The organism is Methylobacterium sp. AC315 (genome assembly GCF_979253755.1).
In genome coordinates, this window is record NZ_CEEDEA010000014.1 from 1 (window position 1) to 55,076 (window position 55,076).

Annotated in this window: 53 protein-coding genes, 1 other RNA gene and 1 pseudogene (1 of these 55 running past the window's edge); 27 read left to right on the forward strand and 28 right to left on the reverse strand. The window is 69.5% G+C overall.

Annotated elements, in window-relative coordinates; all coding sequences use genetic code 11:
• Positions 1-74 precede the first annotated feature (74 nt).
• Positions 75-1,373, reverse strand: a complete 1,299-nt coding sequence (locus tag AC0IY0_RS20515) for a L,D-transpeptidase family protein (RefSeq protein ID WP_147906273.1) — start codon at positions 1,371-1,373, stop codon at positions 75-77.
• Between the two features lie 349 nt (positions 1,374-1,722).
• Between AC0IY0_RS20515 and AC0IY0_RS20520 the strand changes: the two are divergent.
• A pseudogene (locus AC0IY0_RS20520) lies at positions 1,723-2,154 on the forward strand (copper chaperone PCu(A)C); the annotation flags it as partial.
• A gap of 460 nt (positions 2,155-2,614) precedes the next feature.
• A complete protein-coding gene (gene rcdA, locus AC0IY0_RS20525; RefSeq protein ID WP_147906275.1) occupies positions 2,615-3,145 on the forward strand; it encodes a protease adaptor protein RcdA in 531 nt (176 codons plus the stop codon).
• Positions 3,146-3,191: 46 nt separating this feature from the next.
• Here rcdA and AC0IY0_RS20530 read toward each other — a convergent pair whose 3' ends face one another.
• Together AC0IY0_RS20530 and rpmE are read right to left on the reverse strand one after the other, a co-directional pair.
• A complete protein-coding gene (locus tag AC0IY0_RS20530) occupies positions 3,192-3,971 on the reverse strand; it encodes a MetQ/NlpA family ABC transporter substrate-binding protein (RefSeq protein WP_471765274.1) in 780 nt (259 codons plus the stop codon).
• A 445-nt stretch (positions 3,972-4,416) separates the two neighbouring features.
• Positions 4,417-4,665 (reverse strand): 50S ribosomal protein L31, encoded by a 249-nt coding sequence (rpmE, locus tag AC0IY0_RS20535; protein ID WP_007565880.1) that lies wholly within the window; start codon positions 4,663-4,665, stop codon positions 4,417-4,419.
• A 242-nt stretch (positions 4,666-4,907) separates the two neighbouring features.
• Here rpmE and AC0IY0_RS20540 point away from each other — a divergent pair, with 242 nt between their 5' ends.
• Complete coding sequence (locus AC0IY0_RS20540) at positions 4,908-6,752, forward strand: ABC transporter transmembrane domain-containing protein (RefSeq protein WP_471765276.1); 1,845 nt, start codon at positions 4,908-4,910, stop codon at positions 6,750-6,752.
• Positions 6,753-7,178: 426 nt separating this feature from the next.
• Here the strand turns inward: AC0IY0_RS20540 and AC0IY0_RS20545 are convergent, their stop codons facing one another.
• The 7 genes from AC0IY0_RS20545 to AC0IY0_RS20575 form a co-directional block, all read right to left on the reverse strand.
• Positions 7,179-8,192, reverse strand: a complete 1,014-nt coding sequence (locus AC0IY0_RS20545; RefSeq protein ID WP_147906278.1) for a peptidoglycan -binding protein — start codon at positions 8,190-8,192, stop codon at positions 7,179-7,181.
• Entirely contained in the window at positions 8,192-9,175 is a 984-nt protein-coding gene (locus AC0IY0_RS20550; protein WP_471765277.1) for a flagellar motor protein MotA, read from the reverse strand. Before AC0IY0_RS20550 ends, AC0IY0_RS20545 begins: the two co-directional genes overlap by 1 nt.
• 436 nt (positions 9,176-9,611) lie before the next feature.
• Positions 9,612-10,430, reverse strand: a complete 819-nt coding sequence (locus AC0IY0_RS20555) for a TIGR00282 family metallophosphoesterase (protein ID WP_147937942.1) — start codon at positions 10,428-10,430, stop codon at positions 9,612-9,614.
• Between the two features lie 3 nt (positions 10,431-10,433).
• Complete coding sequence (locus tag AC0IY0_RS20560; RefSeq protein WP_461232242.1) at positions 10,434-11,051, reverse strand: 5-formyltetrahydrofolate cyclo-ligase; 618 nt, start codon at positions 11,049-11,051, stop codon at positions 10,434-10,436.
• Positions 11,041-11,197, reverse strand: a non-coding RNA gene (gene ssrS, locus AC0IY0_RS20565) — 6S RNA. The genes AC0IY0_RS20560 and ssrS overlap by 11 nt, the downstream gene beginning before the upstream one ends.
• 130 nt (positions 11,198-11,327) lie before the next feature.
• Positions 11,328-11,576 carry a hypothetical protein gene (locus AC0IY0_RS20570; protein ID WP_419830798.1) on the reverse strand — a complete coding sequence of 83 codons (249 nt, stop codon included), beginning with the start codon at positions 11,574-11,576 and terminating at the stop codon, positions 11,328-11,330.
• A gap of 226 nt (positions 11,577-11,802) precedes the next feature.
• Entirely contained in the window at positions 11,803-13,323 is a 1,521-nt protein-coding gene (locus AC0IY0_RS20575; protein WP_147906283.1) for a glucosamine inositolphosphorylceramide transferase family protein, read from the reverse strand.
• A 256-nt stretch (positions 13,324-13,579) separates the two neighbouring features.
• Between AC0IY0_RS20575 and AC0IY0_RS20580 the strand changes: the two genes are divergently transcribed.
• Positions 13,580-15,685, forward strand: coding sequence for a GumC family protein (locus AC0IY0_RS20580; protein WP_471765278.1), 2,106 nt, complete (start codon positions 13,580-13,582; stop codon positions 15,683-15,685).
• Positions 15,682-16,986, forward strand: coding sequence for a VpsF family polysaccharide biosynthesis protein (locus tag AC0IY0_RS20585; protein WP_471765279.1), 1,305 nt, complete (start codon positions 15,682-15,684; stop codon positions 16,984-16,986). The genes AC0IY0_RS20580 and AC0IY0_RS20585 overlap by 4 nt, the downstream gene beginning before the upstream one ends.
• Positions 16,987-16,993: 7 nt before the next feature.
• On the opposite strand, the gene AC0IY0_RS20590 is transcribed toward AC0IY0_RS20585, so the two are convergent.
• Both AC0IY0_RS20590 and AC0IY0_RS20595 read right to left on the reverse strand, forming a co-directional pair.
• Positions 16,994-18,238, reverse strand: coding sequence for a glycoside hydrolase family 5 protein (locus AC0IY0_RS20590; protein WP_461232246.1), 1,245 nt, complete (start codon positions 18,236-18,238; stop codon positions 16,994-16,996).
• Positions 18,235-19,416, reverse strand: coding sequence for a DUF1972 domain-containing protein (locus AC0IY0_RS20595; RefSeq protein ID WP_471765281.1), 1,182 nt, complete (start codon positions 19,414-19,416; stop codon positions 18,235-18,237). Before AC0IY0_RS20595 ends, AC0IY0_RS20590 begins: the two co-directional genes overlap by 4 nt.
• A 108-nt stretch (positions 19,417-19,524) precedes the next feature.
• Between AC0IY0_RS20595 and AC0IY0_RS20600 the strand changes: the two genes are divergently transcribed.
• The 3 genes from AC0IY0_RS20600 to AC0IY0_RS20610 all read left to right on the forward strand — a co-directional run bounded on the left by AC0IY0_RS20600 (position 19,525) and on the right by AC0IY0_RS20610 (position 23,271).
• Entirely contained in the window at positions 19,525-20,877 is a 1,353-nt protein-coding gene (locus AC0IY0_RS20600) for a glycosyltransferase family 4 protein (RefSeq protein WP_471765283.1), read from the forward strand.
• A gap of 277 nt (positions 20,878-21,154) precedes the next feature.
• Positions 21,155-22,144: a sterol desaturase family protein gene (locus AC0IY0_RS20605; RefSeq protein ID WP_471765286.1), complete on the forward strand. Its 990-nt coding sequence runs from the start codon at positions 21,155-21,157 to the stop codon at positions 22,142-22,144.
• Positions 22,145-22,146: 2 nt separating this feature from the next.
• Positions 22,147-23,271, forward strand: coding sequence for a GNAT family N-acetyltransferase (locus AC0IY0_RS20610; protein ID WP_471765288.1), 1,125 nt, complete (start codon positions 22,147-22,149; stop codon positions 23,269-23,271).
• A gap of 49 nt (positions 23,272-23,320) precedes the next feature.
• Here the strand turns inward: AC0IY0_RS20610 and AC0IY0_RS20615 are convergent, their stop codons facing one another.
• Both AC0IY0_RS20615 and AC0IY0_RS20620 read right to left on the reverse strand, forming a co-directional pair.
• Entirely contained in the window at positions 23,321-24,580 is a 1,260-nt protein-coding gene (locus AC0IY0_RS20615) for an MATE family efflux transporter (protein ID WP_471765289.1), read from the reverse strand.
• A gap of 177 nt (positions 24,581-24,757) precedes the next feature.
• A complete protein-coding gene (locus AC0IY0_RS20620; RefSeq protein WP_471765292.1) occupies positions 24,758-25,915 on the reverse strand; it encodes an aminotransferase class V-fold PLP-dependent enzyme in 1,158 nt (385 codons plus the stop codon).
• 146 nt (positions 25,916-26,061) lie between these two features.
• Between AC0IY0_RS20620 and AC0IY0_RS20625 the strand changes: the two genes are divergently transcribed.
• Positions 26,062-27,300: a molybdopterin molybdotransferase MoeA gene (locus tag AC0IY0_RS20625; protein ID WP_471765294.1), complete on the forward strand. Its 1,239-nt coding sequence runs from the start codon at positions 26,062-26,064 to the stop codon at positions 27,298-27,300.
• 67 nt (positions 27,301-27,367) lie between these two features.
• Positions 27,368-28,243 (forward strand): 4-(cytidine 5'-diphospho)-2-C-methyl-D-erythritol kinase, encoded by an 876-nt coding sequence (locus AC0IY0_RS20630; RefSeq protein WP_147906292.1) that lies wholly within the window; start codon positions 27,368-27,370, stop codon positions 28,241-28,243.
• Between the two features lie 41 nt (positions 28,244-28,284).
• Here AC0IY0_RS20630 and AC0IY0_RS20635 read toward each other — a convergent pair whose 3' ends face one another.
• Positions 28,285-30,099, reverse strand: a complete 1,815-nt coding sequence (locus AC0IY0_RS20635; RefSeq protein WP_471765296.1) for a chloride channel protein — start codon at positions 30,097-30,099, stop codon at positions 28,285-28,287.
• 151 nt (positions 30,100-30,250) lie between these two features.
• Here AC0IY0_RS20635 and AC0IY0_RS20640 point away from each other — a divergent pair, with 151 nt between their 5' ends.
• Together AC0IY0_RS20640 and AC0IY0_RS20645 are read left to right on the forward strand one after the other, a co-directional pair.
• Complete coding sequence (locus AC0IY0_RS20640; RefSeq protein WP_147907207.1) at positions 30,251-30,679, forward strand: MarR family winged helix-turn-helix transcriptional regulator; 429 nt, start codon at positions 30,251-30,253, stop codon at positions 30,677-30,679.
• A 43-nt stretch (positions 30,680-30,722) separates the two neighbouring features.
• Entirely contained in the window at positions 30,723-31,526 is an 804-nt protein-coding gene (locus AC0IY0_RS20645; RefSeq protein WP_471765298.1) for a protein-L-isoaspartate O-methyltransferase family protein, read from the forward strand.
• Positions 31,527-31,782: 256 nt separating this feature from the next.
• Here the strand turns inward: AC0IY0_RS20645 and AC0IY0_RS20650 are convergent, their stop codons facing one another.
• Complete coding sequence (locus tag AC0IY0_RS20650) at positions 31,783-32,802, reverse strand: polyprenyl synthetase family protein (protein ID WP_147907205.1); 1,020 nt, start codon at positions 32,800-32,802, stop codon at positions 31,783-31,785.
• Between the two features lie 167 nt (positions 32,803-32,969).
• Between AC0IY0_RS20650 and AC0IY0_RS20655 the strand changes: the two genes are divergently transcribed.
• Both AC0IY0_RS20655 and AC0IY0_RS20660 read left to right on the forward strand, forming a co-directional pair.
• Entirely contained in the window at positions 32,970-33,194 is a 225-nt protein-coding gene (locus AC0IY0_RS20655) for a putative signal transducing protein (protein WP_147907204.1), read from the forward strand.
• Positions 33,191-33,934, forward strand: a complete 744-nt coding sequence (locus tag AC0IY0_RS20660) for a tRNA1(Val) (adenine(37)-N6)-methyltransferase (protein ID WP_147907203.1) — start codon at positions 33,191-33,193, stop codon at positions 33,932-33,934. The genes AC0IY0_RS20655 and AC0IY0_RS20660 overlap by 4 nt, the downstream gene beginning before the upstream one ends.
• A 12-nt stretch (positions 33,935-33,946) precedes the next feature.
• Here the strand turns inward: AC0IY0_RS20660 and AC0IY0_RS20665 are convergent, their stop codons facing one another.
• Complete coding sequence (locus tag AC0IY0_RS20665) at positions 33,947-34,258, reverse strand: hypothetical protein (protein ID WP_471765299.1); 312 nt, start codon at positions 34,256-34,258, stop codon at positions 33,947-33,949.
• A 33-nt stretch (positions 34,259-34,291) separates the two neighbouring features.
• Complete coding sequence (locus tag AC0IY0_RS20670) at positions 34,292-34,978, reverse strand: trna delta -isopentenylpyrophosphate transferase (protein ID WP_147907201.1); 687 nt, start codon at positions 34,976-34,978, stop codon at positions 34,292-34,294.
• 616 nt (positions 34,979-35,594) lie between these two features.
• Here AC0IY0_RS20670 and AC0IY0_RS20675 point away from each other — a divergent pair.
• Together AC0IY0_RS20675 and AC0IY0_RS20680 are read left to right on the forward strand one after the other, a co-directional pair.
• Positions 35,595-36,023 (forward strand): MerR family transcriptional regulator, encoded by a 429-nt coding sequence (locus AC0IY0_RS20675; RefSeq protein ID WP_147907200.1) that lies wholly within the window; start codon positions 35,595-35,597, stop codon positions 36,021-36,023.
• Positions 35,959-36,381: a carboxymuconolactone decarboxylase family protein gene (locus tag AC0IY0_RS20680; RefSeq protein ID WP_471765301.1), complete on the forward strand. Its 423-nt coding sequence runs from the start codon at positions 35,959-35,961 to the stop codon at positions 36,379-36,381. The genes AC0IY0_RS20675 and AC0IY0_RS20680 overlap by 65 nt, the downstream gene beginning before the upstream one ends.
• A gap of 398 nt (positions 36,382-36,779) precedes the next feature.
• Here AC0IY0_RS20680 and AC0IY0_RS20685 read toward each other — a convergent pair whose 3' ends face one another.
• Entirely contained in the window at positions 36,780-38,177 is a 1,398-nt protein-coding gene (locus AC0IY0_RS20685) for an MATE family efflux transporter (protein ID WP_419830810.1), read from the reverse strand.
• 27 nt (positions 38,178-38,204) lie between these two features.
• On the reverse strand, positions 38,205-38,450 hold the full coding sequence (locus AC0IY0_RS20690; protein ID WP_471765302.1) for a hypothetical protein: 246 nt from the start codon (positions 38,448-38,450) through the stop codon (positions 38,205-38,207).
• Between the two features lie 460 nt (positions 38,451-38,910).
• On the opposite strand from AC0IY0_RS20690, the gene AC0IY0_RS20695 reads away from it, so the two are divergent.
• Genes AC0IY0_RS20695 through AC0IY0_RS20710 form a run of 4 tightly spaced genes read left to right on the forward strand, consistent with a single transcriptional unit; the run spans position 38,911 to position 41,427 of the window.
• Positions 38,911-39,840: an AraC family transcriptional regulator gene (locus tag AC0IY0_RS20695; RefSeq protein ID WP_471765303.1), complete on the forward strand. Its 930-nt coding sequence runs from the start codon at positions 38,911-38,913 to the stop codon at positions 39,838-39,840.
• Positions 39,841-39,870: 30 nt separating this feature from the next.
• Positions 39,871-40,668 carry a heme ABC transporter permease gene (locus AC0IY0_RS20700; protein WP_147907195.1) on the forward strand — a complete coding sequence of 266 codons (798 nt, stop codon included), beginning with the start codon at positions 39,871-39,873 and terminating at the stop codon, positions 40,666-40,668.
• Between the two features lie 10 nt (positions 40,669-40,678).
• A complete protein-coding gene (gene ccmD / locus AC0IY0_RS20705; protein WP_147907194.1) occupies positions 40,679-40,822 on the forward strand; it encodes a heme exporter protein CcmD in 144 nt (47 codons plus the stop codon).
• Complete coding sequence (locus tag AC0IY0_RS20710; RefSeq protein WP_471765306.1) at positions 40,819-41,427, forward strand: DsbE family thiol:disulfide interchange protein; 609 nt, start codon at positions 40,819-40,821, stop codon at positions 41,425-41,427. The genes ccmD and AC0IY0_RS20710 overlap by 4 nt, the downstream gene beginning before the upstream one ends.
• 60 nt (positions 41,428-41,487) lie before the next feature.
• On the opposite strand, the gene AC0IY0_RS20715 is transcribed toward AC0IY0_RS20710, so the two are convergent.
• Positions 41,488-42,102, reverse strand: a complete 615-nt coding sequence (locus tag AC0IY0_RS20715; protein WP_147907192.1) for a septation protein A — start codon at positions 42,100-42,102, stop codon at positions 41,488-41,490.
• Between the two features lie 87 nt (positions 42,103-42,189).
• On the opposite strand from AC0IY0_RS20715, the gene AC0IY0_RS20720 reads away from it, so the two are divergent.
• Positions 42,190-42,450: a hypothetical protein gene (locus AC0IY0_RS20720; protein ID WP_471765309.1), complete on the forward strand. Its 261-nt coding sequence runs from the start codon at positions 42,190-42,192 to the stop codon at positions 42,448-42,450.
• A 489-nt stretch (positions 42,451-42,939) separates the two neighbouring features.
• Here the strand turns inward: AC0IY0_RS20720 and ftsY are convergent, their stop codons facing one another.
• The gene (ftsY, locus tag AC0IY0_RS20725) at positions 42,940-44,295 is read right to left on the reverse strand and encodes a signal recognition particle-docking protein FtsY (RefSeq protein WP_147937921.1); all 1,356 of its coding nucleotides are present in this window, start codon (positions 44,293-44,295) and stop codon (positions 42,940-42,942) included.
• 173 nt (positions 44,296-44,468) lie between these two features.
• Here ftsY and AC0IY0_RS20730 point away from each other — a divergent pair, with 173 nt between their 5' ends.
• Positions 44,469-45,143, forward strand: a complete 675-nt coding sequence (locus AC0IY0_RS20730) for an RluA family pseudouridine synthase (RefSeq protein WP_419830812.1) — start codon at positions 44,469-44,471, stop codon at positions 45,141-45,143.
• A 65-nt stretch (positions 45,144-45,208) separates the two neighbouring features.
• Here the strand turns inward: AC0IY0_RS20730 and mtaB are convergent, their stop codons facing one another.
• Positions 45,209-46,435, reverse strand: a complete 1,227-nt coding sequence (gene mtaB, locus AC0IY0_RS20735; protein ID WP_471765311.1) for a tRNA (N(6)-L-threonylcarbamoyladenosine(37)-C(2))-methylthiotransferase MtaB — start codon at positions 46,433-46,435, stop codon at positions 45,209-45,211.
• Positions 46,435-47,322: a diaminopimelate epimerase gene (gene dapF, locus AC0IY0_RS20740; RefSeq protein WP_147937919.1), complete on the reverse strand. Its 888-nt coding sequence runs from the start codon at positions 47,320-47,322 to the stop codon at positions 46,435-46,437. The genes mtaB and dapF overlap by 1 nt, the downstream gene beginning before the upstream one ends.
• Before the next feature lie 197 nt (positions 47,323-47,519).
• On the opposite strand from dapF, the gene AC0IY0_RS20745 reads away from it, so the two are divergent.
• The 5 genes from AC0IY0_RS20745 to tam all read left to right on the forward strand — a co-directional run bounded on the left by AC0IY0_RS20745 (position 47,520) and on the right by tam (position 52,072).
• On the forward strand, positions 47,520-48,260 hold the full coding sequence (locus AC0IY0_RS20745; protein WP_471765313.1) for a GyrI-like domain-containing protein: 741 nt from the start codon (positions 47,520-47,522) through the stop codon (positions 48,258-48,260).
• 387 nt (positions 48,261-48,647) lie between these two features.
• A complete protein-coding gene (locus AC0IY0_RS20750; RefSeq protein ID WP_419830816.1) occupies positions 48,648-49,409 on the forward strand; it encodes an endonuclease III domain-containing protein in 762 nt (253 codons plus the stop codon).
• Positions 49,410-49,502: 93 nt separating this feature from the next.
• Complete coding sequence (gene trpS, locus AC0IY0_RS20755) at positions 49,503-50,567, forward strand: tryptophan--tRNA ligase (RefSeq protein ID WP_147907185.1); 1,065 nt, start codon at positions 49,503-49,505, stop codon at positions 50,565-50,567.
• Positions 50,564-51,265: a haloacid dehalogenase type II gene (locus AC0IY0_RS20760; RefSeq protein ID WP_419830817.1), complete on the forward strand. Its 702-nt coding sequence runs from the start codon at positions 50,564-50,566 to the stop codon at positions 51,263-51,265. Before trpS ends, AC0IY0_RS20760 begins: the two co-directional genes overlap by 4 nt.
• 24 nt (positions 51,266-51,289) lie before the next feature.
• Positions 51,290-52,072 carry a trans-aconitate 2-methyltransferase gene (gene tam, locus AC0IY0_RS20765; RefSeq protein WP_471765315.1) on the forward strand — a complete coding sequence of 261 codons (783 nt, stop codon included), beginning with the start codon at positions 51,290-51,292 and terminating at the stop codon, positions 52,070-52,072.
• 167 nt (positions 52,073-52,239) lie between these two features.
• Here the strand turns inward: tam and AC0IY0_RS20770 are convergent, their stop codons facing one another.
• The 4 genes from AC0IY0_RS20770 to AC0IY0_RS20785 form a co-directional block, all read right to left on the reverse strand.
• A complete protein-coding gene (locus AC0IY0_RS20770; protein ID WP_147907182.1) occupies positions 52,240-52,893 on the reverse strand; it encodes a pyridoxamine 5'-phosphate oxidase family protein in 654 nt (217 codons plus the stop codon).
• A 168-nt stretch (positions 52,894-53,061) separates the two neighbouring features.
• On the reverse strand, positions 53,062-54,081 hold the full coding sequence (gene ilvC / locus AC0IY0_RS20775; RefSeq protein WP_147854888.1) for a ketol-acid reductoisomerase: 1,020 nt from the start codon (positions 54,079-54,081) through the stop codon (positions 53,062-53,064).
• A gap of 36 nt (positions 54,082-54,117) precedes the next feature.
• Entirely contained in the window at positions 54,118-54,783 is a 666-nt protein-coding gene (locus tag AC0IY0_RS20780) for a TetR/AcrR family transcriptional regulator (RefSeq protein ID WP_471765317.1), read from the reverse strand.
• A gap of 78 nt (positions 54,784-54,861) precedes the next feature.
• Positions 54,862-55,076 carry the final stretch of a glutathione S-transferase family protein gene (locus AC0IY0_RS20785; protein ID WP_147907181.1) on the reverse strand. Its footprint extends 430 nt past the window's final position, so 215 of the gene's 645 nt are visible here — the last part of the coding sequence; the start codon falls outside the window, past its right edge; its stop codon occupies positions 54,862-54,864.

The following is a 55,076-nucleotide window of genomic DNA, read 5'->3' on the forward strand; positions in this document are numbered from 1 at the left end:
CATCGGGGAGAAGCAGTCTGGCCATGCCAAACCAACGCTGAAAACCAAGCTCGGTGCCGTTCTGTTAGGCGTTCTTACTCTTCGTCGCCGGGCTCGAAGGTCTGGGGCAGCGGCTCGGCGCTGGCGACCGGGGTCGGCGCCCCGATGGTCGAGGGCACGTTCACGCCGTCGCGCTTGTAGATGTCGTCACGGAACTGCACGAGGCCGTCCGGGGTCGCCCAGGCGGTGATGTAGGTCCAGTAGACCGGCACGGGCTGGGCGATGTTGGCGTCGACGCGCTTGCCGCTCTCGATCGCCTGCTCGACCTGCTCGCGGCCCCAGCCGGGCGTGTCCTTCAGGAGCCACGTGATGTACTCGCGCACGTTCTGCACGCGCACGCAGCCCGACGAGATGAAGCGGAAATCGTCGCCGAACACGCCCTTGGTGTTCGTGTCGTGCATGAACACGCCGTAGGGGTTCGGGATGTTGATGCGCACGATTCCCATCGAGTTGAAATCGGCGCCCGATTCCTGCCGGTAGGTGAAGCGCGTGCCCTCGTCCGAGTTCCAGTTGATCGAGCGCGGCGAGACCTCGCCGTTGCCCGACAGGATGTGGATCTTGTTGTCGGTGAGGTAGTTCGGATCCTTCTGCATCTTCGGGATCAGGTCCTTCTTCACGATGGAAGCCGGGACCGTCCAGGTCGGGTTGAAGTTGATCTGGGTCGCCTTGGTGTTCATGATCGGCGACTGGCGGTCGATCTTGCCGACGCCGGCGGCGTGCAGCGTGACGACCTGGCCGTTCTCCACGGTCTCCACCAGGGCGGCCGGGATGTTCATGATCACGAAGCGCCGGCCGAGATCGCCCGAATAGGAGCGCAGGCGGACGACGTTGGTCTCGAGCTGATGCAGCCGCACGTCGGCGGGCACGTTCATCGCCTGCTGGGTGGCGAGGCTCATGGCGCCGGTCTGGCTGAGGCCGTGGCGGGCCTGGAACCGCTTCACGCCGGCCGAGACGTAGGAATCGTACACGCCGGAGCCGCCGGCGGCCGGATCGAGGTCGCCGGTGACGATCAGGCGCTGGCGCACCGCGGCCACGGCCGGGCCCTTGGCGCCGACGCGCAGGCGGTCGGCGCCGGAGACCGGGCGCCAGCCGCCGCGGTTGACGATGTCCCGGTAGCGCTCGACCATCTGCTCGGTGGCCGACACGGTCTGGGGCGACAGGATCGGCACGGTCTCGCGCTGCACCTGCATGGCGGCGGGCGAAGCGTAGTCCTGCGCCCATTCGGCCTGGGCGTAGTTGCCCTGGTCGCGGGCCTCGGCGGCACCGAGGCCGAGCGTGCCGAGCGCGGCGACGCCCAGCATGGCGGTGAACCGGTTTGTTGCCTTGATGCGCATCAGTCGCTGGCTCTTGTCCGGAGTTCGTCAGTTCATGGCGAGAGCGGGTGTACTCGGTCGCCACGGTGTCGGGATGGCCTTAAGACTCCCTATCGAAGGGGCCGGATTGTGGCGTCGGCGTGCGCCAGCGCACGTGGCGACTGGATGCGGCACGGCGACAACAGTCGTGGGTGGACCAGTGTGGCAGAGATGTCACCGCAACGCGGGCCGGCGCAGGATTCCGCCTTCCTCATAAGGACCGGCCGCGCGAGCCTGACGTGTCGTCTCGGTCGATCATCATCCTCAGGACGGAAGCATGCCGATGAAGATCTTTTGCGCGGCCCTCCTCGGCCTCAGCGTGTTCACGGGGGCGGCCCAGGCCGACCCGATCAAGGCCGGCGACCTCACGATCGACACGCCCTGGCTGCGCGCCACGCCGAACGGCGCCAAGGTCGCTGGCGGCTACGTGACGATCCGCAACTCCGGCACCGCCCCGGACACGCTGACGGGCGCCGCGGTGCCGTTCGCGCGCTTGGGCGAGATCCACTCCATGTCGATGGAGGGCGGCGTGATGAAGATGGCCCCGGTCTCCGGAGGCCTGACGGTCAAGCCAGGCGAGACCGTGGAGCTGAAGCCCGGCGGCTATCACCTGATGTTCGAGGGCCTTTCGGGCGCCCCGAAGGCCGGCGACAGCGTGTCCGGGACGCTCACGTTCCAGCGTGCCGGCACCGTGCCGGTCACCTTCTCGGTCGCACCGATCGGGGCGAGCGCGCCCGGTGGCGGTCACCAGCATCAGCATTAAAACGGCCACCGCCGGGGTGACTACCGGCTCGGCATGAGCCGACGTGCTGAACCAAGCCCTTGGACCCGTTCACGATTGCGCGGCTGTCGCGAGCGGCTCGGGCCTCCGGCTCTGCCGAGCCCGGACGGCGATACACCTTCCGGGTGTCTCGAAATGGGTCATGCAACTGATCCTGGCGTCGCCGACGCGCCCCTGTTCAAGGCCTGCGCGCCCGAGGGGAGCCCGATTCCAAGACCGGTCCAAGGCACCGTGTATTCGGTGGTGTCCAGGTCACCTTTTGAATGCTTGCAGCCGGCCGTGTACGCCATATCTTAACCATCGGCCGGCTCATTAAGGTTAAGGAAGATCTAACCCTGATGCCGCCGCGGTTCGGCGCTAGGATTGCGGCGTCGCCCGAGAGCCATGGCCGGAATGTCCCGGTCCGGGACGGCTTGGCCCGTCGGCGGCACAGGAGAGGCACATGAACGGCTTCGATGTCACGTTCCGGGACGATCGGGACTGGGTCGATTTCGGCAAGACCTACGTCAATTCCGAGGCGTTCAAGACGCTGTTCCGCGACGGCATGCTGCTCGTGGAAGAGACGGCGGCCTATCTCGACGGCCAGGGCCGGGACGAGTCGCGCCTGGTTTCCCGGGATGCCACGCTCAGCTACGCGGCGGAGAGCATGCGCCTTACGACGCTGCTGATGCAGATCGCGTCGTGGCTGCTCGTGCAGCGCGCGGTGTCGGAGGGCGAGATGACCCCGGCGGAGGCGCTGCAGGAGAAGCATCGGGTCAAGCTCGGCAAGTCCGAGCCGCCGAAGCAGTCGGACTTCTCCCTGCTGCCGATGCGCCTCCAGCAGCTGATCCTGCGGGCGCGCCGGCTGCATGCCCGCATCCTGCACCTGGATTCGCTGATCACCGACGACCGCCCGACGCCGATGCCGGTGGAGAGTCCGGTGGCGGCCCAGCAGGGTCTGCTGCGCATGGCGTTCCGCCTCGGCGAGGGCTGAGGAGGGCGGCGCGGTCGGTCCCGAAGGCTCCGACCGCGCGCAGACCTCAGAAGGCCGGCACTTCCCCCGGCCGCTTGTCCGTGATGTAGGCCCGGATCGTATCGTTCTGATAGGCGCGGACGAGCTTGGATACCCACGGAGCGTTCTTGTCCGTCTCCCGAACCGCGATGAAGTTGCTGTAGGGATTGTCGACCGACGACTCGATCGCGATCGAGTCCTTGCCCGGCTTCAGGCCTGCCTCGACCGCGTAATTGGTGTTGATCACCGCAGCATCGAGATCGTCGAGGCTGCGCGATAACTGGGCCGCGTCGATCTCACGGAACTGAAGCCTCTTCGGATTGTCGGTCACGTCGAGCACCGTGGGGAGGATGCCGACGCCGTCCTTCAGCTTGATCAGCTTCTGCGCCTGAAGCAGCAGCAGGGCGCGCCCGCCATTCGACGGGTCGTTCGGGATGCCGACCGACGCGCCGTTCCTGAGTTCGCCGACCGCCTTCACGCGCCGGGAATAGAGCCCGATCGGCGAGACGATCGTGGCCCCGACCGGCGCGATCTTGTAACCCTTCGCGGCGATCTGGTTCTCCAGGAAAGGCTTGTGCTGGAAGGCGTTGGCCTGAAGGTCCCCGGCATCCAGGGCGGCGTTCGGCAGGAGGTAGTCCGAGAACACGACGAGATCGAGATCGAGCCCGTCCTTGGCGGCGATCATCTTGACCTTCGCCCAGACGTCCTCGGCATCGCTCATGATGCCGACCTTGATTTTCTCACCCGCCAAGGCCGGTGCGGCGAAGGTCAGCAGAACGGCGACGACGGAAAACAGCCTGCGCTTCATGAAAAACTCCACAGTCGCCGCTTGCAAAGCTCAAGGGCGCAAGAAGATGCATCGACTTAAATTTGAAACTACTCAGGCTCCGCGCGACGAAGACCTCGAGACAAACAGCCGCCACCGGGTCCGTGCGAGACCGTGACGACCGAGGATCGTGACCGGGCGGATCGTCGACGGCACCGGACATTACGACGGCTCGGCTTGGCTGGAAAAGAGGCCGCGCCGAACGGGCCGGCCGGGTGGTACGACCGGTGCGCACCGAGACAGAAGAATATTTTCTCTCTGCGGCGTCAGACAAGATCGAACGCGTCGGCGAGCTGGAAAATTCGCCAGACCATTCCGCCAGAAAATTCTCGCCCCGCTCTGCGACGGCGCAGAACAGGCACGAAAAAACGGGCGGCCCCGCGAGGGACCGCCCGTTCTGATTCGTTTCGGCGCGATCCGTCCGGGATCAGCGCTTGCCGAGGTTGCCGAACCGCGAGTTGAAGCGCGAGACACGGCCAGCGCGATCGAGCATCTTCTGCTCGCCGCCGGTCCAGGCCGGGTGGGTGAGCGGATCGATGTCGAGGTTGAGGGTGTCACCCTCCTTGCCGTAGGTCGAACGGGTCCGGTACTCGGTACCGTCCGTCATCACGACCTTGATGAAGTGGTAGTCGGGGTGCTCGGTCCCCTTGGCCTTTGCGGCCGCGTCCTTCGCCATGACCTGTCGTTCCTGTTCTGGCATGCCGGCGGGGAGCGCAGGAGGCGCCGCCCGGCCCGGAATGCGGAAGGTGTCAGCGGTTGCACCGAACCGTAGGTTCGTGGCAACGGCACGTCCAAGCCGACCGTGGTGGCGGCCCGCGGCCATTGAACACGCGCAATCGGATGAGGGGCGGCGTATATCGCAGGCTCTCTCCGGGAACAAGCGCCGTGGACCGGGTGGGAAGAGACGCGTGAGGCGTGATGGCCCGTAAGACCAAAGCGGCGGCTTCCGGCCGGCCGAAGGCCCCATTGAGCGCGCTCCGGCCGCTCCTGCCCTTCGCCCTGCGGTATCGCGGGCGGATCGTTGCCGGCATCCTGGCTCTCGTCTGCGCCTCGGCCTCGACCCTGGTGGTGCCGATCGCCATGCGGCGCGTCATCGACCACGGCTTCACGGCCGACGGCGCGAACGTGATCGACGCCTACTTCCTCGCGCTGCTCGGGGTGGTCGCGGCTTTCGCGCTCTCCAGCGCGGCCCGGGTCTACACCGTGGTCACGCTGGGCGAGCGCGTGGTCGCGGATCTGCGCAGCGCCGTCTTCGCCCGGCTGACGATCCTCGACCCCGCCTTTTTCGACCGCTCGCAATCGGGCGAGATCGTCTCCCGCCTCACCGCGGACGCGACGCAGATCAAGTCGGCCTTCGGCGTTTCCGTCTCGATCCTGCTGCGCAACCTATTCCTGTTCGTGGGCGCGACCGCCATGATGGTGATCACCAGCCCGCGCCTGTCGGTGATGGTGCTGGCCGCCATCCCGGTGATCGTGTTCCCGCTGATCATCTCGGGCCGCGGCGTGCGGCGGCGCTCCCGGGCCGCGCAGGACCGGCTGGCGGACGCCTCAGCCTACGCCGCCGAGGCGGTCGGAGCGGTGCGGACCATGCAAGCCTTCGGGCGCTCCGGCACGGCTGCGGCCAGGTTCGCGGCCGCCTCAGAGGACGCCTACACGGCCGCCCGGGACTCGATCCGGGCGCGGGCGCTGCTCACCGGTGTGGCGATCTTCCTCATCTCGGCCTCGGTGGTCGGGGTGATGTGGTACGGCGCCCAGGGCGTACTCAACCACACGATGACCGGCGGTGAGCTGTCGCAATTCGTGCTCTACGCTGTGTTCGGCGCAGGCGCGCTCGGCCAGCTCTCCGAGGTCTACGGCGACCTCGCGATGTCGGCCGGCGCGGCCGAGCGGCTGACCGAGATCCTCGCGTCCGAGCCCGCGATCCGTGCGCCCTCCCCGGCCCTGCCCCTTCCCGTGCCGGCCGGCGGCGCCGTAAATTTCGAGGCCGTGCGCTTCGCCTATCCGACCCGGCCCGGTCACGCTGCCCTGGACGGGCTGACCTTCGCGGCGGCCCCCGGCGAGCGCATCGCCATCGTCGGACCGTCCGGTGCCGGAAAGTCGACGGTGCTGCAGCTGCTCCTGCGCTTCTACGATCCGCAGGGCGGCCGCGTGCTGGTCGACGGCATCGACATCGCGCGGGTCGATCCGGAGGCGCTGCGCGCCCGCATCGCCCTGGTCCCGCAGGATCCGGTGGTGTTCTCCGGGACGGTCTCCGAGAACATCCGCTACGGGCGCCCCGAGGCCGGTGAGGCCGAGGTGCGGCATGCCGCCGAACTTGCCAACGCGCACGGCTTCATCGCGGCCCTGCCGCAGGGCTACGACACCCAGGTCGGCGAGCGCGGCGTGACCCTCTCCGGCGGGCAGCGTCAGCGCGTCGCCATCGCCCGGGCGATCCTCAAGGATTCGCCGATCCTGCTACTCGACGAGGCGACCTCGGCCCTCGACGCGGAATCCGAGCGCGCCGTCCAGGCCTCCCTCGACACGCTGATGCGTGGGCGCACCACCCTGGTGATCGCCCACCGTCTCGCCACGATCCGCGCCGCGGACCGGATCCTCGTCCTCGACGACGGTCGCATCGTCGAGACCGGCACCCACGAGAGCCTGCTGGCCCAGGGCGCGCTCTACGCGCAGCTCGCGAGCCTGCAATTCACCGACGCCCTGGACGAGACCGCCCGCGGCAAGGGGCTTCGTACGCGCGGCGAGCGCATCCCCGCCGCCGAGTAGTTTGGGACTTGGCTAGGTAGGGTTCTGGGACGGAAGGCTCGTGTCCGTCGCCGAGAGCCGGAACAGGACCGTGATCGTACTTCAACGGGCGGCCGCCTTGAAGGTCTAGGCCCCGCCGTGCCTACGTGTCTCCCGTCCGGTGGATAGAGCCCGATCGGCTGCCTCGGCTACGCCAATGCCGCCTCCGAGATGCTCGCGCAGGCCGACGCCACGGGCAGCAATCCGATGCTGGCGAGATCTCCCACACGATGGTCGCCGAAGACGGCCACGCTCGGGCCGAGGGGCTGGGGACGTCCCATGCCACCCTGGACCTGGTCGGCGCCGAGCGATGCGTCCGCCCCCGAGGACATCGCTGTCGGTGTGCGCCATTGCGGGCGGGGCTCTCGAAGCGCGTCGTTCGGTCCGGTCTATCGGACGGGCGAGCGCCTACCGCTCCGTCAGCTTCATCTCGATCCGGCGGTTCCTGGCATAGGCATCCTCGGTGGTGCCGGCGTCGAGGGGTTGGAACTCGCCGAAGGCCCCGGCCAGGAGATGCTGCGGCGGGATGCCCTTGCTCGCGAGATACTGCACCACCGCGATCGCCCGGGCAGCCGAAAGCGCCCAGTTCGACGGGAATTGCGCGGTGATGATCGGCCGCGCATCGGTGTGACCGTCGACCCGCAGGACCCACGGCAGGTCCGCCGGGATCTGCCGGGCAAGGTCGGCGATGGCCGCGGCGATCCGGTCGAGCTCCGGGCCTGCCTCCGGCTTCAACGTCGCGGAGCCGCCGGGGAACAGCACCTCGGATTGCAGCACGAAGCGGTCGCCGACCACCCGGATGTCCGGCCGGTTGCCGAGAATCTGTCGCAGGCGCCCGAAGAAGTCCGAGCGGTAGCGCGCCAGCTCCTGGACTTTCTGGGCCAGGGCGACGTTCAGCCGGCTGCCGAGTTCGGCGATCCGCACCTGCGATTCCCGGTCGCGGGTCTCCGAGGCGGCCAGCGCATCCTCGAGGGCTGCGAGCTGGCGGCGCATGGCGCTGATCTGCTCGTTCAGGAGATCGACCTGGGACAACGCCCGCTTTGTCGCGCCGCGCTCGGCCTCCAGCTGCTTGTCGAGGGCACCCGCGGCCCCCTGGCTGACAGTCGCGGCCTCGGCCTGCGACTTGGCCTGATCACGCTCGGCCTCGACGCCGGCGAGCGTGGTGCGAAGGCTGCGGACCTCGTCCTCCTGGCCGCGGCGGTTCGAGCGCTCCAGGGCCAAAAGATCGGTGAGGTCGGCGATCTGGCGGTTGAGCTTGACCAGCGTGGCGTCTCGCCCGGTCAATTCCTGCGACAGGAAGAACTGGCCGACCACGAACACCGTGAGCAGGAACACCACCGCCAGCAGCAGCGTCGCCAGGGCATCGACGTAGCCGGGCCAGACGTTGAGGGGGCGCCGGGCGCGGGCCGCGGTCGAGGCCACTACACCCGCTCCCGGCCGAGCCGGTCGAGCACCTGCTTCAGCTCACGCTCGCGGCTCGCCTGGGCCTCGACCCAGTCGCGGATCATCTGCTGCTCGGCGCGCATGTGCTGGACGAGGCCCTGGATGCCCTCGGCCAGGTTGGTCATGGCCAGCGTCGCGGCACGGCCGCCCCCGCCCTCGGATACGATCGTGGTCAGACGCTCGACCGCCTCCTTGAGATCCTGCGCACCGGCGGCGGCGGCAACAGGCCGGACAGCTCCCGCCACTGCCGGCTCGGACGCCGTTCCGGACAGCAGCCAATCCTGCAATTCGTTGTGGAAACGGGCATGGGCCTGGCCGGCCTGCAGTTCCAGGAAACCGGTGATCAGCGACGAGGCGAGACCGAACAGCGAGGCCGAGAAGGCGAGGCCGATGCCTGAGAGCGGCACGGCGAGCCCGGACTTGAGCTCGTCGAACATCACCCCGGCATCGCCGCCGCCACGCATGCCCTTGATCACCCCGCCGACCGCCGAAAGCGTGTCGATCAGGCCCCAGAACGTGCCGAGCAGGCCCAACAGGATCAGGATGCCGGCGATGTAGCGCAGCATCTCGCGGCCTTCGTCGAGGCGCGCCGCGATCGTATCGAGGTAGCCGGAGGTCCCCGGCAGCAGCACCCCGGTCTTCCGGGCCGCGATCATCGGCACCATCGGGGCGAGCAGCGCCGGCGGCTTCCGGGCCTGAGCACCGGTCGCCACCGCGTTGACGTAGCCGACCTCGCGGAACAGCCGGACGACCTGCCCGAAGGCGATCAGCACCGCGATCAGCAGAACCCCGAGGATCAGCCCGTTGAGCCCGGGATTGGCCAGGAAGGCTGGGGTGATCTGCTTGAACAGGATGAAGGCCAGGAAGCCCACCAGGATCAGGAATATCACCATACGCCCGAGATAAATCCCGGGTCGCGCCAGCGGTGGACTGCTATTCTCACTGTTGTCGCGGGCGGCCATCGGTCGCTCTAACCTGATCTCAACATGGGGTCGCCAAGAAGCGGGGCCCGTCACGGCCACTGTGGGGGCAGCCCCACCTGCGATCAAGTCTCACCGCGGACACGCTTGTGTGGCGCCAGACCGGGCGAGACCGGATCCACCCGTGGCATGAGGTAGGCATCAGCCCTGCACAAGCGGCCCATTCGACTTAGGCGGGTTCGATCTCGGGTGGTCGGACGCGGGATGGCGGAGCCGGCTCGATCGCGGGCTTTAGCGGTGCTGGTACCAGTCCCAGACCAGATAGGCCGGAAACGGAAGCATGATGGCGAAGAAAATCCAGTCGAACATCTGAGGCATGCGGAGCTCCCTGGTTCAGAGGATCTCTGCAATCTACGGGTGCGGGCCGCTGAAGTTCCTGGGGCGGCGCGTGCCGGCATCCACTTCGGCTGCGAGGGCGCTAGTCCCAGAACTGAGGCCAGCTCTCCTCGAGATGCGGACCGAGGCGGACCGCCGCGACCCGGGTCGCCAGGCCGTCCGCCTGCGTCTCGACGGCGAAGCCGCACAGCGTCGCCTCGCCGCCGGCGACCTCCCAGCGGGAACCCGGCGTCTTCTGGATCATCCGGCGAATCGGCTCATCCTTCTGCATGCCGATGACCGAATCGTAGTCGCCGCACATGCCGGCATCCGACAGGTAGGCCGTGCCGCCGGGCAGGATCCGGTGATCGGCCGTCGGCGTGTGGGTGTGGGTCCCGACCACGAGGCTGGCACGGCCGTCGAGGTAATGGCCCAACGCCTGCTTCTCGCTGGTCGCCTCGGCGTGCACGTCCACCACGACGGCGTCGGCGGCGGCCCCAAGCGGGCAAGCGGAGATCTCGCGTTCGACTGCGGTGAAGGGGTCGTCCATAGCGTCCATGAAGACCCGGCCCATCACGTTGACCACGAGCACCCGGGCTCCGCCCTGCGTCTCCACCACGGTGGCGCCGCGGCCCGGCGTACCCGGGGGATAGTTCGCCGGCCGCACCAGACGGGGCTGACGGGCGATGAACACCAGCGCCTCGCGCTGGTCGAAGCTGTGGTTGCCGAGCGTCACCGCATCGGCGCCCGCCTGGATCAGCTCGTCGCAGATCGTCTCGGAGATGCCGAAGCCGCCGGCGGCGTTCTCACCGTTGACCACGACGCAGTCGAGCCGCCAGCGCTCCCGGAGTTTGGGCAGGCGCTCGCACACGACGGTACGGCCCGGGCGACCGATCACGTCGCCGAGAAAGAGCAGCCGCATGGATCAGGATGTCCTGTCGAACCGGATCACGCCCATCTCGGTGATCACGAACTGGAGCGGCCGGTCGTGCGGCTCAGCCGGCACGTGTTCAACTGCCTGGACGGAGAAGCCGACCCCGACCGTGAGGACGGGTCGCCGAGCGGACAAGCGCGCGATCGCGCCGTCATAGTACCCGCGACCGTATCCGATGCGCTGGCCGTCGCGATCGAAGGCAGCGAGCGGCACGATCAGGGCGTCGGGCTCCACGGGCGGAAGCGACGGATCCGGCTCGCTCAGGCCGAAGCGGCCGGCGACCAGCGCGTCCCCGGCCCGCCACTCCCGGAAGATCAGTCCCTCGGGGGTGACGTGCGGCAGTGCGACCGCTTGGCCACGGGCGAGCAACCCCTCGGCAGCGGGACGCGGATCGACCTCGCTGCGGATGGGCCAATAGGCGCCGACCAGCCGGGCCTCGGCCAGTTCCGGCAGAGCCAGCAGCGCGCGGGCGATCCGAGCGGAGGCGTCCAGCCGGGCGGCCGGATCCAGCGCGTCCCGGGCGGCCAGTGCCGAACTGCGCAGTGCGGCCTTGAGGACCGCGTCCGGGCTGGGAGATCCGGTATCTGAAGACGATGAGTGCGGAGCCACGTGAGCCGTTGGAGGATCGATCCCGGGAAACCTACAGAGTAGGTGGGCGCCGTGTTGACCAAGTCCAGGGACGAGGCCAGGGACAGCTCCCGAGGGAGTCGATAAGGCCCCGGGGAAAGTGCTCCTGACGGACTCTGCAGCCCCGCATTCGCAATGTAGCGATCTCGTGGGGCTCCCGCCAGGGCCGACGACATGGAAATATCGATGGGCAGGGATCGATCCGATGCGGCATCGGACGCGTCGGCTCAGATCCGTATCGCGGCGGCCGAGCGTTCCTCAGCGAAGGTTGTCGCTCGCCCCGGCGACGACCGCGCGGGTGCCGGCCAGGATCTCGGCCCGCACGGTCTCCGTCTCGGCCGCGTCCCAGAGGCGGATCAGCTCGATCAGACCGCCATGGGTCGCAGACACCGATTCGGTGAAGAACGCCTCGACCGGGATGCCGGCAACGGCGGCGATCCGCGAGAGCCTGACATTCAGGGCGTTGCGCGCAGGCATGTCGGTTCCGATCGTGGCGCTTGCACTCATGAAACAGTCACTCCGATTGATCGGACGCACGGGATATCAGACATCCTCAAACCAAAATACAATCTATGCAATTAGTCCATCCGGCTTAAGGCACGCACAAGTTGCGTTATCCACCATCGGGGTAGGCAACAAGCGCCGGGACAGCGTTTTGACCCCTGAAGCCCTGTTGCAACAGGCTGAACCCATGGGTTTGGGGGCTACCGACGCCGGCAACGCTGCGAAGCGATCAGGAACGGCCCGGCATCCGGATCCGAGGGGCTCGGGCCGAGCCGTCGATGCACTCGATGCCGCCACCCGAATTGACGGTGTGGAGCCGTGTCCCGGCCCAGGCCGGGCCTGGTTCGATGAGGCCGATCAGGGTCTGGGCGAACCCGTCCGGGTCCAGGCGATCGATCCGCGCCAGCCCGAGGGCGCGGCCGTAACCCGTGGCGCAGTCCTGGACCGGGCGGATCAGCTGGCCGCCGCGCTCGACGATGCGCCCGGCCGGCCGGGCGGTCGCAGGATCGATCAGGACCGGGTTGGCCGGATGCGGCGTGTAGGGACCCCGGAAATCGGGAGCCGACCAGAGGCACAGCGCGTCGTGGTAGGATCCGGAGCCGGCAGGCGCCTCGGTGGCGGCATCGCGCACGGTCGCGAACAGCCACCATCGGCCGCCGTGTTCGAGGAGCGTCGCATCGCTGGCGACCACGTCGGAGAGCAGCGTCGCCTCCTTGACCCAACCTCCGGGATAGCGGGTCGCCCGGTAGAGATCGACCCGGCCGGCCGCGGAACTCTCCGGGACCATCCAGACCGCCCCGTCACGCTCAAACACGAACGGATAGGAGAGATGATGGGGCTCCTCCAGCACCGGCACGGGCGTGCCCTCCGGGCCGTCCGGGCCGAACCGGACGGCTGAGATGATCGCCTTGCCGGTCGCGTGCGGAAATTCCTCGACGAAGACGTGCGTGCTCCCGGCGTAGGCGAGCGGGAACGGGTCGGCGTAGAAGCGGTGGCCGTCATCCGGCAGGTCGGTCCACCCGGTCTGGGGGTGACGCCCGAGGTCGATCAGGTCCGGTCCGTCGAGGTGCCGCCAGCCGCAGCGCCAGTGCGGAGCGCGATAGCAGAGATGGTACAGGCGGCGGATGACCGCGCCGGCCAGCATCCGCGCTGCGCGCGAACCGAGTTCGCTGCCCGGCAACGTCCGCTCGGGCCTCGGGGACGGCTCGGGCACGGCCGAGGGCGGAGCGCTGCGCCCGGCGGCGCGGCGAGCGGTTGCTGCGGCGATCAGGGTCACCGTCCGCGCCAGCGCGTCGTCGATGCCGGCGAGAAGGATGCCGGGCCGGTCGGTGCCGAGCCGGCCTTCGGCCTGAATGCGCCCATCCGCGATCAGCGTAGCCCGCGGGACGGCACCGGCCAGCAAGCTCGCCAGCAGGGCGTCGTCGCCGCGCCGGCCGTCGAAGGCCAGATGCCAGATGCGGGGCCCGGCAGGTAGGTCACCGCACAGGTCGATCGTCAGATCGGGCCAGGCGTCTTGCCGCCGCCATGGGTCGAGGGCGGTCGGCGGCAGGCGCTCCGAGCCGATACGCGGCAGACGGTGGATCAGTGCCTCCAGCCGGAACAGCAGCTCGACCGTGTCGGGCCACCCGTTCGGGACCTGCGCGGCGTCGATGCTGACGGCGCGGATGCCGGGTGTCGCGGCGATTCGCTCCAACAGGGCGATCTGCCAGCGGCGTGGTTCGGCGCCGTCCAGGCGAACTCTCACATGCATGATGGAGCGCCCCTGCGCAGTGTAGCAGTCCGGCAGATCACGGCTGCGGCTACGACCTAATTCCCAAACCCTAACGGGACGGATAATCCTGGCGGCAGCAAACTTCGGTAGAGGGCGTTTACCAGACGCTGAGTAATCGGTGCGTGCGGCCACGACCCTCGGCAGTCTTGAGGGATTGTCAGCAGTCTGCGCGACACTTGCAGTGGGGGTGGAGCCCGCGAGGGACCGACCGAGTTCGAGACGATGGTGACCGATCGTGGCACAGATCGACCGTAACATTGCCGTGGCGAGCTGGCTCGCGCCGGTCCATCCGGCACAGCCGGAGCGGACGGGCCCGACCCGGCCCGACACCACCGCCGAGTTCGGCGACCTGTGGCGCATCCTGTGGCGGCGCAAGCGCACGGTGCTGGGGACCGCCCTGGTGCTCGGGCTGCTGGTCCTCGCCTATGCTCTGATCACCCCGTCCCTCTACACCGCGACCGCGCAAATCCTGATCGACCCGCGCGACCGGCAGGTCGTCCTGAACGACGTCAATCCCGCCGCGCTGTCGCCGGACGGCGGCATCGCCCAGGTCGAGAGCCAGGTGAAGGTGATCGAATCCGACGCGGTCCTGGGCCGGGCCGTGACGCAGGCGCGCTTGGAGAGCGAGCCCGGGTTCGGCGCGGCTCAGGACGGTCTGGTCGCGCGCAGCATCGCCTCGTTCCGGGAGTTGGTGCTCGGTCCCAAGCCGGAGCGGCCGGTCGATGCGCGCGGCCGGGCGCTCGACCAGCTGCGGCGCAAGCTTGCGGTCAAGCGCGCCGACAAGGTGTTCGTGATCGACGTGGTCGTCACCACGGTGGATCCCGACCTGTCGGCCCGCATCGTCAACGCGATCGCGAGCGCCTACCTGGCCGACCAGACCGAGGCGCGCTCCGACGCCGCCAAGCGCGCCTCCGGCGACCTGCGCGGACGCCTCGACGAGCTGCGCAACGCGGTCAACGCCGCCGACAAGAAGCTCGAGGACTACAAGGCGCGCAACGGCCTGATCGCGTCGAGCGGTCGGCTCGTGAACGAGCAGCAGCTCACCGATTCCAACGCCCGTCTGGTGGCGGCGCGGGCCCGGACCGCCGAGGCGAAGGCGCGCCTTCAGGGTATCAAGGATGCGCGCGGCCAGGCAATCGGCTCGGGGGCGATGCCGGAGGCCGTCCAATCCTCGGCGGTCGACCGGCTGCGCGGCCAGTATGCCGAGCTCGCCGCCAAGGAAGCGGACCTGCGCACCAACCTCGGCGAGCGCCATCCCTACATCGCCGCCGTACGCACGCAGATGCAGGATGTCCGCCGCCTGATCGACGCAGAACTGAACCGCATCGCCGGCGCCGCCGAGACCGAGTACCAGCGCGCCCAGGCCAACGAGAAGTCGCTCGCAGCCGACCTGGAGCGGCTGCAGCGGCAATCGGCGGTGACCGCGCAATCCTCGGTTCAGCTGCGCGAGATGGAGCGGGAGGTCGAGGCGGCCCGCACCGTGTACAACACCTTCCTGGTGCGTACCCGCGAGATCAAGGAGCAGTCTGGGATCGACAGCTCGAATGCCCGCATCATCACATCGGCCCGGCCGCCGCAGGATGCGAGCTGGCCGCCGCGGCTGATCCTGGTCGCCGCCGCGCTGGCAGGCGGCCTCGGCCTCGGCGCCGGCCTCGCGCTGACCCGGGAATACCTGGAGCCGACGGTCCTGTCGTCGCGTCAACTGGAGCGGCTGTCGAACGCCCCCGTCGTCGCAGTGATCCCGGGCGTCCAGCCGGGCGGCGCCAGCACGGCAGCCGCGAGCTTCACACTGGACCACCTCGCCACCACGGCGGGTACGCGGGGCCGCTCGCTGGCGCTGCTGGTGACGTCGGGCCAGGCCGAGGCGACCGAGCGCCGGGCGGTGATCGCGCTGCTCGCTTCTGTGGCCGTGGCACGCGGCGACCGCGTGCTGCTGATCGATGCCGATCTCCGAACCGACAGCGCCGGCACAGCCGGGCTCCTCGACGTGCTGCGCGGTGAGCAGAGCCTCAACGCGGTCACGCAGGTCGATGCGAAGACCGGTGCCCGGCGGATCGGACTCGGCGATACCCAGAAGCCGATCCGCGACGCGCTGGTCCCGACCAACATCGAGCGCTTTCTAGCCGGCGTGAAGGGCCGGTTCGAGCTGGTGCTCGTCGACGGCGGCGTTCTCTCCGAAAACCTTCGTCTCGGCCCGATCGCGGCGGCGGCGGACCGGCTGCTCCTGGTCGTCTGCAACGGCGCCACCCGCCAGCGCGACCTGATCGACCTGGTCGACACCTCGGAAGCCCTGGGCCGGCCCGTCTCCGGCTCCCTGCTGCTCGACCGGCGTAGCGCGTGAGCACGGCGCGGCCCGCGGGCTTCGCGCACCGGCAGGCGGCGCGTTCAAGGCCGGACACGCGCCTGCGCGGCCTGGCGCGGCTCGAATCGATGGCCTTCATCCTGCTGACCGTGGTTCTGGTCGGCGTATCCGGCGGCCTGCTCTGGGCGCTCGGCCTCAACTACGACGGCATCAGCGGTTCGGCACCCGCGAAGGTCCATCCGGCGACCTACATGGTCGTCGCCCTGGTCGGCTGGACGATGCTGCGCGCAGGCAACCCGGTGATCCCGGTCGCACAGGCCCTCAACCGCCGGCCGGCCTGCGTGCTGCTGGCCTTCTGCGGCGTGCTGCTGCTCATACTGATCGCGGCCCGCGGCGGCACGGGCTTAGCCGGCTCGATCGACACCTTCGTGCTGGCCGGGCTCGTCCCGATCCTGCTGATGGACCGGGATGCCGCGACGCTGCGGCGGATCGAGGCCGTCTTCCACCTGATGATGCTGGCCAACGCGCTGCTCGGCCTGTTCGAGTTCGCCAGCGGCCAGCGGTTCTTCCCGTTCCGGTTCGACGGCATGGCGTTCGAGACGGACACGCGCTCGGCCGCGCTCCAGGGCCACCCGCTGGTCAACGCGACGCTCACCGCCTGCTACATCCTGGCGCTCGCCAACGGCGGTGGCCGCCTGAACCCGGCGCTCCGGGCCGGAGTGATCGCCCTGCAGCTCGTCGCGCTGGTGACCTTCGGCGGCCGGTCGGCCACGGTGACGACCCTCGCGCTCGGCGGGGCGGTCGGCCTCTTCGCCCTGAACCGAACGCTGCGGAGCAACCGCATCCCCCTGATCGGGGCGGCCTGCGCGTGTTTCGTGCTGACGGCGCTGCCGGTGATGGTCGCGGTGCTGGCAGCAGTGGGGTTCTTCGACACGCTGCTCAGCCGTTTCGTCTCGGACGGCGGCAGCGCCCAGGCCCGGGTCGACATGCTGGCGATCTTCGATGCCGTCCCGTTCCGGCAGCTGCTGCTGGCGCCCGACCTCCTGCAGGTCAGCACCCTGCGGCGGATCTACGGCCTGGAATGGGGCATCGAGAACTCGATCGTTTCCGACGTGCTGTACCACGGCATCCTGGTGACGACGCTGCTGGTCGTGGCAGTGAGTCTTTATCTCACGGAGATCGCGCGCAACTGCCGACGCGGCGTCTGGCTGCCGATCCTTACCTTCGTGATCCTGGTCAACACCTTCGAGGGTCTGGCCGGCAAGACCACCATGCTGGCGAAGTTCGCCCTGATGCTGATCGTGCTGTTTCCGCCCAATTCCCTGCGCGCGCGGGCCTGACGGCCGCTCACGGCCGCGGCGTGAGACCCAGCGCGGCCACAAGGGCGGGATCGATCCTATGCGCGTCGTCCATCAGGCCGAGCCCGTCGAACAGGTTCCAGAACGACCAGCCGAAGCCCGCCTGCTCCGCCGCCCGCCGCACGTCGCCGAGATAGGCCGCGCGGTCGGGCGCCCGGGATGCGGTGTACCGGGCATCGGTGCGCAAAGCCCCGAACTCGCCCATCAGGATCTGCCGCGCCGGGATCCCGTAGAGGTCGGCCCAGGCCGCGACCGGGGCCAGCTCCTTCGCCAGGTAGGCCGGTCCCGGTTCGGCCGCGAAGTAGTCGCGCAGCTTCGCCTCGATCACCGCGCGGTCCCGGGCCTTCTCGGCCTCCGGGACCGCGCGGTCGGCAGCCATGCGCGCCCGGACCGCCGCCAGGGTTTCGGGCTGGCGCCCCGGGGTGCCGGGCCAGGGCACGGCGTTCAGCCAGCGATAGAACGGCTCTTCGGTGAGCCATGTCGCGCCCTGGTGGGAGAACAGGTACGGCTCGTAGAAGTGGAAGGTGTAGAGCAGCGGCGTGAACCGGGCGAGGGCTTCCGGGTCGAGGACCGTCAGCCCGGAGACGAGGCTGCCGCAGGCGCCGGTCGCCACCAGGGTCAGGCCCGGCGCGGCGCCCCGCGCTGCGGTGAGGAGCCCGGCCTGGACCCGGTTCCAGGCCTCGGCCCCACAGCCCTGCGGCGGCTCATTGACCGGCTCCAGCGCCACCCGCCCGATACCCTTCCGGACGCAGAGCCGGGCGAGGTCCGCGATGAGATCGCGATAGGCGGGGAACAGCGGCGCCCGGTCCGATCCGTAGAACGCGTCGGGCGTGTAATGATGCGTGGCGGCATTCGCCTGCACGTTGACGAGGACGCGCATCCCGGCGGCCAGCACGTCGTCGATCGCGGCCGAGAGCATGGCCATGAGGTCGGCCCGGCGCCCGCCCGTGAACGCCACGAACGGTCCGGGATCCAGGGGAAGCCGCGCGAAATCGAAGCCCAGCACGGCCAGCCGGCGCAGGTCGTCGCGGGTCGGGGTCGGACGGTCAGCCTGGAACGGCGGCCAGGCGTAATCGATGCGCGGCGCCGGAAACTCCGTGGTCAGCGAGAACCAGGGCCACAGGGCGATGCCGCGGCGCAGCGGAAGCGGTTCGGCCACGGCCGCAGCCGGGAGCGGACCGGCGCCGGCGAGCGCGAGGCCGCCGGCCAGCACCGAGCGCCGGTTCGCGCTCACATGTCGGTCCCGACCGTCGCGCGAGCCGGGCTGGCGTCGATCCGGATCGGCGATGCGGCGAGCGCCGGGTAGCCGCCGACCCGGCGCAGCTCGCCTTCGTAGGCTGCCAACACGTCGTCCCAGCGGAAGCTTTCGGCACGCGCCCGCGCCGCCGCACCGGCCGCAGCGACCGCATCGTCGTCGGCGATCACGCGCTCGATGGCGGCGGCGCAGCTGTCCCCGTCCGTGAAGTAGAACTGACCATCGCCCGCGGTGTGGCGGTTGAAAGGATTGTCGTGGGCGATCACCGCGTTGCCGGCCCACAGCGCCTCGACCAGCGACGGGTTGGTGCCGCCGACCGTGTGGCCGTGAAGATAGGCGCGGGCGTGGACCCGGAGGCTCTGGACCAGTTCCGGCTCGTAGATCGCTCCCGGCATCAGCACCTCCAGTCCCGCGGCGTCCTCGACCGCACGGTGATAGGCATTGCCGACCTTCAACGTTCCGAGCACCACGAGCCGCATGCCCCGCGGCTTGCGTGAGAACGCCTCGACGAGCGTCAGGATGTTGTTGTCGGGCTCGATGCGGGCGATCGACACGAGGTAGCGACCCGCCGTGAGACCGAGCGGAGGCGGCCCGAGATCCGCCGGCGGCGGGTCGCCCCCGTAGGGAATCGTCGCGATGGCGCGCCGTGGGCGGCGATGGGCGAGATGGTCCGCAATCGCCGGATGGTCGGCCACGAGGCGCTGCGACGCCCAGGCGGCGATCCACTCGCTCAGGTAGAAGAACGTCCGGACCGGCAGCGACCATTTCGGCCGACGCCACTCGATCCCGTCCATGTTAGTCAGGACCCGGCCGCCGCGCACCCGCAGATAGGGCAGGAACGCCGCGCCGTTGTAGCCGAGCACGAGGCAGACGCCGCCCCGCGACGCCGCGTCCTTCACGCAGAACGCATCGAAGGCCAGCGTCGCGGCCGGGCCGCGCAGGGCGACCTCCACGGTGATCAGTTCGATGCCGTTCCAGGTTCGGGTCGAGATTCGGTCCCCCACCCGGTCGACCTCTGCCTGGCAATACACGCCCACGCGCCATCCGCGACCCGCCAGATAGAGCGCGAGTCGTTCCGCGAAAGTCTCGAAGCCGCCATGGGCGGCCGGAATCCCGCGTGTCCCAAGAATAAGTAGTGTGGGCACATCAACGGGCACGGCTCTTCCTTTCTTGTCAGCGATTCATATTGTACGGAGACAGGAATAACGGTCGCCTAAACAGGCGATACAACTCACGGTTGTTATAGACTGATAAGTATTCATCTTATGGTAGATTTCTCGATACTCACGACATCTTCTAGCCCAGTCGGTGCTCACGGGGCATCGCATCCGTTCGCGTTTGGGCCGGAGACGGCACAGACTCTTCAGCGTGACGCATTCGCCGAGCCGGGCTCCGCCGGGACGACGCGCCGGTTCATATTCAGCCGCGCCCGCGGCGATGCACCGGTCACCCGAATCACCTGCGTGCATCAGGGTTTCGAGCTCTACGGCTCGGATCGCTGCTTCATTGAGACAGTACGGACAATCCGGGCCGCCCATCCGAGCGCGCGGATCGACGTGGTTCTGCCCCGTAGCGGCCCGATCGTGGCGGCGCTCGAGCCCTATGCCAGCGCCATCGTGATCGAGCCCCTGTGGATTCTGCGGCGCAAGAACCTCGCCCGGCTCGCGACGCTCGGGATGATGGCGCTGCCCTTCGCGGTGGCCCGGGCGCTTCGGCGCATCCGCGACAGCGACCTCGTCTACGTCAACACGACCGTGGTGGCCGATTACCTGCTGGCCGCCCGCCTGCTGCCGGGGCGCAGCATCGTGCATGTGCACGAGATCCCGGAAGGCGCCGTGCTGAAGGTCCTGCGCGGGCTGATCCGCTGGAGCGGGGCCAACGTGGTCTTCAATTCGCGCGCCACCGAGCGCGCCTACACGCTGCCCCCGGAAGCCACGGCCCGGGTCGTCTATAACGGCATCGCGGGCCCGGCCGAGCCGAACGACCGGGATTACGACGGCACGCGTCCGCTGCGCGTGCTGATGCTCGGCCGGATCAGCCGGATCAAGGGCCAGGACGTCCTGGTCGAGGCGCTCGCCTCCCTGCCGAAAGCCGTTCGCAACCGGATCGACTTGCGGATCGTCGGAAGCGCCTTCGAGGATGCCGCGCGCGAGGAAGCCCTCGCCGCACGGATCGCCGAGACGGGTCTGTCGAAGCAGGTCACGCTCCAGCCGTTCGTGGACGATCCGTCCGCGCTCTACCGCTGGGCCGACGTGGTGACGATGCCGTCGCAGCGGCCCGAATCCCTGGGACGGGTCGCGATCGAGGCGATGTCCTACGGGGTGCCGCCGCTGGTGACCGACATCGGCGGACTTCCCGAGGTGGTCGCCGACGGCAAGACCGGCTGGATCGTGCCGCCGGGCGGTCCGCAGCCGATCGCCGATCTGCTGGCCCGCATCGCCACCGATCCAGCCAGCTGGCGCGGCTTCGGCGCCGCGGCGCGGGCGCGCTACGAGACCCTGTTCTCGGAAGCCTCGGCGGCCGAAGGGATCAACGGCATGGTTCGCGCGACCCTGCGGGGCGCGTTCAGTGCCGACAAGGCGGTGACGGCGGAACAGGCCCCGCGCCCGACGGCGTGAGCGGAGCCCGCGGGCTCAAGCGCTCGTCGGCGGACACCCGAGCCGGGCCAGCGATCATCCGTCGCGACCGATCTCCGGTGGACAATCGACGCCTCAGTCAGATTCGGTAAGTACCAGTCGTCGATAAAGCTCGACGGCCAGAACGTACGCGTTTTGGCGAATCTCGAAGCGTCGGATCGGGAGCGGTCATCCGCACCGTTCAAGCGTCGGACATTGCACGGTAGGGTCGGCGGTCCCCGCCGGCGAGCGGACCGGACCGGCGGAGGAACACCTCGTCATGGATGTCGTCGGCTTCGTCGCCCGGATCATCGACAGGGTCTCGGCAGAGAACCTCGTCGCCGCCGGCCTGCTGTTCGCGACCGCGTTCGGCTGTGCGCTGATCGCCTACTTGCGGACGGCCGAACGCTATTCGTTCACCGAGTTCTTCGAATTCGTGCTGCCGCACGAAGTGATGACGCACCCCTCCGCGCGGGCCGACCTGCTGTTCTACGTCACCCGCAAGGCGATCATGCCGTTCCTGCTGATCCCGGCCGGCGTGACCTTCGTGGTGGCGGTCGGCTACGCGACCAACCGGGTACTCGGCACCGTCTTCGGGATCGACCAGCCAGTCTTCGGTGATCCCGGACCCGTGACCGTGGTGCTGTTCACCCTCACGATGCTGCTGGCCTACGACCTGTCCTACTACCTCTACCACACGGCCCAGCACCGCTATCCGTTCCTGTGGGAGCTTCATAAGGTTCACCACTCCGCCGAGGTGATGGTCGGCATCACCAAGGACCGGGTCCACCCGCTCGACGAGCTGATGAATCGCGCCTGGGACGGGGTGATCCCCGGGATCTGCTTCGGGATCTGGAGCCTGCTCGCGCTCGACCCCGTCGAGCTGACGGTGTTCGGGATCAACGTCTACATCATGCGCAACATCCTGATGATGGACTTCGTGCGGCACACGCATTTCAAGATCTCGTTCGGCCGGCTCAACGCAGTCATCCTCTGCCCGCACTGGCACCAGCTTCACCACTCGACCGCGCCCCAGCATTACGACAAGAATTTCGGGCTGCTGTTCTCGTTCTGGGACCGTCTGTTCGGGACCCTTCACGTCCCGGATCCGAACGAGGATTTCACCTTCGGCCTCGTCGACCGCGACGTCGCCGACTATCAATCGCTGTCGGGGCTCTACGTGCTTCCGTTGAAAAAGATGGGCCGGCGGATCGTGCGGCAGGTCAGGCGCCTGCGCGGTATTCCGACCCAGCCTCGCTCGGGCGCTTGACCATGTCTCCTGAACGTTTCGAGATCGTCCGCTCCACCGACCGACTCGCGGCCGTCGGACCGGCCTGGACAGACCTGTGGACCCGCAGCAATGCCCTGGTGTTCCAGAGCCATGCCTGGATCTCGGCCTGGTGGGCGAGCGCCCCCGACCGCGATCGCCGGGCGCTGGCGATCGTGCTGGCGTGGCGGGGCGAGACCTTGGTTGGCGTGCTGCCGCTCGCAACGGTGCGGCGGAAGGGTTTTCGCGTGCTCGAATGGGCCGCCAAGGATTGCTCCGATTTCGGCGACGCCGTGCTGGCCGACCGCACGAATGCCGGGCTGGTGCGCCGGATGTGGCAGCAGGCCAGCCGGGACGGCGGATTCGATCTGGCCTATCTCAACCGCCTTCTGCCCGACGCTGCCGCGCGGGTGCTGCTCGCCCCCGCCACCGGGGGCGTCCGGCTGCGCCTGAACCACCGCGACGAGGCGAACTGGCGGGTGCGCGGCCCCTGGCCGACCGGGCAAGCCTGGTTCGACGCACAGTCGAAGAAGACCCGCCAGAACTACCGCCGCGGCCAGAAGACCATGGGCGAGCACGGGCCACTCACGTTCCGGCTGCTCGGCCCCGAGGAACCGCTCGGGCCGGTTCTCGACAGGCTGACCCAGTTCAAGCGGGCCTGGCTGGCAACCCACGACCTGCCCTCCACGGCGTTCTACGACGAGGGCTCGCAGGCCTTGCCCGCGATGGTCCAGGTGCTGGCCGCGACCGGGCTGCTGCACGCTTTCGTGCTCGAATGCGGCGGCGCCGTCGTCGCCGTCTCGATCAACTTCGTCCAGGCCGGCACGATGATGGCGTTCGTTACCACCTACGATCCGGCCTTCGAGCGAGGCTCGCCCGGCATGGTCCTGATGATGGATTACATCATGTGGTCGATCGACCGCGGGCTGCACACGGTCGACTTCCTGTGCGGCGACGAGGGCTTCAAGGGCCGCTTCGGCACGCAGTCCCTGACCCTGACCTCAATGATGGGCGGGCGCACCCCCCAGGGCGCGGCCGCACATCTTGTCGACCGCACACGGCACGCGTGGCAGCGGCGCTTCGGCAAGGACGGCGCCGCGGAAGGGGCGCCGACCGAGGCCGCGGCGTAACGGACTGACGCTTTCCGGGCGGACTGGAAGACACGACCTCCGAGACCCGTCAGGGCATCGCCGCCGCCACCCGCTGCCCCCGCGACAAGCTTCGGAACGCACCCATCGACCAGGCCAAAGTCGCGATCTCGGAGGCGAGGAGTCCAAGGAGCGCCGTGGCGGGGGGCAGCAGCAGGAGAAGCGGCACCATGAGGGCGAAGCCGAGGGTGGCGCTCGCCACGGCTCCCGCCGTGATCGTCCGGAAGGCCGCGGAGGCCTCTAGGTAGGCACGGGGGATCGCGTAGAGCAGCGACACGGCCACCACGCTCCAGATGCCGAGGCCGATCCAACCCATGGGCTCACCGGTGAAGCGGCCCTTGAAGAGCACCTGCTCGATCAGCGGCAGGGTCGCGGCCATCACCAGCCCGTAGACCAGGCAGGCGCCGGCGATCAGCAGGACGTAGCGCGTGACGAGCCGGCGGGCGGCCTGAACCTGCCCGGCGGCTAGAAGGCCGCTGATCTCCGGCAGGACCATGTTCATCAGAGCGGCCGTGGGGATGCGCAGCGGCGCATAGAGCACCAGCGTCGCGGCGATCGGCGCATAGGCGGCCGGGCCGGCCAGCAGGGCGAACAGGAGCGTCAGGCCCTGTCCCTGGACGGTGAGGCTGGTCACCCCGGCCAGCGACCACGCCAGGGTCCGCCAGATCGCCCGGTAACGCGCCCGGGCCCGTGCATGGAGCGAGAGTCTCAGACGCTCGCGCAGCGCTCCGTACGCCACCGCGATCGCGATGGCATGGGCCAGCGCGATAGCCAGGAAGGCCCGGTCCAGCAGCGCCGTACCCTCCTCGCCGCTGAGCCCTTGCCAGATGAACGCGCCGCCGCAAACAGCGTAGACGAGGTCGCTCAAGCCTGCGATCCGCGGCTTTCCACGGGCAAGCAGCACGATCCGTAGATAGCTGCGGAAGCCATAGAGACCCACGAACGCCCCCGCGGCCAGCGCGCCGAGACCGATCGCGGGGAGCAGCGCCACGCCGGTGGCGAACGCCATCAGCACGGAGACCAGGGCTGCGCCGGAGCCGAACATCACATCGTAGCCCAGCACCGCCGGCCGGCCGAGACTTCGGGTGAGGTGGAGCGTGGCCGGCACCGTCACCAAGGCGCGGATATAGGTGATGCCGACTGCGCCGACCGTGAATACGATCGCGAACAGCCCGTAATCGTGGGCGCCGAGTTCGCGCACCAGCAGGATGTTCAGCGCAAAGTGGAACAGGCTCTGGATCAGCTCGCCGGACAGGATCACGGCGAACCGTCCCGACAGGGCTGCGCGCACAGAGGCAGTCAGGCGTCGTCCGCGGGCCGGCATGGAAAGGGTGTCACCGGAGCGCGGCATAGGTCTCGACTGATGGTGGGGGCGCCTTCGTCCCGGGGGGCGATGGCCACGTCTCGGCTCCGGGGACACGGGGCAGCGGTCCGCACGTCATCCGCGCGCCCGACGGAGGCACGGATTCTATCGGCCGGTCCAGTCCGTATTGTTCCGGGTCCCGTGCCCGAGCGCATCCGGAAGTGCGGCGAGACAGCGCGCGATATCGTCCGGGTCGGTCCAGACATGCGGGCTGAGGCGCAATGCGCCCGAGCGCTCGCTCGCGTAGATCCGTGCCGTCTGCAGGCGATCCAGAAGCCCATCGGGCAGGCCGCCGGGGGCGCGAACGCCGAGGATGTGATCTGCGCGCAGATGCGGGGGCGCAACGGTGAGGCCGAGCGCCGTCACGCCCTCGGCGAGTCGACCGGTCAGGTCCCGAAGCTGCGCCGCGATGGCCGGGACGCCCCACCCGGCGGTGAGCTCGAGACCGGTCGCGGCCATGGAGAGGGCTACGGGATCGTTCAACTCGCCGCGGTCGTAGCGCCGGGCTCCGGTCGCCGACGTGCGATTTCCGATGTTGTCCTCGATCGGCCGGCCCTCCTGCCGATGGGGGGCCGCGTACAGGAACGCGACGCCGTAGGGGCCGAGCGCCCATTTGTAGGTCGGGAAGGCGAGGAAATCCGGCCGCCAGCGGCCCACGTCGACGGGCGTTGCGGCCACCGCCTGCGTCGCATCGATCACCAGGGCCGCCCCCGCCGCATGCACCGCCGGTGCGAGCCGGTCGAGGTCGATCAGGCTGCCGTCGGTCCAGTGCAGGGGTGTGAGGGTGGCGATCGCGAGCGGCTTGGCTGACGGCTTGTGGATCGCCGCCAGCAGGGCGGCGGTCCAGTCGCCGTCCGGCGGCCGGGGGACTTCCTCGACGGCCAGATCGTGCGCGGCCGCCAGCCGGTCGAAGGCGTAGCGCAGGGACGGGAACTCGTCGGCGACCCGCAGCAGGCGCCCGCCCCGCGCGGGAGCGAGGTTGCACGCGGCGGTCGCCATGGCGTGGCTCACCGAGCCGACGATCGCCACATCGTCCGCCCCCGCACCGATCAGGTGCGCCGCGGCTTCGCGGGCCCGCTCGGCGAGGGCCGGAAACGCCGTCCTGGGATGATCCCAAGGCCGGCTCTTGGTCAGGATGCCCGCCTCGCCGGCGGCCCGGACGACCCGCGGCAGCGGCGACCAGGCTGCGGCATCCAGGTAGCTGACGTCCGCCGGCACCTCGAACAGGTGGCGCAGACTGGCAATCGCTTCGATACGCGGCATGATGCAAGCGAGCGTAGAGGATCGGACGGGCAGCCGCCATCGTCCGGGCTTGATCGCTCAGCCCCGATGCCGCAAGCCGGCGGACCACAGCCCCGCGAGGCACCCGTGCCGATCCGCTTCCTGCCAACGACCGACATCGCGTCACGATGGGACGCCTGAGTCGCGACTGCTTCGACGCTGCCCCCGCGCCCATGCGGGTCGCCGACGCGGTGACGCTGCTGCGCGCGCGCCTGCCGATCCTGTCGGGCGTCGAATCGCTCCCCGTCGACCGGTCCGACGGGCGCGTCCTCGCCGAGGATTTGATCGCTCCGATCGATCTGCCGCCGTTCGATAACGCGGCCGTCGACGGCTACGCCGTGCGTGCCGGGGACGTCGCGACTGCGGGCGAGACATCCCTGCCCCTGGGCGGCCGTGTCCCGGCCGGGCACGCGCCGGTGGATCCCGGGCCGGGCTTCGCGGTGCGGATCTTCACAGGAGCGCCGATGCCGCCGGGGACCGACGCGGTGGCGATGCAGGAGAATGTGCGGATCGACGGCGACGCCGTAATCCTGCCGGCGGGCCTCGCCTCGGGGTCCAATCGTCGCCGGGCGGGAGAGGATATCGCGCACGGCAGCCTCGCGATTCCGGCCGGCACCCGACTGGGACCGCGCCACCTCGCGCTGGCCGCCGCGCTCGGCCTGCCTGCCCTGCGCCTGCGCGTGCCGCTCCGGGTGGCGTTGTTCTCGACCGGTGACGAACTGACACCGCCCGGCCGGCCCCTCCCGGCCGCCGGCATCCACGATGCCAACCGCCCTATGCTCGCCGCCCTGCTGCGCAGGCTCGGTGCCGAGCCCGCCGATCTCGGCATCTTGCGCGACGCGCCCGGCCCGTTGCGGCAGCGCCTCGAAGCCGCGGCCGCCGACCACGACCTGATCCTCACCACCGGGGGCGTCTCGGTCGGCGAGGAGGATCACGTCCGAGCCGCCGTTGAGGCGTCCGGTGCGCTGACCTTCTGGCGGCTAGCCATCAAGCCCGGTCGGCCCGTGGCCCTGGGCACCGTCGCGGGCACGCCCTTCTCGGGGCTCCCCGGCAACCCGGCCGCGGCCTACGTGACCGCCCTGGTCGTCCTCCGCCCGCTCGTCCTGCACCTGTCGGGCGCACGCGACGAAGCGCCGACGCTGACGGTGCGCAGCGGCTTCGCCCAGGAGAAACGCCCGGGCCGGCGCGAGTACCTGCGCGTCCACGTCCGCATCGGAGCGGACGGCGTCGCGGAGGCGGTTCCGTGTGCGGGGGGCGCCCTGTCCGGCCTGTCGGCCAGCGACGGGCTGGTGGAACTCGCCGAGGATCTGAGCGCGATCCGTGTGGGCGATCCCTTGCCATACCGGCCGCACGGGGACTTTGGGTGAGCTGTTGTTCGCGCCCACGAGGCTGTAGAGCGTCAACCCCGTTCTTGCCCGACCCGTTCGAGATCCCGTGCCCGTGCTCGCCGACCGCGCCCCCGCCAAAGTCAATCTGACGCTCCACGTACTCGGGCGCCGGGCCGGAGACGGCTACCACGAGTTGGAGAGCCTGGTGGCCTTCGCGGGAACCGCCGACCGCCTCACCCTCGACCCCGACACCGCGCTCGGCCTCACCGTCAGCGGTCCGACCGCCGGTCCGGCCGGTCCGACGGACGACAACCTCGTCCTGCGCGCCGCTCGCGGGCTGGCGGCACGGGTGCCGAACCTGCGAATGGGGTCGTTCCATCTGGTCAAGCGCCTGCCGGTCGCGGCCGGCATCGGCGGCGGTTCGTCGGATGCCGCCGCGGCCCTGCGGTTGCTGGCGCGCCTCAACCACCTCCCGCTCGATCACGCGACCGTGATCGCCGCCGCACGCGGGACCGGGGCCGACGTGCCGGTCTGCCTCGACCCGCGAGCCCGCATGATGCGTGGCGCCGGGGAGGAGATCGGCCCGGTGCTGGGGCTCGCGCCGCTGCCGGCCGTGCTGCTCAATCCCGGCGTGCCGGTTCCGACCGCTCCGGTGTTCAAGGCCTTGGGCCTCGCTGTCGGGCAGACGCTCGACGGCGCGGCCCATCCCGGCATCGCCGGGGGGCTCGGCGCGGACGCCCTCTTGGCAGCGCTCACCCCGGCCCGGAACGACCTGGAGGCGCCGGCGCTGACCGTTGCCCCGGTGATCGGCGAGGCCCTGGCGGCCCTGCGTGAACGGGAGGGATGCCGCCTGGCACGGATGTCCGGTTCCGGTGCGACGGTGTTCGCGCTGTTCACCGACCGCCGCGCGGCGGTGCGGGCCGCCGCCGGCCTGAGGGCCGCACATCCGGATTGGTGGGTGGCGCCGACCTTCCTGCGCTGAACGGCGCGTCGCACCTGCCCTCAGGCCCCTTCCCCCTGCCCTCAGCCCCCGCTTGCCCCCGCGCGGATGCGGTTCCGGCGGAAATACGCTCGGCGCTCGGCCTCAGCGCGGACCGTCGAGGCGCGCACCTGCAACAGGTCCTTGCGGGTGAGGAGCCCGACCAGCGCACCGCTCTGCGGATCGGTGACCGGCAGGCGGCCTTGGCCGGCCGACAGCATCACGTCGAGGGCGTGCGAGACCACATCGCCCGGATGGACCAATGCTAAGCCGGCATCCGAGACGCGTTCGGCGAGGGTCTCGTCGGCCGCGTCGTCCGCCCGCGTCTCGATCGTCCAGCGGAGCGCGTCGTCGCGCGTGACCAAGCCCACGGGCCGGCGGGTGGCGTCGAGCACCGGATAGGCGTGGTGGGGACCGGCGGTGATCGCCGCCACGGCCTCGGCCACCGGGAGATCCCCCGCGAGGGTGGCGACCTCACGGGTCATCACGGCCTCGACCCGGGCCAGGTCGTAGGGATCGATGCCGTATTCCCGGGTCACGTGCTGTCCGCGCCGGGCGATCTTCTCGGTGAGGATCGACCGCTTGAGCAGCAGCACGGTCACCGCGTAGGCCGCCATTGTGGCGGCCAGCAGGGGCGCCAGGGCGGCGACGTCGCCGGTCACCTCGACGGCGAACACCACTCCGGTCAGCGGCGCCGGCAGGGTCCCACCGAGCATCGCCGCCATGCCGAGCAACGCCCAGAACCCATGCGCGCCGGGGAGGACGAGGCCGATCAGCCAGCCGATCGCGCCACCCAGGATCAGCAGCGGCGCGAGCACGCCCCCGGACGTGCCCGACGACAGCGCCACGAGCCAGATCACCGCTTTCACGACGAGGATCGTCAGCACGGCTGCGGCCAACATGTGCCCGGACAGCAGATCGCGGATCACGTCGTAGCCGACACCGAGCGCCCGGGGCTCCACCAGGCCGCCGAGGCCGACCACGAGGGCACCAAAAGCGGGCCACCACATCCAGTGGATCGGCAGCCGGCCGAACCCGTCCTCAAGGGCGTAGAGCGCGCGCGTAAGCACACCGGAGATCAGCCCGCAGGCTAGCCCGAGTGCCGCACAGGCCGGCAATCCCCACCACGGCAGCGCCGGATTGTCGGTGAAGGGGAAGAGCGGGCCGGCCTCGAACAGGGCGGGCCGCCAGCATGCCGCCGTCACCGCACCGACCGTGACCGGAACGAGGCTGCGCGGGCGCCACTCGAACAGCAGCACCTCGACGGCGAGCAGCACGGCCGCCACGGGCGTGCCGAAGATCGCGGTCATGCCGGCCGCGGCGCCGGCCACCAGCAGGGTCTTCCGCTCGGCCGCGCTCAGATGGAAGAACTGCGCGAACAGCGAGCCCACCGCACCGCCCGTGACGATGATCGGCCCTTCCGCACCGAACGGCCCGCCGGTGCCGATCGCCACCGCCGAGGAGAGCGGCTTCAGCACGGCTACCTTGGGCGACATCCGGCTGCCGCCGATCAGGATCGCCTCCATGGCCTCCGGGATGCCATGGCCGCGGATCTTCTCAGAGCCGTAACGTGCCATCGCGCCCACGATCAGGGCACCGATTACGGGAATCGCGATCATCCAAGGGCTAGGCGTCGCGCTGGCGAGTGACGTCAGGGCGGTGTCGAACCGGCCGTACCAGGCGAGATTGGTCACCAGCCCGATCAGCGTGAGCAGGATCCAGGCGGTTGCGGTGGCGGCCGTCCCAGTGATCACCGCGAGCCCGGCCAGTGCCAGCACGCGCCGATCCGTGCTGAAATCGCCAAGCGTCCGACGCAGCGGCCTTTCGGCGCCGCGCGCGATATCCTGTCCGCCGTCCATACAGCCCTCCGTCCTACGAGGCCTAATTACATCGTGATACGATATATTCAACCGCGTCGCGTTCGGAGCGGGGTGCAGCGAGCCGGCGGAACCCGTATGGATCCGGACGGTGTGCTGCCGAAGACCTGAGCCCGGCACCAGGGAGATCATCGTGGCGTCCGAGGATCCTCAGACCGCGCCGCTGTCTCAGGAACAGTACGCTGCGCTGGCGGAGTTCCGGTACCGGCTGCGGCGCTTCCTGGCCTTCAGCGAGGCGGCGGCAGGCCGGGCCGGCATCCCGCCCCAGCAGCATCAGGCGCTTCTGGCCCTGGCTGGGCATGTCGGGCGCGCGCCACCGACCGTCGGATTGCTGGCCGAGCAACTCCTGATCGCTCCGCATACGGCGGCCGAACTCGTCGCCCGGATGGTCGATGGCGGCCTGCTCACGAAGGGACGCGCCGCCGAGGATCGACGCCGGAGCGAGCTGGCGCTCACGCCCCGGGCCGAAAACCTGCTGCGCGATCTGACCGCTGCGCATCTCGATGAGCTACGCGGCCTAGCGCCGGCGCTCTCGGGCGCACTCGCACCTGCGGCGACTTGACGCATAGGGGACTGGATGGTCTGTTTCCGCGGGGGGAACGGAGATGCCGGATCCTTACAGTTCGGCGGTGCTCAGCGCCAAGCTTCACGGGTTCTACGCGTCGCTGGTGGCCAATCCGAATGCGGCCGACCCGCGCGTCACGGCGGCCTTCGCGGCAGTTCTCCGGGAGCCGTTCGCCGGCCCGGTGCCCTGGTCGATCCTCACCGCGCATGTCTGGCGATCTCAGGATCGCGGCCCACTCTACGTGACCACCCCGGTCGACGACCCCGCCTTCCTGTATCAGGATGTGCTGGTCGCCCTCGACGCAGCACGCGGCATCAATATCGGCCAGCCTAGCCTGCACGCCCTCTGCCTCGATGCGCTCGCGCCCCGGCCCGGGGAGACCGTGGTCCGGGTCGGGACCGGCAGTGGGTATTATACGGCGCTCCTCGCCCATCTCGTGGGGCCGGACGGCCTCAATGCCGGGGCGCCGCGCCCGGCCCGTGCCTGGCTCGACGCACTGCGGCCGGCGGGCCGACTTCTGTTCCCGCTCCAGGCCGCAAACCGCCGGGGCGGCATGCTTTTTCTGCGCCGGGCCACGGGTGAGGCAGCTTGGCCGGCCCGTTTCGTCTCCATGGCGAGCTTCATTCCCCTCAAGGGCATGCCGGAGGCGGGCGAAGTAGGCTTGTCCAATGCTTTCGCCCAGGGTCCCCTCGCGGCGGTTCGTTCAATCCACTTCGACGCGCCGCCCGATGCAAGCTGCTGGCACGATGGCGGCGATTGGTGCCTCTCGACCCATGACGCGTCCCGCGGCTGGTGCCTCGTGCTCCATATCGGAACTGGCACAACGTGCAGGCTTTTAGGATGACGCTCTCATTAGGCGAGCACGGCTAACTGGCCAGAAACGCGGCCGGTCCCGATCTTTGCCTCCGCGTGGCGCGAATGGCTCTCAGCGCGCAGATCTCCGACACGGATGCAGACCGCTTGGCGCCTCTCGCTCACCGGAACGACGTCCAAGCTCAGTTCGTGCAGAGCCCAGTAAAGACGCACGCCAGCGTCATGGTCAGCGTCCTGCTCGATAGTAGGCGAAAGCCCCGGGGCACGCGGATCGAAAGGGGCGCCCTTCAGCGCGCCCGGGCCACGCAGAAATCCACGGCTCCGTTGAGGGCGGCCTTGACCGGACCGTCCGGGAAGACGTCGAGGGCGGCGCGGGCTTGGGCGCCATACTCGTGGGCGCGGGCCACCGTCTCCTCCAGGGCGCCGTGCCGCTGCAGCAGGTCGAGGGCGGTGCCGAGGTCATCCTCGCCGATCTCACCCTGCTGCAGGGTCCGCCGCCAGAAGCCGCGCTCGCCCTCGCTGGCCCGGCGGTGGGCCAGCACGATCGGCAGGGTGATCTTGCCCTCGCGAAAATCGTCGCCGACATTCTTGCCGAGGGCAGCCGAGGTGCCGCCGTAATCGAGCACGTCGTCGATCAGCTGGAAGGCGATGCCGAGGTTCATCCCGTAGGCGCGGGCCGCGACCTGCTCGGCCTCCGGCCGGCCGGCGAGCACCGGCCCGACCTCGCAGGCGGCGGCAAACAGCTCGGCGGTCTTGCCGCGGATCACCGCCAAGTAGGCGGCTTCGTCGGTTTCGAGGTTCTTGGCGTTGGTGAGCTGCATCACCTCGCCCTCGGCGATCACCGTGGCGGCGGCGGACAGGATGTCGAGCGCCCGCAGGGAGCCGACCTCGACCATCATCCGGAAGGCCTGGCCGAGCAGGAAGTCGCCGACCAGCACCGAGGCCTCGTTGCCCCACTTGATCCGGGCGGCGACGCGGCCGCGACGCATGTCGCTCTCATCGACCACGTCGTCGTGAAGCAGGGTCGCGGTGTGCATGAACTCGACGCTGGCGGCGAGCTTCACGTCGCCGTCCGACGGGTCGGCGTAACCGCAGAGCTGCGCGCAGGCGAGCGTCAGGATCGGGCGCAGCCGCTTGCCGCCGCTGGCGATCAGGTGGTTGGCCACCTCCGGGATCATCGCCACGTCGGATCCGGTGCGCGACAGGATCGTGGTGTTGACCCGCGCCATGCCGTCCGCCACCAGCGCGACGAGGTCGTTCAACCCCGCCTCGGTCTCGGGCTTCGGATTCTCGATGGAGAGGGCCATACCCAAGATCCGCGACCTCCAGTCCGGTTCCCCCGCAGGGGGCGGGCGATCCCTTCGCACGCGCCTCGCGGCGCCGCAACATCGGCGCAGAGAGGATATGGTGCGAAGGGAATGCGCAGCGAACGCGACGAATGCGCCGGACGACCGGCATCCTTCGAAGAATTGCGATGATCGTGCTGATTTCCGCGAATGATCCCGTGCTGATCGGCTTTGCCCGCACGGTGCTCGAGGCGGCCGAGATCCCGGTCCTGGTGGCCGACACCCATATGAGCGTGATGGAAGGCTCGATCGGGGCGTTCGGTCAGCGCCTGATGGTTCCGGGCGATTGGGCGCCCCAGGCCCGCCGGTTGCTCAAGGATGCCGGGCTCGCGCACGAGTTGCGTGACCCGTGAGCCCGGAGCCCGATGCCTTCCTGGGCGGGATTTTGCGCCTGCACCAGCCGCCCCGCGGAGCGCACCGGGCCGGGACCGATGCGGTGCTGCTCGCCCGGCTGCTGGTCCCGGCGCCGGGGGAGCGGTTGTGCGATGTCGGCGCCGGGACCGGCGCGGTGGGTCTGGCCTGCGCGGCGCTTCATCCCGGAACCTGCCCGACCCTGGTGGAGCGCGACCCCGAACTGGCCGGGCTGGCCCGGGCCAACGCCGTCCTCAACGGCATCGCGGCTTCGGTGATCGAGGCCGACGTTCTGGCGCCGGCGGCCGAGCGCCGCGCCGCCGGGCTGGAGCCCGACAGCGTCGACCTCGTCCTGACCAACCCGCCGTTCTTCACCGCGGGCCGCCACCGCCCCTCCCCGCATCCCGGCAAGGCGACGGCACACACGTTTCCCGAGAGCGGCCTGGACCTCTGGATCCGCGCCTGCACGGCGGTCCTGCGACCGGGGGGCCGGCTCGGGCTGATCCACCGGGCAGACGCCCTACCGGCCTGCCTCGACGCCATGAAGGGCCGCTACGGCGGGATCGCGATCCGCCCGGTCCACGCCCGGGCCGAGGCGCCGGCGATCCGGGTGCTGATCGCCGGCATCCGGGGCAGCCGCGCGGCTCCGAGCCTGCTGCCGCCGCTGGTGCTGCACGGCCCCCAAGGCTTCACGCCCGAGGCCGAGGCGCTCCACCGGGGCGCGCCCTGGCCTCGGGCGTGAAAGGCCGTCCGGTCAGGCCGCGAGGGCCGTCGGCACCGCGTCGTCGATGCCGAGAAACCGCTCGACGGCCGGCAGATCCGAGAATCCCAGAAACTCTGGGCGCAGCGGCTCGGGCAGCCCGTCGAAGTTGAGCCCCGGGAACGTGTCGGGATGCGGGTAGAGCTGCCACTCAGCCCCGGGCTCGACCGGCGGGAACAGGATCGCGACTTTCTCGTCGCCCAGGCGCACGATCCGGGTCGGGCTGTACGACAGGGTCTCGATGCTCCAGCCCAGATGATGGTCCCGGCGGGCCTTCAGGGTACGGCGGCGCGTCGTGCGATGCATGGCGGTCTCCTGCGGGTTTGAGCGTTCGAAACTTCAGGCGGCGCTGCGGCGGCCGGTGCGCTTGGGCCAGCCGAGCGCCACGAGGCGCGCCTTGGCGTAGTCGCGGACCTCGTCGCGGGTGCCGGGCGGCATCGCCGCCAGGATCGCTTGGGTGGCCCCGTCGAGCATCAGGTCGGTCACGTCGTTGATCGTCTCGGCACCGTCGATGCGGCGCTTGAGGTCGCCCTCGGCCTCGGTGACCTCGTCGAAGGGCTGGGCCTCCTCGAAATCCTCGTCCACGGCCCGGACCGTGGGCAGGTGGGCGCGGAACTCGTCGGCCTCCTCCTCCGAGTAGACCAGGCCGTGCAGTTCGATCAGCTTGAGGATGACGCGGTCCTTCCCGCGCTTCTCCGCCATGGCGTAGACGTAGGCCGCCTGCTTGCCCGAGACGCGGTAGTTCACGTTGACCAGCGCCTCGCCCATCGACCACTCGACCCGGTCGGCGGCTGGCTTCGCACCGGATTTGGCACCGGGCAGGCGCCCGGTGACCAGCAGCACGGCCTCGTCGCGCTCGGCGCGGATGATCGTCGGCGGCTCGAACACGATCCCGGCCTGGGCGGCGATCCGCTCCAACGTCTTGTGGTAGATGACCGCCGTGCCCTGCACGCGCCAGACGTTGCCCCCGAAGGGCTCCCCGTAACGCACCAGGATGTCGGCGATCTGCTTGTCGGCGGTTCGCATGCGGGGCTCGTTCCGGTGAGAGGCAACCGCGTCATCCACAGCTTTCTACGGCGACGCTCTTTTGTTCCTGTTTTGTTTCATCGTATATGCGGGATCGCGGCGGCGTGCGCAAGGGTCGGGGTCTGCTGTCCGCGGAAATCAGACGGGGCTGCGTCAGTGCGTGCGGGGGCGTCGCAGGACGCATCCAGGGGCTCGGTTTGCCGCGGAGGCGGTGATGGCGCGGGCGTTTCGGATTTCGTTTCGCGGCTCAGGATGGCGACGGGTCCGGGCTCCATCACCCTGTGCCAATCCAACCGCCTCATCTCGGAGCGCCCGCGTCAGGATGCGGGGTTAGGCGGGAGAACGTTCGGGTTCGCGATGATCCTCGCCATCATCGCAAGACCAGCCTAGCAAGTACGGGCCCGGATCTGATCCGATCATGCATGGGACCAATGCTTTCGACCCGTGCCGGCCTTTGGATGGCTGCCGGCCCTTCTGGTCAGCGGCCCTCTTCTGGCCGCCCGGCAACTCGAGTTCAGGGTGAGGACCAGACTGTCGTAGCCCGACCAGATTTTTTTCTTGACTTAGAGTGCGCTCAAACCCGCAGCATTCTTAGCGTCGTGATGAGAAGATATTCGTGAAGATCGGAGAACTCGCGAGGCGTTCGGGATTGTCTGCCCATACGATTCGTTACTATGAGCGGATCGGGCTACTCCCCTATGCTGACCGAGATCAGTCAAACCAGCGTGATTACGACGCGTCTATCCTAGCGTGGATCGCATTCTTAGATCGTCTCAAGACGACCGGTATGCCGATCCGGGACATGCTGCGATACGCAGCATTGCGCGAGCGTGGCGTCATCACTGAGGCTGAGCGCTGTGATTTGCTGTGGGAGCACCGCGAGTGCGTCCGCGCGCATGTGGCCGATCTGCAAGCCTGCCTTCTCGTCCTCGACACCAAGATCGCCGGCTACGCCGGCTCTGACGGGAGGACGCAGGCGTATGACACGACAACACCGCAACGGCGACGAAAGCCGGCTAGAGCGCGGGCAGCGAGCACTCGCTGAGATCGACGGCCAAGCAGGAGAGAAGGTCGTCGCCTCGCTCGCAGAGATCGCCCCTGACTTTGCGACCTACCTTATCGAGTTCCCTTTCGGCGATATTTACAGCCGCCCCGGCCTAGAACTACGTTCCCGCGAGATAGCCACTATCGCGGCACTAACGGCGATGGGCAATGCAGCACCACAACTTAAGGTACACATAGAGGTAGGCTTGAATGTCGGCCTCTCGTGTGAAGAGATCACTGAAGTCATCATGCAGATGGCCGTTTATGCAGGCTTTCCAGCAGCATTAAACGGATTATTCTCAGCCAAAGAAGTGTTCGCGGCGCGTTCGACAGCCGAGCCTTGTGACCCAGGGGCCTGACGCCGCCTTCGTCATCGACAACGGCGCATCGTCGGTCAGGCGGGTCGACCTGACCGGCCATTCGACAAACGTTGCACAGGGCTTCGATGGCGCACCAGTCGCGCGTGGCCGGGCTCGGGACGGCAACCTACCGGTAGACGTATGGGGATCGGCCAGCAACTACAGGGTAGTCATCGATCCAAGACGGTAAGTGTAGCGATCGGGTCGCATCGCTTGACTCTCACGGCCGCTTGCAAGGGGCGAGGAGGGAGCGCCTCGGTGATATCCACTTCGACGCCTCTTTGGTCCAAAAGCAGACAGGCGGAAATCCGCTCAGCCACGCCGTATTGGCGGGTCGATGCCGGCCCCTGATGGCCATCCATCGAGCGGCAGGTTCGGCGGCTCTACGCCTTTCGAGGTCACTCAACGGCCGTCGTGAGGACTTGGGGCGGGACAGCCGGTTCCGGCGCGGGCTGGGCCACGAACATCTTGCCCGTGGCAAAAGCAGCCGCGTTGACGATGCCCATGGTGAAGAGCCCAGCCGCGAGGGCAACAAACATCCACGCGGGGCCGAGCCCGAGGATAGCCGCGATCCAGGCGCCCCCCAGCGCCACCCCCATTCGGAAGACGCTGGCTGTGAGCGGCCAGCCGACACGGCCTGCACCTTGGGCCGCGAAGTAGAGAGCAAGGCCGGCCCCGAAGAACCCGTAGAACGGTCCGACGATGCGTAGATAGGAGGAGCCCGTAGCCAACATGGCCGGATCACCCCCGAACAGACCGAGCCAAGCTTCAGGATACAGGGCGGCCGCAACGCCGATGGCCTCCGTCAGAAGACCGGCCACGATGGCGCCGGTGAGCGCAGCCTGACGGGCGCGGGCCTGCAGTCCGGCGCCGAGGGCGGTGCCGACGATGGCGGCAATGGGCGAACCGAGCCCGAACACGAGGGGGACCAGCAGGTATTCCAGCCGGGCGCCGGTTCCATACCCGGCAACCGCGGCCGGCCCCGCCGTCCCCACGAAGCCCGTCGCGGCGATGACCGTGACGTTCGACGTGATACTGGCGATGCCGGAGAGCAGGCCGACGCGCAGGATCTCGCGGGACGGCGCCCAGGTAAGCCTCGGGAGGCGCCGGCTCGGGTGCAGAACGCCGCGGCCAGACCAAATCGAGGCGGCGAAGACGGCGGTGCCGGCGGCGTAGTAGGCCGCGAAAGCGACTCCGCCGCCCACGACCCCGAGCTTCGGGAACGGCCCCCAGCCGAAGATCAGCGCCGGCGAGAGAGGGATCAGCACGATGGCTCCGGCGCAGGTGACGCCGGCCGGGAGGGCCATGTTGCCGGTACCGCGGATCACGGCCGCCAGCGCGTTGAACAGCCAGATCAGGACCGCTCCGCCGAGCACGACGTTCGCGTAGGCCGTCGCAGCCCGGAGCGATTCCCCCGTGCCGCCCATCGCGGCGTAGAGGCGCGGTCCCAGCGGCAGCGCGAGCAGACTGGTCACGAGACCAAGTCCGAGGCCGATGGCGACAGCGTGCCAAGCGACGAGGCTGGCCTCCGCCTTCCGGCCGGCGCCCAGGGTACGCGAGACCGCCGACTGGATGCCGCCGCCCATGCCGCCGGCCGACAGCATCTGGACGAGCATGACGACCGGGAAGACGAGGGCCATGCCGGCCAGGGCGTCGGTGCCGAGCTTCGCGACGAAGTAGGTCTCGATCAGGCCGATGGAGGTCTGGACGACCATCACCACGACGTTCGGCCCGGCCATCCGAGCCAGGGTCGGCACGAGCGGCGCTTCGAGCAGGCGACGCGTTCGGATGTCCATGGCAGAACCCTCACGGCCTCACGGATTTCAGCGCGGGCACGATGGCCGATACGCCACCGGCCGGCGGATCGCCGTCGAGAACGGCGCGGTCGCTTGACCGGCGGCGGGTGGCATCCCGGCACCGGACCGATCGAACGGAAGGCCGGTCGTGCGTGCGGTCGCGACGAGGTAGCCTGCCGCGTCGCGGGTGCGGTCCTCGGACCCGGAGTGCCGACCTCCGGCATGGAAGACCAGACCGAAGGCGGTCAGCGGCCCAGGCGTTTCTTCGGCCATCGATGGACCTCTTGGAGTGGCCGACCGCCCGGCATGCGGACACGTGCCGTGCCAGCGCCAAAGCCGATCAACGCGACCGCCTATTCATGCTGACCGTAATTTATACTGCGGCTTCGTGCAAGCTTGAACCCGTTTGGGAGTCCGGTGGATGGCCATCGTCGGCTCGCCAGCTGTCTTCCTCGCCGCCACCGTCCGTCAGCGTTTGTGAGTTCGGAGACCGAGAGTCGAGCACCGTTTCGGACCTCGGCACGGTCAAGCGGATCGCATGCCGGTGGTCGTGCGGTAAGTGCTTTCCAAACCGTGGCGTGGTCACCCCGGAACCTGCGATGACGCGCGAGCGGACGGCGGGACGACCGTACCACTCAGATGACCGCGGTCTTGTTCAGGGCGACGGCCCCGGGATGCCGGACGCTCCATGCTGCAGCGTCCGCGAATCCGGCGCGGGCGTGCGGTTCGCGTTATGGATCCGCTCTCCGACGTTCTTGGGTTGCTCAGGCCCCGAACCGCCCTCAGTGCGGGCCTTGATGCCGGCGGCGCCTGGGCGATCCGCTTTCCCGCCCATGACGGGATCAAGTTCAACGTCGTGATGCGAGGCGCTTGCTGGGTTACGGTCGAAGGCGAGCCCGAGCCCATCCGGATGGCAGCCGGCGACTGCTTCCTGCTGACCCGGGGCCGCCCGTTCCACCTCGCGACCGACCTGGCCCTCCCGGCGATCGAGTCCGCCGCTATCTACGACCACGCGGCCGACGCGGTCGCGACCTGCAATGGCGGCGGCGACTTCTTCCTGGTCGGCGGGCGGTTCTTCTTCGCAGGCGACGCGGCCGGGCTGCTGCTCGACGCGCTGCCGGCGATCGTGCCGGTCCGGGATGCCTCGAACCAAGCCGCGATCCTGCGCTGGGCACTGGACCAGCTGGCCGCGGAACTGCGCCAGGGCGCGCCTGGCGGCGCCCTGATGGCCGACCACCTCGCGCAGATCATGCTGCTCCAGGTGCTGCGGCTCTGGCTCGCGTCGGGGCGGCCGACCGGCTGGCTCGGGGCGCTGGCCGATCCGCGGCTGGCGCGGGCGCTGACGGCCCTGCACGCGGAGCCGGCGCGGCGCTGGACCCTGGCGGACCTCGCGGCGTGCGCAGGCATGTCGCGCACGACCTTCGCAGACACGTTCCGCGCCGTGGTCGGCCGGCCGCCGCTTGCTTACCTCGCCAGCTGGCGGATGCAGTGCGCCGCCGACCGGCTGCGACGCTCCGGCGATTGCGTCGCCGCGATCGCGTATTCCGTCGGCTACGAGTCGGAGACGGCGTTCCGCACCGCCTTCCGGCGGCACATGGCCTGCACGCCGATGCAGTATCGACGGACAAAGGCCGCATTGTTGCTGCACCGCACCCTGGGCTAGACCGCCGGAACGATGTCCGAGACAGACGCCATGACGCCCTCCCTCTGGACCCGCCTGTCGAACCCGAGCCACTTCATGCGGTGGTCGGGCGCGCTGGTGCCGTGGCTCACCGCCCTGTCGCTCGGCGTGCTGGCGGTCGGCCTGTACCTGACGTTCTTCGCCGTGCCGCCGGACTATCAACAGGGCGAGACCGTGCGGATCATGTACATCCACGTCCCGGCGGCCTGGCTCGGGGTGTTCTTCTACGGCGCCATGAGCGTGTCGGCGATCGGGACCCTGGTCTGGCGCCATCCGCTGGCCGACGTGGCGCAGCGCGCCGCCGCGCCGATCGGGGCGGCGTTCACGCTGATCTGCCTGGTCACCGGCTCGCTCTGGGGCAAGCCGATGTGGGGGACCTACTGGGTGTGGGACGCGCGGCTGACCTCGATGCTGGTCCTGCTGCTCATCTATTGCGGCATCATCGCCCTGTGGCGCACCCTCGAGGAGCCGAACCGGGCCGCCCGCGCGGTGGCGATCATGACCCTCGTCGGCGCGGTGAACCTGCCGATCATCAAGTTCTCGGTGAACTGGTGGTCGACCCTGCACCAGCCGGCCTCGATCCTGCGCATGGGCGGCTCATCCATCGATCCGTCGATGCTCTACCCGCTGCTGATCATGATCGGCGCCGCGACTTTGGGCGGGATCACCCTCCACCTCTACGCGATGCGCACCGAGATCATGCGCCGCCGGGTGCGGACGCTGACGATCCGCGAGGCCGAGCGCCTGGACCGTGCGCAGCCGCGCCTCACGCCGAAGCCCGCCGGGATGCCGGTCGGGCAGCCGGTCTAGGACCTTATCGATGGATCTCGGGTCTCACGGCGGCTTCATCGTCGCCGCCTACGCCTTCACGGCCCTGGTCATGGCCGGGCTGATCGGCAACGCCCTGCGCGACCGGCGGGCGCAGCTGCGCGCCCTGAAGGGCTTCGGGGAGGAGCGGCGGTGAGCGTCGACGAACCCCTGGATCGGCCGCCCCCGGTCCGCCGCTCTCTGCTGCTGGTCCTGCCGGTCCTGGCGTTTGCCGCGCTGGCGGCGGTGCTGTTCCTGCGCCTGCGCTCGGGCGCCGACCCGGCCGCCCTCCCCTCCGCGATGATCGGCAAGCCGGTGCCGAGCTTCAGCCTGCCGGCGGTGCCGGGCCTCAAGGCCGGCGACGCCCCGGTGCCGGGCCTCTCCAGCGCCGACCTGAAGGGCCAGGTCACGGTGATCAACGTGTTCGCCTCGTGGTGCGCACCCTGCCAGGTCGAGCACCCGATGCTGATGCGGCTCGCCCGGGAGCCCGGGATCCAGCTGGTCGGCATCGACTACAAGGAGCCGACTCCCGCCGCCGGCCAGCGCTTCCTGGCCCGGCACGGCGTGCCGTTCCGGGCGGTCGGGGCGGATGCCGACGGGCGCGCGGCGATCGATTTCGGCGTCTACGGCGTACCCGAGACCTTCGTGGTCGGGCCCGACGGGGTGATCCGCGACAAGCTCGTCGGCATCCTCACGCCGGAGAACTACACCAGCGTGCTGGCGCGGATCCGGGCGGCCGGGAAGGTCGCGGAGGCGCGCTAACGTATCATCCCGAAAGGTCGCCGCCGGCTTTCGGAACAGGATGATACGCCTTCAAGAGGCTTATTCGCCCGGTTGAGGCTCCTTGCGCTCGTAGCGGGTCAGCAGCGGCGTCTGTGCCAGGGCGAACAGCACGGTGATCGGCATGATGCCGAACACCTTGAAGTTGACCCAGAAATCCTCGGTCTGGGTGCGCCACACGATCTCGTTGAGCGCGGCCAGGACGAAGAAGAAGAGACCCCAGCGGAAGGTGAGCTTGCGCCAGCCCTCCTCGGTGAGGCTGAACATCGAATCGAGCACCACCGACAGGAGCGAGCGACCGAACACCAGGCCGCCGAGCAGCACGGTGCCGAACAGCGCGTTCACGATGGTCGGCTTGACCATGATGAAGGTCTTGTCCTGCAGCGCCAGCGTCAGACCGCCGAACACCACCACGACCACGCCGGACACGAGCGGCATGATCGGCAGCCGCCGCACCAGCGCGAAATGAACCGCCAGCGCCACCACGGTCGCCGCGATGAACACCCCGGTGGCCACGAACAGCTTCTGGTCCGGCGCGACGCCGAGTCTTTCCGAATAAGCATTGCCCAGGAAGAAAATGACGAGCGGTCCAAGCTCCAGCGCCAGCTTCACGAGCGGCGGCAGGTGACGACGGGGAGGAACGGATTCGATCTGCATGCGCGTCAGTTGGCTCGGATGCGGCACCCGCACTAGGCTGGAAGCCGGGTTGGCGGATTCGGGGCTGTGTGGAACGGGGGGCTTGCGATGTCCATCACGATCGACAACGCCGAAGTCGCGGCGCTCCTCGCCGACCTCGCGGCAACGACCCATCGCGCAGCGCCGGATTTGCTCTTGGAGCTGCTCCGGCGGGAGCGCGCGCGGGTGGCCGAGGATCGGGAGACCGACTGCGCCGACGCCATTGCGTCTGGACGGTTGCTGCACGAGCGAACCTACGCGAGCCCGCTCATTGCTTCCCGACCGATCGACGAGATCCTGGCGTACGACGAGAACGGTTTGCCGGTTTAACCGCCGTTGTCGTCGACAGCTCCGTACTTCATCGCGATCCTCGACCAAGAGCCGGATGCGAGCCGCTTCAGCGTAGCGATTCGCAACTACCGCTACCGCTCCCTGGCGGCAGCGTCTTATCTCGAACGTGCGATCGTGATGTCGGGCTGGGTGGTCGGTCGGGTCGAACTCGACGACTGGCTGTTGCGCGAGCCGAGCAAAGTCATTCCCGTCGACCACGCCCTCGCAGGTCGCGGCCGACGCCTTCGCGCCCTATGTCAAGGGCCGGCATCCGGGCGGGCTCAACTTCGGCGATTGCTTCGCCTACGCCCAGGCCCGGACCCTGAATGCGCCGGTCCTGTTCAAGGGCGACGACGTAGCCAGGACTGATGTCCTACGTATCGCCGCCTGGAGCCGTTCCCGATCACGTTGCAATCTCGAACGGCTCTCAATCCTTGATACAACGCGCTCGCTGACGCCGAGCCGGTATCCCCTTCGGCGGCGCGCGCTCTAATCCTTCTCCAATCCGGCGATCGCACGGGCGAAATCCCGGGCCGCGAACGGCTCCAGATCCTCCACGCCCTCGCCGACGCCGATGAAGTGCACGGGCATGCCGAACTTGGCCGCCAGCGCGACCAGGATGCCGCCGCGCGCCGTGCCGTCGAGCTTGGTCATGACCAGGCCCGAAACCGGCGCCGCCTGGGAGAACAACTCCACCTGCGAGATCGCGTTCTGGCCGACGGTAGCGTCCAGGACGAGGATCGTGGCGTGCGGCGCCTCCGGGTCCTGCTTGCGCAGCACGCGCACGATCTTCTCCAGCTCGGCCATCAGCCCGGCCTTGTTCTGGAGCCGGCCGGCGGTGTCGATCAGCAGCACGTCGGTCCCGGCGGCGGTTGCCTGCTTCAGCGCATCGAAGGCGAGGCCGGCCGCGTCGGCACCCTCGCCGCCGCTCACCACCGGGGTGCCGGTGCGCGCCCCCCAGACCTTGAGCTGCTCCACCGCCGCCGCCCGGAACGTGTCGCCGGCCGCCAGCATCACGGTCCGGCCCTCCGCGCGCAGCTTCGAGGCGAGCTTACCCAGCGTTGTCGTCTTGCCGGCGCCGTTGACGCCGACGGTGAGGATCACGAACGGCTTCTTCGTCGCGTCGATGGACAGCGGCACCGCCACGGGCTCCAGCGCCCGTTCGACCTCGGTGGCCAGGATCGCCCGGACCTCGTCGGGCGAGATGCCCTTCTCGTAGCGGCCCTTGCCGACCGCGTCCGAGATCCGCGTCGCGGTCTCCAGGCCGAAATCGGCCTGGATCAGGGCGTCCTCTAGATCCTCCAAGGTGTTGGCGTCGAGCTTGCGCTTGGTGAACAGGCCGGTGACCCGGTCGGTCAGGGCCGACGAGGTCCGCTTCATTCCGGAGGTGAGCCGGGTCCACCAGCCCTTGGCCTCGGGCTCCCGGTCGGGTCCCGCGCCGGCATCGTGGGCGAGCGCGGCGGCAGCATCGACCGGCTGGATGTCGGGCGCCGGCTCGACCACCGGGTCCCGGTTCACGTCTCCGGTATCGACCGGGGCGGCGCCGTGCGCGGGATCGTCGCCGGCCGTGCCGGCGGGCGGCCGCTCGGGCTCCCCCTCGATCGGAAGCAGATCCGCCCCTTCGACCACGTCGGCGACGGGCGCGTCCGTCTCCTCGGGCGGCAGCGGGATGTGGGCGACGTCCTCGGCCCCGCTCGCATAGTCGGGCTGACCCTCGGCGGGCGAGGCCGGGGCATCCGCGGGCAGCTCCGTCTCCGCAATGTCCTCGGCCGTGCCGTCGCCAGAGCCCTGGCCCTTGCGCCCGAACAGGCGCCCGAACCAGCCGGGCTTATCCTCGCTCGCCATGAAACCTCGTCCTCGCCCCAGCTTGCCGACCCGATGCCGAACCCCTAGAGCCGATGTCGACCGCGTTGCAAACGGCAACGACTCCAAGCCCTTCGTTTCAAGTCCTCGGTTCGCTGCGCACGCCTGCACCGGACCGGCCGCCGCTCCGGCGGCGCGCGCCCTGGCCCGACCGAATGTCCCTGACCGTCGATATAGGTGCCCGCCTCCTCTACCGGGATGCCCTGCTGCTCGTCATCGACAAGCCGCCGGGCCTTCCGGTCCATCCCGGTCCGCGCGGCGGCGAGACCCTGACCGACCATCTCGACGGCCTCCGCTTCGGCCTGCCGCGCCGCCCCGAGGCGGCCCACCGGCTGGACCGCGACACCTCCGGCTGCCTGGCGCTCGGCCGACACGCCAAGGCGCTGGCCCGGCTCGGAAAGCTGTTCTCCGGCAGCGCCGTGGACAAGACCTACTGGGCGGTGGTGGAGGGCGGCCCTGACACGGATTCCGGCCGGATCGACCTGCCGCTGGCGCGCCGCTCCGACGATCCGCGCTCCTGGTGGATGAAGGCCGACCCGGCGGGCGACCCGGCCCTCACCCACTGGCGGGTGCTCGGCCGGGCCGGCGGCCGGACCTGGCTGGAGCTGAAGCCGGTCACCGGCCGCACGCACCAGCTCCGGGTCCATTGCGCCGCCTCAGGCTGGCCGATTTTGGGCGACTCGATCTACGGCATCGGCCCGCGCGGCGGCAGCCTGTACCTGCACGCGCGGACGCTCACGATCCCGCTCTATCCGAAGCGGGAGGCGATCACCGTCGAGGCGCCGCCGCCGAGGCATATCGCGGACGCCGTGGCGGGAATGGGCACGTAAGGCAGCCGATCGGTTTCGGCCGAGCGCGATCCGTCATTGCGGGTGGGAAGAGCGGTTTTTACGCTTCAGGCAGCGATTAGCCGCGCTCCGTCATGTCCCGCGATTGAGACCGTGTGAAACGTCCCCGCCTCGACCTCCCCACCCAACCGCACGACCGTGAAATCCGCGCTCCGGCCCGTCCCGCCGCGCTCGGCTAGCACCGTCAGCGCGCGTCCGACCTGCCCGTCGAGATGCCGGCGCAGCGCGTGGGCGCCGGCTTCGCGCAGGCGGGCGGCCCGGTCGCGGATCACGTCGGCCGCCACCGGGGGCATGCGGGCGGCGGGCGTGCCCGGGCGGGGCGAGTACGGGAAGACGTGCAGGTGCGTCAGCCCGCATTCCATCACGAGGTCCAGCGAGCGGGTGAACTGATCCTCTGTCTCGGTGGGGAAACCGGCGATCAGGTCGGCGCCGAACACCACGTCGGGACGCAGGTCGCGGACGGTCTCGCAGAAGCGGATGGCGTCGGCGCGGCTGTGCCGGCGCTTCATCCGCTTGAGGATCAGGTCGTCGCCGGCCTGTAGCGAGAGGTGCAGGTGCGGCATCAGCCGCTCCTCCTCGGCGAGCACCGCCAGCAGCGCGTCGTCCACCTCCACGGAGTCGATCGAGGAGATACGCAGGCGCGCCAAGTCCGGCACCGCCCGCAGGATCGCCCGCGCCAGCGTCCCGAGGGAGACCGACGGTCCGGGCAGGTCGCGGCCATAGGCGGTGAGGTCGACGCCGGTGAGCACGACTTCGCGGCCGCCATGGGCCACGATCGTCTGGACCTGCGCGACCACGTCGGGCACCGGCACCGAGCGCGAGGCGCCCCGGCCGAACGGGATGATGCAGAAGGTGCAGCGGTGGTCGCAGCCGTTCTGCACCGGCATGAACGCCCGCGTGTGGCCGGTGACGGAGTCGATCCGCGTCGGCGCGATCATGCGGGCTGCCATCACGGCACCGGGGCCGGTGCCGGTGGGCGACCAGCCGGCGGGACTCAGCTTCTCGGCGTTGCCGACGAGGCGCGACACCTCGGGCATCGCCGCGTAAGCTTCGGTCTCGACCTCGGCGCCGCAGCCGGTGACCACGATCTCGGTCCCGGGCCGCTCGCGGGCGATCCGGCGGATCGCCTTGCGGGCCTGCCGGCCGGCTTCCTGGGTGACCGCGCAGGTGTTGACCACCACCCGGTCGCGCCCGTCCGCCGCCGCGTGGACGCGCAGGGCCTCCGACTCCACCGTGTTGAGCCGGCAGCCGAAGGTGAGGGTCTCGACGGTCATCAAGCGGTGCCGAAAAACAGCTCCGGCGCCAGATTGCCCTCGGCGACGAGCGCGACCGGGCCGGTCATCAGGACATGGTCGTCGGCGCGCCATTCCACGAACAACTCGCCCCCGGGGAGACGGACATTGGCTTGCCGGCCGATCATGCGCAGGCGCGAGGCCGCCACCACGGTGGCGCAGGCGGCGGTGCCGCAGGCCAGCGTCAGCCCGGCGCCGCGCTCCCAGACCCGCAGGGTGATCGCCTCGCGCTCGGTCACCTGCGCCACCGAGATGTTGGCGCGCTCCGGAAACAGCGGGTGGTTCTCCAGCATCGGTCCGATCCGGGCGAGGTCGTAGGCGGCCGGATCCCGGTCGACGAAGAACACCGCGTGCGGGTTGCCCATGTTCACGACCCCCGGCGAATGCAGGATCGGATCGTCGATCGGGCCGATCTGCAATTCGATCCGCCGCGTGTCGGGGAACGGCTCGGAAAGCGGAATCTCGTCCCAGGCGAGCTTGGGCCTGCCCATGTCCACCGTGAAGGCGCGCTCCGAGATCCGGCGCACGCCGACGCGCCCGGCCGCGGTCTCCAGGACCAGGCGGCCGCCCTCGGCGGGGCGGGCCATGGCCGGGTCGTCGAGCATCGCGTAGGCGACGCAGCGGGTGCCGTTGCCGCAGGCGCCGGATTCCGAGCCGTCGGTGTTGTAGATCCGCATGAACGCGTCGGTGCCGGCGCTCACGGGATCGTGCAGGACCATCAGCTGGTCGAAGCGCGAGCCGGGATCCTGCGCGATCGCCCGGGCCTCCTCCGGGCGGACCTGGGTCGCCGAGCCGCGCAGGTCCAGCACCACGATCGCGTTGCCGGCGCCGTGCATCTTCAGGAAGCGTCTATGGGCGAGTGCGCTCATGCGGCCAGAGGGTTTGAGGGGATCGGCCAGCTATATGGCAAAACGCTCTGCCCGACGCGAGGGGCGCGCGCGGCGTGGCAGATGCGCCGCACCCGCGACTCTCGTGACCCATGCCCTCGCGGGCGGGCCGGATCGCCATTAGGTTAGCCGGCGGGAGCCCACGCGACGATCCGCCGGGACCCGACCGGAGCGCCCCCGTGATCCGCCTTCGTTCCCTCGTCGCCGTCTCGACCGCCCTGGTCTTCGCCACCGGACCGGTCGCGGCGCAGCAGCAGCCCGCGCCCCCGCCCTCCACCGCGCCGTCCCCTGCCCAGACCAGCCCGCTGCCGACCACGACGGCGCCCAACCCGGTCGCCGACCCGACCAAGAGCGCCGCCCCGGCGCCGCAGCAGGCGATCGCTCCGCCCCCCGCCGGCCAGGCGGCCGTCGGCACGCCGGGGCGCCCGACCCTCATCGAGAAGCCCGGCGAGCCGGGCGACGTCGATGAGGTGACCCTGCCGGCCAAGCCCGCCGCGATCCTCTCGGGCAAGACCAAGTGGGAGGAGGCCATCGTCAACCTGAGGCAGGCCTTCGCGCGGATCGAGGCGGATCTCGCCAAGGCCGGCATCGCCCCCGCGGGCCGGCCGCTGGCGGTGTTCACCCGCACCGACGACGACGGCTTCGAGTACGAGGCGATGATCCCGGTGGCCGCGCCCCCGAGCCCGGCACCCGCGGAGGCCGACGGCCTGCGTTTCGGCACGACCCCATCCGGCAAGGCCCTGCGCTTCCCGCACAAGGGCTCCTACGAGTCGATCGACGGCACCTACGAGACCCTGACGGCCTATCTCGACGCCAAGGACATCGTCGTCCAAGACCGCTTCATCGAGGAATACGCCACCGACCTCAAGGACGGCACCGACGACAACCTCGATGTGAATATTTTTGCATTGGTGAAGTAGGTTTCGAGAGGCGGTCACAACAAGAATTTTTGTTTCTTTCGGCGAGCGCGATCTGGCCGGGACTCTCTCAGCAGCCCTGTCATCCCGGGGCCGCGAAGCGGAACCCGGGATCGATGACCGCTGACCGTTCAAGATCTCGCGCCGTCGGCGGCTCGGGGTTCCGGGCTCGCCTGCGGCGTCCCGGAATGACAATGCGCCTTATCCGGTCATCGAAAAATCGCCGAAGGACGAATGGGCTTCGGCGATGCCGCGATCTGTCAGAAATCGCTTCCTTGGCACGATGACCCAGTAACCGCCTACGAATATCTCGCAGCCTTGGTCGATGGACAGATCGCCGCTGTATTTGGCACCCCGGAACAGTGGTGGCGGCTTGGGGATTCCCCGTGCATGCCGACCTCCCTCTTCCCGACCGCCACTGCGTCCGCGCCGCGTCGTAAGTCCGTCGCCGCGCCGGCCGACCCGGCGGTCACCGACAAGGCGCGCGCGGTCCATGCCAGACTCTGCCCGGTCTACGGCTGCCCGATCCCGTACTTCCACAGCCTCGATCCAGCGAGCGAGCTGATCTCGTCGCTGCTCTCGCACCGGACCCGCAACGCCGAATCCGGGCGGGCCTTCAAGGCCTTGCGCGCCCGGTTCCCGGACTGGGAGGCGGTGATCGACGCCGATGTGGCGGAGATCCAGGCTGCTATCGCCGGCGTGACCTGGCCGGAGCTGAAGGCGCCCCGGATCCGCGACGTGCTGGTGGCGGTGCGCGATCGCTGCGGCAGCCTCGATCTGGCGTTCCTGGCGGGTATGGACGTCGCGGCGGCCCGGGCCTGGCTGGAGGCGATCCCGGGAATCGGCCCGAAGACCAGCGCGGCGGTACTGTCGTTCTCGACCCTGCGGATGCCGGCCCTGCCGGTGGACAGCCACCACCACCGCGTCGCCCAGCGCCTCGGGCTGATCGGTCCGCGGATCGATGTCGGACCCTCGCATGCCATCCTTCGGGCGCAACTGCCCGCGGACTGGAGCGCGCAGGACCTCTACGACAATCACGAGATCCTGATGCTGCACGGCCAGCAGGTCTGCCATCATCGCCGTCCGGCCTGCGGGCGCTGCGTCCTGGTCGATCTATGCCCGAGTGCGGCGCTGGCGGCCCGGGAGCCGTGAGCGCATCCTTGACCGGTCCCGGCCGCGGGTGCGAGTAACCCCGCGCCCGGCAGGCGCGCAGCCCCGGCTATGTACTGCTCAGGATCGGCGCCGATGGCCGCGTTCACCGAATTGGTCTTCTCGGGCGTCCAGCCCACCGGCAACCTGCATCTCGGGAACTACCTCGGGGCGGTGAAACGCTTCGTGGAGATGCAGGCGCGCGACGCGCAGTGCCTGTACTGCGTTGTGGATATGCACGCGATCACCGTCTGGCAGGACCCCGAGGCCCTGCGCGGCCAGATCCGCGAAGTCACGGCCGCGTTCCTGGCCGCCGGCATCGATCCCAAGCGCGCGATCGTGTTCAACCAAAGCCAAGTGCCTCAGCACGCCGAACTCGCCTGGGTGTTCAACTGCGTCGCGCGGCTGGGTTGGCTGAACCGCATGACCCAGTTCAAGGAGAAGGCCGGCAAGGACCGGGAGAACGCCTCAATCGGGCTCTACGATTACCCGGTGCTGATGGCGGCCGACATCCTGGCCTACCGTGCCACCCACGTGCCCGTGGGCGAGGACCAGAAGCAGCACTTGGAGCTGACCCGGGACATCGCCCAGAAGTTCAACACCGATTTTTCGGGCTCGATCGCAGCGCATGGCCACGGTGAGGCGTTCTTCCCGCTGACCGAGCCGTTGATCGGCGGGCCAGCCGCGCGGGTGATGTCGCTGCGGGATGGGTCCAAAAAAATGTCCAAGTCGGACCCGTCCGACAACGCGCGGATCAACCTCACCGACGAGGCCGACACCATCGCCCAGAAAATCCGCCGGGCAAAAACGGATTCCGATCCGCTGCCTTCTGAAATCGCGGGGCTCAAGGAGCGGCCGGAGGCGGACAACCTCGTGGGGATCTACGCCGCACTCGCCGGCATCACCCGCGAGGAGGTGCTGCGCGATTTCGGCGGGGCGCAGTTCTCGACCTTCAAGCCGGCTCTGGCCGACCTCGCGGTGACGAACCTCGCGCCGATCGCCGGCGAGATGCGCCGGCTGACCGCCGATCCGGGCCATATCGACGCCGTGCTGGCCGACGGCGCCGGGCGGGCCGAAACGATCGCGGCGCAAACGCTGGACGCGGTCAAGGACATCGTCGGCTTCGTACGCCGGAGCCCGAACCTTCAGGCGGTGCGATGACGGTCCGGGCGCTCGTCTTCGACGTCTTCGGGACGCTCGTCGACTGGCGCTCCGGGGTCGCCCGGGAGGCCGGGCGCCTGCTCAACGCTCAAGCGCCGGCGCTCGATGCCGGCGCCTTCGCCGATGCCTGGCGCGGATGTTACGGCCCGTCGATGGAGACCGTGCGCTCCGGCGCGCGTGCTTACGTCGATCTCGATACCCTGCAGGCGGAATCGCTCCCCGGCGTGCTGGCGCAGTTCGGCATCGCGGGTGTGCCGGACGACGTGCAGCGGGAGCTGGTCCAGGCCTGGCACCGGCTCGACGCTTGGCCCGAGGTGCCGGACGCGATGCGCCGGCTGCGGGAGCGTTACCTCCTGGCGCCCAACTCCAACGGCCATGTCCGGCTCATGGCCGACCTCGCCCGGCGCAACGGCCTGATCTTCGACGCGATCCTGGGCGCCGGCTATTCCCGCGACTACAAGCCCAAGCCCGCGCTCTACCGCGACGCGGTGGCGGCGTTCGGCTTCGCGCCGGGCGAGACCCTGATGGTCGCTGCCCATTCGAACGACCTCGCGGCGGCGGCCAGCTACGGCCTATCCACCGCCCACATCGCCCGGCCCCACGAGCACGGGCCGGCCAGCGGCGAGACCGCGCCGACTGTCCCGGTCACGTACGCGGCCCGGGACCTCGCGGACCTAGCCAATCAACTCGGCTGCTGACGGCGGAACACGAGGGGGAGCAGGATGGCCGATTGGAACCCCGCCCTCTACACCCGCTTCGAGGACGAGCGCACCCGGCCGGCGGCCGAGTTGCTGGCCCGGGTGCCCCTCGACCGGCCGCGCCTCGCCTACGATCTCGGCTGCGGCCCGGGTAATTCCACCGCGTTGATCGCGGCGCGCTTTCCCGATGCGGAGGTCGTCGGGCTCGATACATCTCCGGCGATGCTGGAGAGCGCCCGGGCCCGCCTGCCCGGCCTCGGCTTCGCGCTCGCCGACGCCGCCACCTGGACACCGGAGCGGGCGCCGGACCTGATCTACGCCAACGCGGTGCTGCAATGGCTGCCCGACCATCCGGCGCTGCTGCCCCGGCTGTTCGGTCTCCTGGCGCCCGGCGGCGTGCTGGCGGTGCAGATGCCCGACAACCTCGCCGAACCCTCGCACCGCCTGATGCGTGAGACCGCCTCCGCCGGCCCCTGGGCAGCGGCGATCGGCGATCCGGCTGTGGCCGGGCGCCTCGGCCGGATGCTGGACCCGGCCGGCTACTACGACCTGCTGGCGCCGCTGGCATCCGACGTGGATGTCTGGCGCTCCGCCTATCACCACCCGATGGCGGATGCAGTCGCCATCGTGGACTGGGTCCGCGCCACCGGGCTGCGGCCGTTCCTCGATCCGCTGGACCCGGATCAGGCGGCCGGGTTCCTGGCGGCCTACGAGACCGCCATCGACACCGGCTACCCGCGCCGCAGCGACGGGCGACGCCTGCTGGCCTTTCCGCGGGTGTTCATCGTGGCCCGCAAAGGCGGGTAGCGGCTCCGGCTTCGGCGGGCACGGCTGACATCGCGCGCGCCATCGGATCGTCCCGCACCGTCATTGCGCGCCTTGCCCAGCGATACACCCCTTCCGGCGATCGTGCGTTGCCCTGGGTCGCTTCGCTCACGCTCGCAATGACGGTGAGCCGTGCGTGGGGTGTTCGTTCAGGCCTCGCCGCGGGCGACGAGCGCCTCGTACTCGGCGACTTCAAGTTTGCCCTCTTGAGCGACCCGGGCCTTGTCCGCATCGCTGATCACGTCACCGGCGAGGTCAAGGCGCTTCCAGGAGGCCAGCGGGGTCTCGCGGCCGGGGGTCGGGACGTACTTGTTCTGCTCGAGCTTCTGGTACTTGTGGATGTAGCGCGGGCAGTTGACCCAGATCTTCTTCACCGCGACCTTCACCAGGTACTTGGCCTCGGTGTACTCGGCCATCAGGGCGTCGTCGCGCAGCAGCGTGGCGTGGCCCTGGACGCGGATCCGGTGCGGCGTCTCGAAGTCGATGAACAGCAGGCCGACCTTGGCCTGACCCTCGATGTTGCCCATCGAGTAGAACATGCCGTTGCCGTCGAAGCCCGGGAAGGCAAGCGTGTTCTCATCGAGCACCTTCACCACACCCGGGGGTCCGCCCTTGTACGAGACAGTCGGCATCCCGTCGGGATCGACCGTGGACAGGAAGAACATATCCCGGGAGGCGATGAAGGCGCCCTCGTCCGGCTGGATGCTCTCGTGGACCCAATCCTCGTCGAGGCGCACGGCGAGCTTGGTGGTGCCGAACTCGGTCTGCAGCGCCCGGTGGGCGTCCGAATAGAGCGATGCCATGGCGTGTCCTCTCCAACCCTGTCCGGTCCTCATGCAGCCGGGACCGCTGGAGCGGTTATTGTCGGGAAGGGTCGCGTTCGGCAACCGCCAATAGAAAAGGCCGGCCTCGCTTTCGCGTGACCGGCCCCCGAGATGCGGCCGGGCAATGCCCGGCCGCCAAATCCCAAATCAATTGCGGGTCTTGTCGACCAGCGCCTTCTCGGAGATCCACGGCATCATGGCGCGGAGCTTGGTGCCGACCTCCTCGATCGGGTGGGTGGCGAGCTTGGCGCGGGTCGCCTTGAACGAGGTCTGGTTGACCTTGTTCTCCAGCATCCAGTTGCGGGTGAAGGTGCCCGACTGGATGTCGTTGAGCACGCGCTTCATCTCGGCCTTGGTCTCAGGCGTGACGATGCGCGGGCCGGTGACGTACTCGCCGTACTCGGCCGTGTTGGAGATCGAGTAGTTCATGTTGGCGATGCCGCCCTCGTAGATGAGGTCGACGATCAGCTTCACCTCGTGCAGGCACTCGAAATAGGCCATCTCGGGGGCGTAGCCCGCCTCGACCAGGGTCTCGAAGCCGGCCTTGATCAACTCGACAAGGCCACCGCAGAGCACGGCCTGCTCGCCGAACAGGTCGGTCTCGCACTCTTCCTTGAAGGTGGTCTCGATGATGCCGGCGCGGCCGCCGCCGTTGGCCGAGGCGTAGGACAGGCCGAGATCGTGGGCGTTGCCGGAAGCGTCCTGGGCGATGGCAATCAAGGTCGGCACGCCGCCGCCGCGCAGGTACTCGGAGCGGACGGTGTGGCCGGGGCCCTTCGGGGCGACCATCAGGACGTCGAGGTCCTTGCGCGGCTCGATCAGGTTGAAGTGGACGTTGAGGCCGTGGGCGAACAGGAGGGCGGCGCCCTGCTTCATGTTGCCTTCGAGGGACTCGCGGTAGATGTCGCCCTGCAACTCGTCGGGGGTGAGCATCATCACGACGTCGGCCCACTTGGCGGCCTCGGCGACCGACAGGACCTTGAAGCCCTCGTGCTCGGCCTTCTTGGCCGTGGCGGAGCCCTCGCGCAACGCGATGACGATGTCCTTCACGCCGGAATCGCGCAGGTTGAGCGCGTGGGCGTGGCCCTGGCTGCCGTAGCCGACGATGGCGACCTTCTTGCCCTTGATCAGGTTCAGGTCGGCGTCGCGATCGTAATAAACCCGCATGTCGGTTTCCTCTTCAGGTGCTGGTTTCGGGTGAGGTTAGGCTTTGGCCTGACCGTACAGGGCCAGGAACTGCTCCACGGCGCGCTCCGCATCGCGCCGGATCTCATCTGCATCGAGGTCGAGCGCCTCGCCGAGCAGAAGTCGGATCTGAATATCGCGGCCGACGAGGCCGAAGAAGGTCCGGAACGCCGCCTCGCTGTCGGCGAAAGCGAGGAGCCCGGCGGTGCGCCCGGCCTCCAGCACCGGCTTCACCCGCTCACCGATGGCGAAGCGACCGTTCGCCAGTACGATGCCGCCGAGGTTGCTCTTGCGCGAGCCGGCATGGGCGACGGCGATCCGGTTCAGCGCCACCGAGGTGCGGCTCGCGATCACCGTCAACCAGGAGACCGCGAAGTCCTGAAGATGCTCCCGCAGGGTCGTCCCGTCGAGGGCTTGCACGGCCTCGCGGCCGGCATGGACCCGGGACGCCTGCCACCGCACGGTGGCGGTGAGCAGGCCGTCGCGGTCGCCGAACCATTTGTACAGTGTCTCCTTGGAGCAGCTGGCCCGGCGCGCGACGGCGTCCATGGTGAGTTGGTCCCCGTCCTCGACCATGAGGGCGAGCACGGCATCGAGCACGGCCTGCTGGCGCACGGATGGCGGCTCGTGCGCCTGGGCGCCCGCCTCCATCGTCTCCTGCCGCTCTGCGAGGCTCGACCGCATCGTTCCCAGTACCGTACCGTACGGTACGCTCGATAGAGCGATTCGTCCTACGCCGCAAGGGGCCGGACCACGCTGGATCTACGCTGGCAGGGACAGCCCCTCGCGCCCGAACACCGCCTGCACCGCCGGCCGCTCGGCGACCCGTCGAGCGTGTGCGTGCCATGCCGGAAAGCGCTCTGCCATATCGAACTTGATCGACGACCCGGACGCCCAGACCCAGAACACCATCAGGTAGGCATCGACCACGCCGTAGCGATCGCCCACCGCCCAGCCGCCGTTCGAGAGCCGGACCT

What these genes read in the sequence shown, in the direction of transcription:
- AC0IY0_RS20515 (WP_147906273.1), bottom strand. Translation starts at nt 1,373, where the DNA reads ATGCGCATCAAGGCAACAAACCGGTTCACCGCCATGCTGGGCGTCGCC.
- rcdA (WP_147906275.1), top strand. Translation starts at nt 2,615, where the DNA reads ATGAACGGCTTCGATGTCACGTTCCGGGACGATCGGGACTGGGTCGAT.
- AC0IY0_RS20530 (WP_471765274.1), bottom strand. Translation starts at nt 3,971, where the DNA reads ATGAAGCGCAGGCTGTTTTCCGTCGTCGCCGTTCTGCTGACCTTCGCC.
- rpmE (WP_007565880.1), bottom strand. Translation starts at nt 4,665, where the DNA reads ATGGCGAAGGACGCGGCCGCAAAGGCCAAGGGGACCGAGCACCCCGAC.
- AC0IY0_RS20540 (WP_471765276.1), top strand. Translation starts at nt 4,908, where the DNA reads ATGGCCCGTAAGACCAAAGCGGCGGCTTCCGGCCGGCCGAAGGCCCCA.
- AC0IY0_RS20550 (WP_471765277.1), bottom strand. Translation starts at nt 9,175, where the DNA reads ATGGCCGCCCGCGACAACAGTGAGAATAGCAGTCCACCGCTGGCGCGA.
- AC0IY0_RS20555 (WP_147937942.1), bottom strand. Translation starts at nt 10,430, where the DNA reads ATGCGGCTGCTCTTTCTCGGCGACGTGATCGGTCGCCCGGGCCGTACC.
- AC0IY0_RS20570 (WP_419830798.1), bottom strand. Translation starts at nt 11,576, where the DNA reads ATGAGTGCAAGCGCCACGATCGGAACCGACATGCCTGCGCGCAACGCC.
- AC0IY0_RS20575 (WP_147906283.1), bottom strand. Translation starts at nt 13,323, where the DNA reads ATGCATGTGAGAGTTCGCCTGGACGGCGCCGAACCACGCCGCTGGCAG.
- AC0IY0_RS20600 (WP_471765283.1), top strand. Translation starts at nt 19,525, where the DNA reads ATGGTAGATTTCTCGATACTCACGACATCTTCTAGCCCAGTCGGTGCT.
- AC0IY0_RS20605 (WP_471765286.1), top strand. Translation starts at nt 21,155, where the DNA reads ATGGATGTCGTCGGCTTCGTCGCCCGGATCATCGACAGGGTCTCGGCA.
- AC0IY0_RS20610 (WP_471765288.1), top strand. Translation starts at nt 22,147, where the DNA reads ATGTCTCCTGAACGTTTCGAGATCGTCCGCTCCACCGACCGACTCGCG.
- AC0IY0_RS20620 (WP_471765292.1), bottom strand. Translation starts at nt 25,915, where the DNA reads ATGCCGCGTATCGAAGCGATTGCCAGTCTGCGCCACCTGTTCGAGGTG.
- AC0IY0_RS20625 (WP_471765294.1), top strand. Translation starts at nt 26,062, where the DNA reads ATGGGACGCCTGAGTCGCGACTGCTTCGACGCTGCCCCCGCGCCCATG.
- AC0IY0_RS20635 (WP_471765296.1), bottom strand. Translation starts at nt 30,099, where the DNA reads ATGGACGGCGGACAGGATATCGCGCGCGGCGCCGAAAGGCCGCTGCGT.
- AC0IY0_RS20645 (WP_471765298.1), top strand. Translation starts at nt 30,723, where the DNA reads ATGCCGGATCCTTACAGTTCGGCGGTGCTCAGCGCCAAGCTTCACGGG.
- AC0IY0_RS20650 (WP_147907205.1), bottom strand. Translation starts at nt 32,802, where the DNA reads ATGGCCCTCTCCATCGAGAATCCGAAGCCCGAGACCGAGGCGGGGTTG.
- AC0IY0_RS20655 (WP_147907204.1), top strand. Translation starts at nt 32,970, where the DNA reads ATGATCGTGCTGATTTCCGCGAATGATCCCGTGCTGATCGGCTTTGCC.
- AC0IY0_RS20665 (WP_471765299.1), bottom strand. Translation starts at nt 34,258, where the DNA reads ATGCATCGCACGACGCGCCGCCGTACCCTGAAGGCCCGCCGGGACCAT.
- AC0IY0_RS20670 (WP_147907201.1), bottom strand. Translation starts at nt 34,978, where the DNA reads ATGCGAACCGCCGACAAGCAGATCGCCGACATCCTGGTGCGTTACGGG.
- AC0IY0_RS20680 (WP_471765301.1), top strand. Translation starts at nt 35,959, where the DNA reads ATGACACGACAACACCGCAACGGCGACGAAAGCCGGCTAGAGCGCGGG.
- AC0IY0_RS20685 (WP_419830810.1), bottom strand. Translation starts at nt 38,177, where the DNA reads ATGGACATCCGAACGCGTCGCCTGCTCGAAGCGCCGCTCGTGCCGACC.
- AC0IY0_RS20690 (WP_471765302.1), bottom strand. Translation starts at nt 38,450, where the DNA reads ATGGCCGAAGAAACGCCTGGGCCGCTGACCGCCTTCGGTCTGGTCTTC.
- AC0IY0_RS20695 (WP_471765303.1), top strand. Translation starts at nt 38,911, where the DNA reads ATGGATCCGCTCTCCGACGTTCTTGGGTTGCTCAGGCCCCGAACCGCC.
- AC0IY0_RS20700 (WP_147907195.1), top strand. Translation starts at nt 39,871, where the DNA reads ATGACGCCCTCCCTCTGGACCCGCCTGTCGAACCCGAGCCACTTCATG.
- ccmD (WP_147907194.1), top strand. Translation starts at nt 40,679, where the DNA reads ATGGATCTCGGGTCTCACGGCGGCTTCATCGTCGCCGCCTACGCCTTC.
- AC0IY0_RS20715 (WP_147907192.1), bottom strand. Translation starts at nt 42,102, where the DNA reads ATGCAGATCGAATCCGTTCCTCCCCGTCGTCACCTGCCGCCGCTCGTG.
- AC0IY0_RS20720 (WP_471765309.1), top strand. Translation starts at nt 42,190, where the DNA reads ATGTCCATCACGATCGACAACGCCGAAGTCGCGGCGCTCCTCGCCGAC.
- ftsY (WP_147937921.1), bottom strand. Translation starts at nt 44,295, where the DNA reads ATGGCGAGCGAGGATAAGCCCGGCTGGTTCGGGCGCCTGTTCGGGCGC.
- AC0IY0_RS20730 (WP_419830812.1), top strand. Translation starts at nt 44,469, where the DNA reads ATGTCCCTGACCGTCGATATAGGTGCCCGCCTCCTCTACCGGGATGCC.
- mtaB (WP_471765311.1), bottom strand. Translation starts at nt 46,435, where the DNA reads ATGACCGTCGAGACCCTCACCTTCGGCTGCCGGCTCAACACGGTGGAG.
- dapF (WP_147937919.1), bottom strand. Translation starts at nt 47,322, where the DNA reads ATGAGCGCACTCGCCCATAGACGCTTCCTGAAGATGCACGGCGCCGGC.
- AC0IY0_RS20750 (WP_419830816.1), top strand. Translation starts at nt 48,648, where the DNA reads ATGCCGACCTCCCTCTTCCCGACCGCCACTGCGTCCGCGCCGCGTCGT.
- trpS (WP_147907185.1), top strand. Translation starts at nt 49,503, where the DNA reads ATGGCCGCGTTCACCGAATTGGTCTTCTCGGGCGTCCAGCCCACCGGC.
- AC0IY0_RS20760 (WP_419830817.1), top strand. Translation starts at nt 50,564, where the DNA reads ATGACGGTCCGGGCGCTCGTCTTCGACGTCTTCGGGACGCTCGTCGAC.
- tam (WP_471765315.1), top strand. Translation starts at nt 51,290, where the DNA reads ATGGCCGATTGGAACCCCGCCCTCTACACCCGCTTCGAGGACGAGCGC.
- AC0IY0_RS20770 (WP_147907182.1), bottom strand. Translation starts at nt 52,893, where the DNA reads ATGGCATCGCTCTATTCGGACGCCCACCGGGCGCTGCAGACCGAGTTC.
- ilvC (WP_147854888.1), bottom strand. Translation starts at nt 54,081, where the DNA reads ATGCGGGTTTATTACGATCGCGACGCCGACCTGAACCTGATCAAGGGC.
- AC0IY0_RS20780 (WP_471765317.1), bottom strand. Translation starts at nt 54,783, where the DNA reads ATGCGGTCGAGCCTCGCAGAGCGGCAGGAGACGATGGAGGCGGGCGCC.